This window comes from Thiorhodococcus mannitoliphagus (assembly GCF_010915725.1).
Classification (GTDB): domain Bacteria; phylum Pseudomonadota; class Gammaproteobacteria; order Chromatiales; family Chromatiaceae; genus Thiorhodococcus; species Thiorhodococcus mannitoliphagus.
The window spans coordinates 1-44,354 of the sequence record NZ_JAAIJR010000038.1 but is presented as its reverse complement, the minus strand read 5'-3'; the positions used below and the strand labels follow the sequence as shown (position 1 = coordinate 44,354).

Annotated in this window: 38 protein-coding genes; 30 read left to right on the top strand and 8 right to left on the bottom strand. The window is 62.5% G+C overall.

Annotation, left to right across the window (positions count from 1 at the left end; all coding sequences use genetic code 11):
* Nucleotides 1-156 precede the first annotated feature (156 nt).
* The 3 genes from G3480_RS11220 to G3480_RS11210 all read right to left on the bottom strand — a co-directional run bounded on the left by G3480_RS11220 (nt 157) and on the right by G3480_RS11210 (nt 2,007).
* On the bottom strand, nt 157-621 hold the full coding sequence (locus tag G3480_RS11220) for an EVE domain-containing protein (RefSeq protein WP_164653981.1): 465 nt from the start codon (nt 619-621) through the stop codon (nt 157-159).
* 95 nt (nt 622-716) lie between these two features.
* Nucleotides 717-1,712: a ribosome small subunit-dependent GTPase A gene (gene rsgA, locus G3480_RS11215; RefSeq protein WP_164653980.1), complete on the bottom strand. Its 996-nt coding sequence runs from the start codon at nt 1,710-1,712 to the stop codon at nt 717-719.
* A gap of 4 nt (nt 1,713-1,716) precedes the next feature.
* On the bottom strand, nt 1,717-2,007 hold the full coding sequence (locus tag G3480_RS11210; RefSeq protein WP_164653979.1) for a c-type cytochrome: 291 nt from the start codon (nt 2,005-2,007) through the stop codon (nt 1,717-1,719).
* A gap of 131 nt (nt 2,008-2,138) precedes the next feature.
* Here G3480_RS11210 and orn point away from each other — a divergent pair, with 131 nt between their 5' ends.
* Nucleotides 2,139-2,687 (top strand): oligoribonuclease, encoded by a 549-nt coding sequence (gene orn / locus G3480_RS11205; RefSeq protein WP_164653978.1) that lies wholly within the window; start codon nt 2,139-2,141, stop codon nt 2,685-2,687.
* A gap of 247 nt (nt 2,688-2,934) precedes the next feature.
* Here the strand turns inward: orn and queG are convergent, their stop codons facing one another.
* On the bottom strand, nt 2,935-4,020 hold the full coding sequence (gene queG, locus G3480_RS11200) for a tRNA epoxyqueuosine(34) reductase QueG (RefSeq protein WP_164653977.1): 1,086 nt from the start codon (nt 4,018-4,020) through the stop codon (nt 2,935-2,937).
* Between the two features lie 88 nt (nt 4,021-4,108).
* Between queG and G3480_RS11195 the strand changes: the two genes are divergently transcribed.
* The 19 genes from G3480_RS11195 to G3480_RS29495 all read left to right on the top strand — a co-directional run bounded on the left by G3480_RS11195 (nt 4,109) and on the right by G3480_RS29495 (nt 27,005).
* Nucleotides 4,109-5,608 carry an NAD(P)H-hydrate dehydratase gene (locus tag G3480_RS11195; protein ID WP_240905753.1) on the top strand — a complete coding sequence of 500 codons (1,500 nt, stop codon included), beginning with the start codon at nt 4,109-4,111 and terminating at the stop codon, nt 5,606-5,608.
* Nucleotides 5,608-6,069: a tRNA (adenosine(37)-N6)-threonylcarbamoyltransferase complex ATPase subunit type 1 TsaE gene (gene tsaE / locus G3480_RS11190; RefSeq protein ID WP_164653975.1), complete on the top strand. Its 462-nt coding sequence runs from the start codon at nt 5,608-5,610 to the stop codon at nt 6,067-6,069. Before G3480_RS11195 ends, tsaE begins: the two co-directional genes overlap by 1 nt.
* 161 nt (nt 6,070-6,230) lie before the next feature.
* On the top strand, nt 6,231-7,631 hold the full coding sequence (locus tag G3480_RS11185; protein ID WP_164653974.1) for an N-acetylmuramoyl-L-alanine amidase: 1,401 nt from the start codon (nt 6,231-6,233) through the stop codon (nt 7,629-7,631).
* 140 nt (nt 7,632-7,771) lie between these two features.
* The gene (mutL, locus tag G3480_RS11180; RefSeq protein WP_164653973.1) at nt 7,772-9,631 is read left to right on the top strand and encodes a DNA mismatch repair endonuclease MutL; all 1,860 of its coding nucleotides are present in this window, start codon (nt 7,772-7,774) and stop codon (nt 9,629-9,631) included.
* 64 nt (nt 9,632-9,695) lie between these two features.
* Nucleotides 9,696-10,637 carry a tRNA (adenosine(37)-N6)-dimethylallyltransferase MiaA gene (gene miaA, locus G3480_RS11175; protein WP_240905756.1) on the top strand — a complete coding sequence of 314 codons (942 nt, stop codon included), beginning with the start codon at nt 9,696-9,698 and terminating at the stop codon, nt 10,635-10,637.
* Nucleotides 10,638-11,075: 438 nt separating this feature from the next.
* Nucleotides 11,076-11,330: an RNA chaperone Hfq gene (gene hfq, locus G3480_RS11170; protein ID WP_164653971.1), complete on the top strand. Its 255-nt coding sequence runs from the start codon at nt 11,076-11,078 to the stop codon at nt 11,328-11,330.
* 20 nt (nt 11,331-11,350) lie between these two features.
* A complete protein-coding gene (gene hflX, locus G3480_RS11165) occupies nt 11,351-12,688 on the top strand; it encodes a ribosome rescue GTPase HflX (RefSeq protein WP_164653983.1) in 1,338 nt (445 codons plus the stop codon).
* Nucleotides 12,689-12,948: 260 nt separating this feature from the next.
* Nucleotides 12,949-14,121, top strand: coding sequence for an FtsH protease activity modulator HflK (gene hflK, locus G3480_RS11160; protein WP_164653970.1), 1,173 nt, complete (start codon nt 12,949-12,951; stop codon nt 14,119-14,121).
* Nucleotides 14,121-15,002: a protease modulator HflC gene (hflC, locus tag G3480_RS11155; protein ID WP_164653969.1), complete on the top strand. Its 882-nt coding sequence runs from the start codon at nt 14,121-14,123 to the stop codon at nt 15,000-15,002. Before hflK ends, hflC begins: the two co-directional genes overlap by 1 nt.
* Nucleotides 15,003-15,193: 191 nt before the next feature.
* Nucleotides 15,194-15,376, top strand: coding sequence for a DUF2065 family protein (locus tag G3480_RS11150; protein WP_164653968.1), 183 nt, complete (start codon nt 15,194-15,196; stop codon nt 15,374-15,376).
* 9 nt (nt 15,377-15,385) lie between these two features.
* On the top strand, nt 15,386-16,573 hold the full coding sequence (locus G3480_RS11145) for an ATP phosphoribosyltransferase regulatory subunit (RefSeq protein WP_164653967.1): 1,188 nt from the start codon (nt 15,386-15,388) through the stop codon (nt 16,571-16,573).
* A 28-nt stretch (nt 16,574-16,601) separates the two neighbouring features.
* Nucleotides 16,602-17,897 (top strand): adenylosuccinate synthase, encoded by a 1,296-nt coding sequence (locus tag G3480_RS11140; protein ID WP_164653966.1) that lies wholly within the window; start codon nt 16,602-16,604, stop codon nt 17,895-17,897.
* Between the two features lie 433 nt (nt 17,898-18,330).
* Entirely contained in the window at nt 18,331-21,441 is a 3,111-nt protein-coding gene (locus G3480_RS28320) for a DUF2868 domain-containing protein (protein ID WP_240905752.1), read from the top strand.
* Nucleotides 21,441-22,877, top strand: coding sequence for a GTPase/DUF3482 domain-containing protein (locus tag G3480_RS11125; protein ID WP_164653965.1), 1,437 nt, complete (start codon nt 21,441-21,443; stop codon nt 22,875-22,877). The genes G3480_RS28320 and G3480_RS11125 overlap by 1 nt, the downstream gene beginning before the upstream one ends.
* A 172-nt stretch (nt 22,878-23,049) precedes the next feature.
* Nucleotides 23,050-24,330 carry an adenosylmethionine--8-amino-7-oxononanoate transaminase gene (gene bioA / locus G3480_RS11120; protein WP_164653964.1) on the top strand — a complete coding sequence of 427 codons (1,281 nt, stop codon included), beginning with the start codon at nt 23,050-23,052 and terminating at the stop codon, nt 24,328-24,330.
* 71 nt (nt 24,331-24,401) lie between these two features.
* The gene (locus G3480_RS11115) at nt 24,402-24,587 is read left to right on the top strand and encodes a type II toxin-antitoxin system VapC family toxin (protein WP_164653963.1); all 186 of its coding nucleotides are present in this window, start codon (nt 24,402-24,404) and stop codon (nt 24,585-24,587) included.
* A gap of 18 nt (nt 24,588-24,605) precedes the next feature.
* Complete coding sequence (locus tag G3480_RS11110; RefSeq protein WP_164653962.1) at nt 24,606-26,327, top strand: DUF262 domain-containing protein; 1,722 nt, start codon at nt 24,606-24,608, stop codon at nt 26,325-26,327.
* A gap of 2 nt (nt 26,328-26,329) precedes the next feature.
* Nucleotides 26,330-26,818, top strand: coding sequence for a hypothetical protein (locus tag G3480_RS11105; protein WP_206171667.1), 489 nt, complete (start codon nt 26,330-26,332; stop codon nt 26,816-26,818).
* The gene (locus tag G3480_RS29495; RefSeq protein WP_206171666.1) at nt 26,787-27,005 is read left to right on the top strand and encodes a hypothetical protein; all 219 of its coding nucleotides are present in this window, start codon (nt 26,787-26,789) and stop codon (nt 27,003-27,005) included. Before G3480_RS11105 ends, G3480_RS29495 begins: the two co-directional genes overlap by 32 nt.
* Before the next feature lie 199 nt (nt 27,006-27,204).
* On the opposite strand, the gene G3480_RS11100 is transcribed toward G3480_RS29495, so the two are convergent.
* Nucleotides 27,205-29,088, bottom strand: a complete 1,884-nt coding sequence (locus G3480_RS11100) for an LTA synthase family protein (RefSeq protein WP_338114117.1) — start codon at nt 29,086-29,088, stop codon at nt 27,205-27,207.
* A gap of 155 nt (nt 29,089-29,243) precedes the next feature.
* On the opposite strand from G3480_RS11100, the gene G3480_RS11095 reads away from it, so the two are divergent.
* The 4 genes from G3480_RS11095 to G3480_RS11080 are packed head-to-tail and all read left to right on the top strand — an operon-like array spanning nt 29,244 to nt 33,474.
* A complete protein-coding gene (locus G3480_RS11095) occupies nt 29,244-29,699 on the top strand; it encodes a (2Fe-2S)-binding protein (protein ID WP_164653960.1) in 456 nt (151 codons plus the stop codon).
* A 10-nt stretch (nt 29,700-29,709) separates the two neighbouring features.
* Nucleotides 29,710-31,884: a xanthine dehydrogenase family protein molybdopterin-binding subunit gene (locus tag G3480_RS11090; protein ID WP_164653959.1), complete on the top strand. Its 2,175-nt coding sequence runs from the start codon at nt 29,710-29,712 to the stop codon at nt 31,882-31,884.
* On the top strand, nt 31,884-32,855 hold the full coding sequence (locus G3480_RS11085; RefSeq protein WP_164653958.1) for an XdhC family protein: 972 nt from the start codon (nt 31,884-31,886) through the stop codon (nt 32,853-32,855). The genes G3480_RS11090 and G3480_RS11085 overlap by 1 nt, the downstream gene beginning before the upstream one ends.
* 16 nt (nt 32,856-32,871) lie before the next feature.
* Nucleotides 32,872-33,474 (top strand): nucleotidyltransferase family protein, encoded by a 603-nt coding sequence (locus G3480_RS11080; RefSeq protein ID WP_164653957.1) that lies wholly within the window; start codon nt 32,872-32,874, stop codon nt 33,472-33,474.
* Between the two features lie 427 nt (nt 33,475-33,901).
* Here the strand turns inward: G3480_RS11080 and G3480_RS11075 are convergent, their stop codons facing one another.
* Entirely contained in the window at nt 33,902-35,479 is a 1,578-nt protein-coding gene (locus G3480_RS11075) for a GAF domain-containing protein (protein WP_164653956.1), read from the bottom strand.
* A gap of 303 nt (nt 35,480-35,782) precedes the next feature.
* Here G3480_RS11075 and G3480_RS11070 point away from each other — a divergent pair, with 303 nt between their 5' ends.
* The gene (locus G3480_RS11070; RefSeq protein ID WP_164653955.1) at nt 35,783-36,430 is read left to right on the top strand and encodes a biliverdin-producing heme oxygenase; all 648 of its coding nucleotides are present in this window, start codon (nt 35,783-35,785) and stop codon (nt 36,428-36,430) included.
* Nucleotides 36,431-36,776: 346 nt separating this feature from the next.
* Entirely contained in the window at nt 36,777-37,448 is a 672-nt protein-coding gene (locus G3480_RS11065) for a DUF3334 family protein (protein WP_164653954.1), read from the top strand.
* Between the two features lie 151 nt (nt 37,449-37,599).
* Here G3480_RS11065 and G3480_RS11060 read toward each other — a convergent pair whose 3' ends face one another.
* Nucleotides 37,600-38,061, bottom strand: coding sequence for a DUF2934 domain-containing protein (locus G3480_RS11060; protein WP_164653953.1), 462 nt, complete (start codon nt 38,059-38,061; stop codon nt 37,600-37,602).
* 523 nt (nt 38,062-38,584) lie between these two features.
* Here G3480_RS11060 and G3480_RS11055 point away from each other — a divergent pair.
* Nucleotides 38,585-38,827: a hypothetical protein gene (locus G3480_RS11055; protein ID WP_164653952.1), complete on the top strand. Its 243-nt coding sequence runs from the start codon at nt 38,585-38,587 to the stop codon at nt 38,825-38,827.
* A 334-nt stretch (nt 38,828-39,161) separates the two neighbouring features.
* Here the strand turns inward: G3480_RS11055 and G3480_RS11050 are convergent, their stop codons facing one another.
* On the bottom strand, nt 39,162-39,401 hold the full coding sequence (locus G3480_RS11050; RefSeq protein ID WP_164653951.1) for a hypothetical protein: 240 nt from the start codon (nt 39,399-39,401) through the stop codon (nt 39,162-39,164).
* A 647-nt stretch (nt 39,402-40,048) separates the two neighbouring features.
* Here G3480_RS11050 and G3480_RS11045 point away from each other — a divergent pair.
* The 3 genes from G3480_RS11045 to G3480_RS11035 all read left to right on the top strand — a co-directional run bounded on the left by G3480_RS11045 (nt 40,049) and on the right by G3480_RS11035 (nt 44,052).
* On the top strand, nt 40,049-41,335 hold the full coding sequence (locus G3480_RS11045; RefSeq protein WP_164653950.1) for a polysaccharide deacetylase family protein: 1,287 nt from the start codon (nt 40,049-40,051) through the stop codon (nt 41,333-41,335).
* 75 nt (nt 41,336-41,410) lie between these two features.
* A complete protein-coding gene (locus G3480_RS11040) occupies nt 41,411-42,877 on the top strand; it encodes a glycosyl hydrolase family 57 (RefSeq protein ID WP_164653949.1) in 1,467 nt (488 codons plus the stop codon).
* Nucleotides 42,878-42,978: 101 nt separating this feature from the next.
* Nucleotides 42,979-44,052 carry a DUF2333 family protein gene (locus G3480_RS11035; protein ID WP_164653948.1) on the top strand — a complete coding sequence of 358 codons (1,074 nt, stop codon included), beginning with the start codon at nt 42,979-42,981 and terminating at the stop codon, nt 44,050-44,052.
* Nucleotides 44,053-44,354 lie beyond the last annotated feature (302 nt).

Below are 44,354 nucleotides of genomic sequence, written 5' to 3'. Positions count from 1 at the left end.
CGCTGAGACAACGATGCCGATAGAAAAAAATGATGGACAGGAGGCAAATCGGACTTGCGTCAGAACAGAGTATCTACAGCTCGGGCGATCACAATATTCAGACAGCCTCTTAAAGTTGCGGCCCTTGGAGGTGTTGGTTTGCGGTTGGTTCCAAACTTACTCCAAGCTCAGGATGAAGTTCCATTGCTCTGGGGTGACCGGCATGATCGACAGCCGGTTGCCCTTGCGGACTAAAGGCATGTCCTTGAGCAGATCGGCGCTGTGCTCCTTCAGCTCCGCCAAGGTGATCGTCCGTTTCAGGTGGCGCACATAGCGGACATCGACCAGATACCAGCGTGGATTGTCAGGGTCGCTTTTGGGATCGAAGTACTTGGCCTCGGGATCGAAGGCGGTGGGGTCGGGGCGTGACTGGGTCGCGATCTCGGCGATGCCAACGACGCCAGGAAGGGTGCAGTTCGAGTGATAGAAGAGTACCCCGTCGCCCGGGCGCATTTGGTCGCGCATCATGTTGCGGGCCTGATAGTTGCGAACGCCATCCCAGGGTTCGATCTGGTCGGGGCGCTCCGCTAGGTGATCGATGCCGAAGACGTCAGGCTCGGATTTCATCAGCCAGTAGGCCAAGGCGCTCTCCTGCTTGGAACGAAGGGTAAGTGCGGGCTAGGAAGCGGTCGAATCGGCTCGATTGAACGGCGGGCTGGCCGCATGCGAACGATCTCTTACCGGCCCAGCAAGTGCTGGAAGTTGGCCAGCCGCTCAGCCGCGATGGCGCCGTCGGCGACGGCCTGGCGCACCGCGCAGTCGGGCTCATGGTCGTGTCGGCAATCCTTAAAGCGACACTTGCCGACGTAGGGCCGCAGCTCGCGGAAACCCAGCTCGAGTTCGTCGCGGCTGATGTCCCCGAGGCGAAAGCTACGCACGCCCGGTGAGTCGATCAAGGAGCCGCCACTGGGTAAGCGGTAGCAGCTCGCGGCGGAGGTGGTATGTCGGCCGAGTCCGGTGGCCTCTGACAAGCGTCCGACCTGGATCTCGCGATCCGGCAGCAATGCCTTGACCAGAGACGACTTGCCGACGCCAGACTGACCGACCAAGACGCTTGTCTCGCCAGCCAGGGCGGCGGAGAGCACCGCCACCGAGTCCGGCTCGCGCAGGCTGATCCAGAAGGTCGGATAGCCGATGGTCGGATAGTGAGCAAAGCGCCGTTGAAAGGCTAGGCGCGGTTCGGGGTCGAGCAGGTCCATCTTATTGCCGACCAGCATGGCCTGGATCCCGATGCTCTCTGCGGCCACCAGATACTGGTCTACCAAATAGCCACTTGGCTCGGGCTCCGGGGCAATGAGGACGACCAAGCGGGTCAGATTTGCGGCCAGGGGCTTGGGGCGGCCGCTGTAGTCGGGGCGGCTCAGGACACTGGTGCGAGCCAGGATTGCGGTCACCACGCCCTGACCGTCTGCGGTGCGCTGCCAGACGACGCGGTCGCCGCAGACTGGATGTCCGATGTTTTGGCGGCAGAGGCAATGCACGACGTGCCCCTCTTTGTCCTCCACCGCCAGATTCGCGCCGTGGCGCACCACGACACGGCCCTCCTCTGGCTCGACCTCCGCGTCCAGCTCGGCCAGTGCGCGCTCGGGGCGGGAGGCGAGGCGCTCGCGGCGTCGCTCTTGAATCGTCCGAATGCGTTCGATCTGGCGTGCGGAGAGGCGACGTTTTGGCATGCGGCTAAGGCTTGAAGTGATAGAAGCGGGTGTTCAGATAGTCGGCGACATTCTTGATCTCGTCGTCGAACCAGGTCAGCTGCAGAGAGAGTTCGCAGCGCTGCACCTGACGAACGAGCCCGTCGTAGGAGGTCACCTTGCGATCGTCGCGGGTGTAGACCTCGCTGCCATGGCACTTGGTGCAGTGCTCCTGATAGATGGCTTCGACGTCATCAGTGGCCGCGCGGGCGCTTGTTGTCGCGCCTGCGACGACGAGGGTGATGAGGCCGATGCGAAAGGATGGCTTGGTATTCATGGTCTTAGCTCCAACGCTGTTGGTTGTGTGCATTCTACGTTGAGGCGAGGTGCCCCGCACCTCGCTCGCCTGCGATAGACTCGGTGTGCATCAATTCTAGTCCGCGACAGGGCCATAAGGAGCCGCAGAGCATGAGCAAGAGCGAGAGCAACCTGATTTGGATCGATCTCGAAATGACGGGACTGGATCCTTTCCAGGACCGGATCCTCGAGATTGCCACCATCATCACGGATAGCCATCTTCAACTGGTTGCAGAGGGGCCCGTCATTGCGATTCGTCAGGAAGAAGAGATCCTTGCTGGTATGGATGAGTGGAACCGCGAGCATCACGGGAGTTCGGGGTTGATCGAGCGTGTCAGCAGGAGCCTTCATGCCGAATCAGATGCCGAGGCCGTGACGCTGGATTTCATTTCGAGCTATGTGCCGGAGGGCTTCTCGCCGCTTTGTGGCAACAGCATCTGCCAAGATCGCCGATTCCTGGCGCGCTGGATGCCAAGACTTGAGGCCTATTGTCACTATCGCAATCTCGACGTGAGCACCTTGAAGATTCTAGCGCAGCGTTGGGCGCCGAAAGTCGCTGCGGGCTTCAAGAAGGCGTCCAAGCACCAGGCGCTGGACGACATTCGTGAGTCGATCGACGAGCTGCGCCACTATCGGGCGACCTTCATTCGTACCAGTTGAGCTGGGCGGCGCCCCAAGCCGTTGCTCGGACTCGGGCTGGAAGGGTTCCGGCCGTTCGGGTGATTCGAGCGCCGCTGTTGCTGGCGATTGGCGGCAGTCTTGAGGTCCAGAAACGCCCCTTTTTGCATCCTTGTTCGGCAATCGCCTTAGTAAAGTGTCCATCAATTGTTTCTCGATGCGAGCGATGCCGCCTGAAATCCCCCTAGCCCCCCTTTGCGAAGGGGGGAAGTTGTTGCTGGACGCTTTCTTAGTGACCCGATCCGCTCAAGCGTTGCAGCGCCCATTCGACGTGCTCCCGCACCAGAGGGCTGGGGTGGCTGTGTCGCGATCTCAGCGCGCTGACAGCTTGCGTTGTCGCGGGTCCATTACCCAGGGCCACGGCGATGTTGCGCAGCCAGCGCTCATGGCCAAGGCGGCGGATCGCGGAGCCCTCTGCGCGTTGGAAGAAGGTCGCTTCGTCCCAGGAGAAGAGGTCGATCAGTGTCGCCGTGTCTAGGCCGTGGCGCGCCAGGAAATCCTCCTCCCGGCTCGAGCCGGCAAAACGGTTCCAGGGACAGACGAGCTGGCAATCATCGCAGCCATAGATGCGGTTGCCGAGATGTGGCCTGAGGTCCTCGGGAATGCTCCCCTTGTGCTCGATGGTGAGGTAGGAGATACAGCGGCGCGCGTCGAGCTGGTAGGGTGCGATGATCGCCTCTGTCGGGCAGACGTCCAAGCAGGCATGGCAGCGGCCGCAATGGTCTCCGGTGGGCGTGTCGACGGGGAGCGGTAGGTCCGTATAGAGCTCGCCGAGAAAGAACCAAGATCCCGCGCGCGGGTGGATGAGATTGGTGTGCTTGCCGATCCAGCCCAGCCCCGCCTTCTCGGCGAGGGGCTTTTCCATGACCGGGGCGGAGTCGACGAAGACGCGGTAGCCGAAGGGGCCGATCCGTGCCGCGATGCGCTCGGCCAGGTGCTGCAGGCGGCGTCTGAGCACCTTATGGTAGTCGCGCCCCAAGGCGTAGCGTGAGACGAAGGCCTGGCTCGGGTCGTCCAGTGCGTGGCGCACCTCGGCGAGATGCTCGGGCATATAGTCCATGCGCGCGGAGACGACCGTCAGGGTGCCTGGCACGAGTTCGGCTGGCCGTGAGCGCTTGGTGCCGTGTCTGGCCATGTAGTCCATTGAGCCGTGATGGCCGGCGTCGAGCCATTCTCGAAGCCGCGATTCGGCGGCATGCAGACGCGTGTCCGTGATTCCGACTTGCTGAAAACCCAGGGCTTTGCCCCAGGTCTTGATGTGCTCCGCCAAGTCGTCGCCGGTTTCGGGCTGGACGCCCGAGTGTTCAGGATGCATCTTAAGTCAACTTTCAAAAAGGTCTCGGCGACTGTGCCCGAGTCTTCATTCAACTGATTCGGGAGTGTCCCAGCTCATGACGCGTTCAATGCCGGACACTGACCGGCTTCCACACGCGCTGTACCGCGCCGAGCAAGTCCGTAACCTCGATCGTACCGCGATCGAGGACTTCGATATCCCCGGAATCGAGCTGATGAATCGCGCCGGGGCCGTCGCTTTTCGCTGCTTGCGCGATCGCTGGCCAGCGGCGCGTCGGCTCACCATCCTGACGGGAACGGGCAACAACGGCGGGGACGGCTATGTGATCGCGCGGCTGGCGCGGGCTGCGGGGCTCACGGTGCGCCTGTTGCAGCTCGGCGATGCGGAACGGTTGCGCGGGGATGCGGCTGTCAGCTGCATGGCCTATCGCAACGCCGGTGGCACCGTGGAGCCTTGCTCGGCACTCCCGCGTGAGACGGATGTCTACGTGGATGCCATCTTCGGCAGGGGTCTCGAGCGCGCTGTCGAGGCCCAATGGGCGGATGCCGTAATGGCGCTCAATGGTCAGCGCGCGCCCATTTTGGCGGTGGATATGCCCTCTGGGCTGCACTCCGACACTGGGCGCGTCTTGGGCGTTGCCGTCAAGGCGAGCGCCACCGTCAGTTTCATCGGGCTCAAGCAGGGGCTCTTCATCGGCGCTGGGCCAGAGCATCGCGGGGACCTGTACTTCAGTGCGCTAGAAATTCCAGCCACGGTGTATTCGCGCGAGATCCTGTCGCTGCGTCGGGTCGATTGGGACCAACAGCGCGCGTCGCTGGCGCCCAGGTCGCGTGTGGCGCACAAGGGCGATTGCGGTCACGTGCTGCTGATTGGCGGCGCGCCAGGCATGTCCGGTGCCCTGCGTCTCGCGGGGGAGGCCGCGCTGCGCACGGGGGCTGGCCTGGTGACCCTTGCGACCCATCCACAGCACGCGGCCTGGCTGAATCTGACCCGGCCCGAGCTGATGGTTGCGGCTGTCGAATGCCCCGAGGCGCTGGGTCCCTTGGTCGAGCGGGCTGATGTGATCGCCATTGGTCCGGGGCTCGGGCGGGACGATTGGGGGCGCCAGCTCTGGGCTCAGGTGCGAGATCTGGGTCTGCCGCTCGTCGTTGATGCCGATGCCCTGAGCCTCTTGGCCGAGATGCCCGTTTACGGCCCGGACTGGATCCTGACGCCTCACCCCGGCGAGGCCGCGCGGCTGCTGCAGGTCGGGGTTAGGGAGATCGAGCAAGATCGGCTTGAGGCCGTGCGCGTGCTCCAAGAGCGCTATGGCGGCACGGCGGTGCTCAAGGGGGCGGGGACCCTGATCAACGATGGCTCGCAGCGACCGCCCGCGGTCTGCAGCGATGGCAATCCGGGTATGGCGACCGCTGGATCCGGCGATGTGCTCACGGGCATGGTGGCCGCGCTGCGCGGGCAGGGCATGGATGCGGATGCCGCGGCGACGGCTGGGGTTTGTCTGCATGCCGCCGCAGGCGACTTTGCGGCCAGGCAGGGCGAGCGGGGCCTCATTGCCAGCGACATCATCGCGGCCTTGAGGCCAATCGCCAACGGCATTGAGGGGATGTGATGGAGGTTTTGCTCGAGAGTGCTGAGTCTCAGCAGGCATTTGGCGCCAGGCTCGCGCGCGCCGTCCGGGCGCCCTCTGTGCTCTATCTCGAAGGCGATCTGGGGGCGGGTAAGACCACGCTCACACGCGGACTCCTTCACGGACTTGGCCACCTGGGGCCGGTGCGCAGCCCGACCTACACCTTGATCGAGCCTTATAGGCTCACTGGTCTGTCGCTCTACCACCTTGACCTCTACCGGCTCGGCGACCCCGAGGAGCTGGACTACCTTGGTCTGCGCGATCTGCTCGGTCAGGACGCCCTTTGGGTCGTGGAATGGCCTGGCCGTGGACTAGGGTTCTTGCCGAAGCCGGATCTCTTGATCCAAATTCGCTATGAGGGCCAGGGAAGGCTCCTGACTGTGACGGCCCGCACAGCTGCGGGAGAGGCTGCGCTCGGCCGTCTTAGGAATCTTCCGGATTGACGGCGGTGTGATTTGAGGGGCGGTGTCTCTTGTGCGCAACAGTTCCGTGAATCCGGTCGAGAAACCAGGGCTAACCACAAGGCTTTGTTTTGGATTTTGCGTGCTCCAAGTGCTACCTTAAAGGAGACGCTAGCCACAAACACAGCCAATGGGGCCGAATCGTGAATAGGCTGTTTGTACTCCTTCTGCTACTGATTTCTCTGCCCGCGGTCGGGGCGCAGGTGGTGGTCGAGTGCGCCGGAGTATCGACGGACTCGGGTAGCACCCGGGTCGTGCTCGATACCAGCTCTGCCATCTCGCATCGCATCTTCACCCTGGATTCCCCCGACCGCGTCGTGATCGATATCCCGAACGCCAGGCTCGTCGGGAAGCTGCCGGAGGCGAGGTCGGACGATCCCACCTTGATCGGTCTGCGCAGTGGTGTTCGCAATCGCGGTGATCTTCGGGTCGTGGTGGATGTCAAGCATGCCGTGCGGGTCAAGAGCTTTCCCGCAAGCCGAGACGGCGGAGGCGGGCAGCGGCTGATCGTCGAACTCTTGCCGGTTAGCGACGCGCTGCGGCCCCAAGGGGGGCGCGGTACGGCGCGCAAGGTGAGCCAGCACTCAGAATCCCCGATGCGCGCGCGCTCCAGTCGTGCCAGGACCGCCATCGTTGCCATCGACGCGGGGCATGGCGGAGAAGATCCAGGTGCCATTGGCCCGGGCAAGACGCGCGAGAAGGACATTACGCTGGCGATCGCGCGAAAGCTGGAGCGCTTGATCAAAGGCGAATCCGGCATGCGTGCCGTCATGATTCGCGACAGCGATACCTACGTCTCGCTGCGCGAGCGCATCCGCCGAGCCCGTGAGTACAAGGCCGATCTCTTTGTCTCCATTCACGCGGACGCCTTCAACAATCCTGAGGCGCATGGCTCGTCCGTCTACACCCTCTCGCAAGGTGGTGCCAGCAGCGAGGCGGCGAACTGGCTGGCGGACCGAGAGAACAGCGCCGACCTGATCGGCGGGGTGGATCTGGCATTGAGCGATGAGCTGCTCGCGACCGTCCTGCTCGACATGACCCAGAATGCGACCATCGAGCACAGCACCGAGGCGGCCGGCGCCGTGCTGGGTTATCTCAAGCGCGTCGGGGACGTGCACAGGCCCGGTGTTCAGCGGGCGGGTTTTGTCGTCCTCAAATCCCCCGATATCCCCTCCATCCTGGTCGAGACGGCCTTCATCAGCAATCGCAGCGAAGAGCAGCGTCTGCGCTCCAATGCGCACCAGGAGCGCATCGCCAAGGCGGTGCTGGCTGGTATCAAGACCTACTTCGCGAAATATCCTCCGCAGGGCTACCTGAGTGCGAGTGCCGAGGCCGGTCTCGACAGCATCTCGACCGGCTCCGTCGACTCCGTCGGCTCCGTCGATTCTGGTGGGTTGAGGTACGTGATCAGTCAGGGGGATACGCTTTCGGAGATCGCGCAGCGCTATCGTGTCAGTATCCGCTCCCTGCGCGCCGAGAATGGCCTCGAAGATGGTGATTACATCCGTGTCGGTCAGGTCCTTTCCATTCCCACCGGGTCTTGAGCCATTCCAGGTCGGCGGGCGCTGTCCAGCGCCGCCATGCGTCGGCAGTCAACCTCCCTGGCGCGACGCAGCTCATTGAGCGACGCCGCACTGCGGGTGGCGCTTGCCGCAGCGCCATGCTTTTGTTTTGATTACCGGTTATGCCCAAGCCGATTCGCGTCCTGCCCGACCATCTCGTCAACCAGATCGCCGCCGGTGAGGTGGTGGAGCGACCGGCGTCCGTGCTCAAGGAGCTGATTGAGAACAGTTTGGACGCGGGCTGCCGTCGGATCGAGATCGATGTCGAGCAGGGCGGCGTCAAGCGCTTGCGTGTGCGAGACGACGGCTGCGGCATTCCGCGTGATGAACTGCCGCTCGCACTCTCACGGCACGCGACCAGTAAGCTAGCGCAGCTGCGGGACCTCGACGCCGTGGCCAGCCTCGGCTTCCGTGGCGAGGCCTTGCCGAGCATCGCATCCGTGAGCCGGCTCACATTGACCTCGCGCGCGCGGCGGGCCCATGACCCAGGCGCTTGCGAGGCCAGCACGTCCGGCTGGGAAGTCTCGGTCGGTATCGACGGTGAGCTACAGGGTCCGCGCCCGGCGCCGCACCCGGAAGGAAGCAGCGTGGATGTCTGCGATCTCTTCTTCAACACGCCGGCTCGGCGCAAGTTCCTGCGCACGGAGCGCACGGAGCTGGACCACATCGAGCAAGTCTTCCGGCGTATCGCGCTGGCGCGGCCCGATGTCGGCATGTCGCTCAAGCACAACGGTCGGGTGCTCCAGAGCTTGCCGTCCGCCGAGAATGATCCGGCCGGCGCGGCAGCGCGCCTCGATCGGCTGCTCGGCAAGGGCTTTGCGGAGAAGGCGCTCACGGTGGATGAGGCTGCGGTGGACCTGCGTCTGCACGGCTGGGTGATGCGGCCGGCGTTCTCGCGCAGCCAGGCCGATCAGCAGTTTTTCTACGTCAACGGCCGCGCGGTGCGTGACAAACTGCTCACCCATGCCATCCGCCAGGCCTTCAGCGATGTCCTGCACCACGGGCGACATCCCGCCTATGTCCTCTTCCTCGAGCTGCCGCCGCGCCTCGTCGACGTCAACGTCCATCCGGCCAAGCACGAGGTCAGGTTTCGCGAGTCGCGCCAGGTTCACGATTTCATCTTCAGCGCGCTGCACCGTCGACTCTCGCGCGGTGCCCTGGCCGCGGAGCAGGGCGAACTCGACCAGCCCGGGGTTGCGTCTTCGCTGTCCCTGCCGAGCGATGAAGACGGCGGCACTGAGCCCCCCACGCGAGGCGCGGGTGCGAGGTTCTCGGGAAGCCTTGGCGTCGGAGAAAATCGACGGGCCTACCAGGCTTCGCTCAGCTTTCAGCAGCCGGCGAGTGGAGGAGCCGCTCCAGGGGCGATGCCGCCGGCTCCGCCTGCAGACCTGGAGCAAGGGGCTGCGATGGGCTACGCCTTGGCGCAGCTCAACGGTGTCTACCTGCTGGCTCAGGCACCAGACGGGCTGATTCTCGTCGACATCCATGCCGCGCATGAGCGCATTGGCTACGAGCGGCTCAAGGCGGCCTGGAGTCGTGGGCAAGTCGTGCCTCAGCCGCTCTTGGTGCCCATGACCGTGCAGGTGAGTCCGCGGGAGGCCGAGCTGATCGATGGCCACGCCGAGAGTCTGGGGCGGCTGGGCTTGCGGCTGGATCGGATCGATACGGGAAGCCTGGTGGTGAGGGAGGTGCCGGCGATTCTGAAAGAGGCTGATTTCGATCGCCTGGTGCGCGATCTGCTGTCAGATCTGGCCGAGTATGGGCGCAGCGAGCGGCTCGAGGAGGCGATCAACGGTGTGCTCGCCACCATGGCCTGCCATGGTGCCGTGCGTGCCAACCGGCGGCTCACCCTGGAAGAGATGAACGCATTGCTCCGCGACATGGAGCGAACGGAGCGCATCGACCAGTGCAACCACGGTCGTCCGACCTGGATCAAGCTCACCCATGAGGAGCTGGACCGCATGTTCTCTCGGGGCCGCTAGCATGGCGGCTGATTCGCCTCTTGGAACCGATGCTGTTGACGATCGGCCATTGGCCATCCTGCTCATGGGGCCGACCGCCTCCGGCAAGACCGACTTGGCCGTCGAGCTGGTCGAGCATCTCCCCTGCGACATCATCAGCGTCGACTCGGCCATGATCTATCGCGGGATGGATATCGGCACCGCCAAGCCAGGGCCAGAGGTGCTGGCGCGTGCGCCCCATCGGCTCATCGACATCCTGGATCCCATCGAATCCTATTCGACGGCTCGGTTTCGCGAGGACGCCTTGGCGGCGATGGCTGAGATTCAGAGTCGCGGACGCATTCCCCTCCTGGTTGGCGGCACCATGCTCTATTTCCGCGCCTTGCAGCAGGGACTGGCGGTTCTGCCGAGTGCCGACCCTCAGCTGCGTGATGCGCTGAGCGCCGAGGCAGAGCGTGTCGGCTGGGGCGCACTCCACGCCAGACTGGCGCGCGCCGATCCGACCTCGGCGGCTCAGATTCATCCCAACGACCCGCAGCGTATCCAGCGCGCCCTGGAAGTGCTCGAACTCACGGGGCGTCCGATGAGCGCCCTGATCGCGGACGCTGAGACCAGCGTGCTGCCCTATCGCCTGCTCAAGCTCGCGCGGGCGCCGCGGGAGCGCAGCATCCTGCATGCCCGGATCGAGCGGCGTTTTCGCTCCATGGTTGAGCAGGGCCTGATCGAGGAGGTGCGTGCGCTCTGGGCGCGTGGCGACCTGGACCCGGAGCTGCCATCCATGCGCTGCGTCGGCTATCGCCAGGCCTTGAAATATCTCTTGGGCGCTTACAACTGGGAAGAAATGTTGCAGCGCGGAATCGTTGCCTCTCGGCAGCTTGCGAAACGACAATTGACTTGGCTGAGAGCTGAGTCCGGCTGCCACTGCCTCAGTGACGAGTCAGCACCCTTCGAAGCCGCTAAGGTTCTGATCGAGCAGGCGGTGTTGGGTCGGGGCATGCTGGCGGGAATTGCGGTGCAGTGCTCATAGCGGATTCAAATTGATGGTGCGGCAGTCGTGTTTCTAAGACACTATAGCGGCCTGAGGTCTCGACTTAGAAAGTGCTCATCAACAACTTCCCCCCTTTCGCAAAGGGGGGGCTAGGGGGGATTTCGGGCGGCATCGCTCGCATCGGGAAACAATTGATGGACACTTTCTTAGGGTGTCGAGGTCACATGTTGCAATCGACCGGTTTTGCCACTCCTTCGAGGAGCGATCTGACTCCGAGGGGTGGAAGTACCCATTGGTACAGGAGCAAGAACCGGGTTTGACTTGAGGGGGCGAGAGCGCTGCTCGAAGTCTCCTCCGGAGGGTTTGCCCGTCCTGGCTGCAGCCCGTCCGATTTTGGCGCGTCCTCTAGCCCGGAGGGTCGCTGTGGTTTTGAGCCGGGCATCGCTGTATTCAACGAAAACAATAAGGAGCCAAAGCATGTCTTCCAAGGGGCAAAGCCTACAAGATCCCTTCCTCAACGCCCTGCGCAAAGAGCGGGTGCCAGTCTCGATATTTCTGGTCAATGGCATCAAGCTGCAAGGTCAGATCGAGTCTTTCGATCAATTCGTCGTCTTACTCAAGAACAACGTGAGCCAGATGATCTATAAGCACGCCATCTCGACAGTCGTGCCCGCGCGCAACGTCAAACTGCCGACGACCGAGCCCACCCAGCCGGAGCCTGGGAATAGTTGAGCGCCGACCCAGGACCCGCGCTGACCCAAGATCGGGGGGCGACAAAGGCGGCGACGCTCGTTCACGAGCGGCCCGAAGCTGGCGAGCTGGCGATTCTGGTTCATCTGGACATCGGCGGCGTTGCGGAGCAGGACGAGCGTAACGAGCTGAGGCTGCTTGCTGAGGCTGCAGGTGCCGAAGTCGTGGGTGAGCTGGGCGGCACCCGTGCGGTGCCGGATCCGCGCTTCTACGTCGGCACTGGGAAGGCCGAGGAACTCAAGGACCTTGTCCTGGGGACGGGTGCCGAGCTGGTCATCTTCAATCACCCGCTTTCTCCCGCGCAGGAGCGGAATCTCGAGCGGCTGGTGCAGTGCCGGGTGGTCGATCGAGCCGGGCTGATTCTCGACATCTTCGCGCAGCGCGCCCGCTCGTTCGAGGGCAAGCTGCAGGTCGAGCTGGCGCAACTCAGGCATCTCTCCACTCGGCTCGTCCGGGGCTGGACGCACTTAGAGCGACAAAAAGGCGGTATCGGTCTGCGCGGTCCTGGCGAGACTCAGTTAGAGACTGACCGACGTCTGCTGGGTAAGCGTGTTGCCATGCTCGAGCGTCGTCTCGAGCGGATCGAGCGGCAGCGTGCCCAGGGACGCAAGGCGCGGGCGAAAGCGGAGCTGCCGATCGTCTCCCTCGTGGGCTATACCAACGCCGGCAAATCGACCTTGTTCAATCAGCTGACCAAGGCCGGTGTGCTCCAGGCCGACCAGCTGTTCGCAACCTTGGACCCGACGCTGCGGCGTCTTGAGCTGCCCACCGCAGCCTCTGTCTTGATGGCCGACACCGTCGGCTTCGTGAGCGACTTGCCGCATGAGCTGGTCGCGGCCTTCCGCGCGACGCTCGAGGAGACGCGGACCGCCTCACTGCTGCTCCACGTCATCGATGGCGCCGCGAGCAACCGCAACCGCTTGATCGGCGATGTGGAGGTGGTGCTCACGGAGATCGGCAGCATTGAACTCCCGCGTCTCGAAGTGATCAACAAGATCGACCTCATGGATGACCAAGGTCCGCGTCTGGATCGCGGCGATGATGGTCGACCAACACGGGTCTGGCTTTCGGCGCAGACGGGGGCGGGTATCGATCTGCTGCTGCAAGCCGTGGCAGAGCTGACCGGTGGTGAGCGCGTGCAGCATCGTGTTCGCCTCGAACCGGCTGACGGTCGACTGCGTGCCTGGCTCCATGAGCACGCCCAAATCCTGGCGGATCAGCCGACGGAGGAGGGTGGTTGGGACATGGATTTCACGCTGGGGCGTGTCGATTTCGAGCGACTCCTGGCGCGTGAGCCTCAGCTTGAGGGCAGGCTTGCGGACGGCGTATCGGCTGTCTAGGCGCGTGGCGCAGGGGGCGGTGCGTTTGCCCGCGCTGCATGCCTCACTTACAATCCCGACAATCGATCGATCCACATCACTTGCTTTTGTCCCATCTGAGCTTGATATCCTCGATCTAGGTCGGCAGAGTCTGCGCCGTGCATGCGCGGCGATGACGCCGGCGCTTTTTTCGCGATCCGACCGACGAAGTGCTTTTGTAGAGTCAAGTCGAGTCGGTTCGACGAACCACTACTGAATTTCACCAGACAGACGGAGAAGCTATGGCCTGGAACGAGCCAGGTGGCGGTAACAAAGACCCTTGGAGTGGGAAAGGCGGCGGTGAAGAAGGGCCGCCAGACCTCGACGAGGTCGTGCGCAAGCTCCAAGAGCGTCTTGGTGGGCTCTTCGGAGGCAAGAAGCCCCCGGGCAGTGGGTCCGGAGGCGGCGGTTTTGGCGGCGGCGGGCAGCTCAGCACCAAGGTCGTGGGTGTCATCGTGGGCATCCTGTTGGTCATCTGGATGGCTACCGGCATTTACATCGTCGAGCCTGCGGAGCGTGGCGTCGTGATGCGCTTCGGCCGCTACGTTGATACGACGGGTCCAGGTCCGCACTGGCACCTGCCGATGCCGATCGAGCGCGTCATCAAGGTCAACGTCGACGAGATCTCGACCGTGACGCACAAGGCCGCCATGCTCACCCAGGATGAGAACATCGTGGAAGTCGAGCTGACGGTGCAGTCGCGCATCCAAGACGCCGCCGACTATCTGTTCCAGGATCAAGATCCGGAGCGGACGCTCAACGACGCGACCGTCACCGTGGTTCGTGTCGTGATCGGACAAAGCAAGTTGGACTTTGTCATGACCGAAGGCCGTGGCGCTGTTGCCGTCACCATCAAGGAGCGCATCCAGAAGCTGCTGGACCGCTACAAGACAGGGCTTCTGGCGACGAGCGTCAACATGCAGCCAGCCAAGCCGCCCGAGCAGGTCAAGGCCGCCTTCGATGACGCCATCAAGGCGCGCGAGGATAAGGAGCGACTGGAGAACCAGGCCGAGGCATACGCGAACGAGGTGCTTCCGAACGCTCGCGGTAAAGCCGCGCGCATCACGGCGGACGCCAAGGCTTATCGCGACCAGGTCATCGCCGAGTCTGAAGGTGAGGCCTCGCGCTTCACGGCGATACTCGGTGAGTACACCAAGGCCCCCGAGGTGACAGGGCAGCGTCTCTACCTGGAGACCATGGAAGACGTGCTCAGCAAGAACGGCAAGGTCATCCTGGACGTTCAGGAAGGTGGCAACAGCCTGCTCTACCTCCCAATCGATCAACTCATGAAGCAGCATAAAGAGACCCAATCCGAGAGCATGCGGTCGCCGTCGACCCCAAGCACGACCATGGTGACGCCTCCTGACCAGAGTCCGGCGCGTCGCGCGGTTGATCGTCAACGGGGGTCGCGCTGATGAATCGATCAACTTTGATTAAGACGCTGTTACCCATCGGCCTGGCGGTCGTTGTCGTCTTCTTCTCGGCATTCACCTTTACCGTTCAAGAGTACGAGGTTGCGCTGAAGCTCCGTCTCGGTGAGATCGTGGCGGATCAGTACGATCCAGGGATTCACTTCCGGGTGCCGGTGCTCAACCAGATCAAGAAATTCGACCGCCGTCTCCAGACCTTGGATTCTCAGCCGGAGCGCTTTTTGACGGTCGAGAAGAAGGACGTGATCGTGGACTCCTACGCCAAGTGGCGGATCGCGCGTCCCGCTCAGTTCTTGCGCTCCACCGGGGGCAATAGCGCGCGGACCAGTCGCCTGCTCTCGGAGCGGATCAATACCAGCCTGCGTGACGAGTTCGGTAAGCGGACCATTCAAGAAGTGGTGACGGATGACCGCCTTGCCCTCATGGAGCTGCTGACCAAGGAGGTCAACGCCAATGCAGGCGACCTGGGCGTCGAGGTCATCGACGTGCGGGTCAAGCAGATCGATCTGCCGCCCGAGGTCAGTGAATCCGTCTATCAGCGTATGCGTGCCGAGCGTGAGCGCGTGGCGAGAGATCTGCGGGCCAAGGGTGGTGAGGCCGCGGAACGGATTCGTGCCGATGCGGATCGTCAGCGCACGGTGATCATCGCCGAGGCCTATAAGGAGTCGGAGGAGATTCGGGGTGAAGGCGACGCCAAATCGGCCGAGGTCTACGCCAAGGCTTACAACCAGGATCCCCGTTTCTATGCCTTCTACCGCAGTCTCGAGGCCTATCGAACCGCGCTGGGCGAGGGCGGCAACATGATGGTCCTCGAGCCTGATTCGGAGTTCTTCCGATTCTTCCGCGAGGCCAGCGGTCAGCCCTAAATCAACGTCTTCCGAGCACATCTCGCTCAGTTGGACCGACGAAGAATCCCCGTTAGGGGATTTTTCGTTGTGGGGCGATGCTATTGGTTGGACAAAGCGACTGCGGTTTGAAAAGATAGCGCGCTTTGGCTGTCTGCGCCTTGATGCATCGGGACTCGTGATCGATCACCCGTCTGGACTTGCGCTAAATCGTGAACGATATCTTAGTTGCCTTTGCGCTCATGCTCGTCATCGAGGGTATTTGGCCCTTTCTCAGCCCCGGCACCTTCCGTCGCATCCTCGCGATGATGGCGCTCGAGGGCGAGCGGCCACTCAGAATCGGTGGCTTGCTCAGCATGCTCCTCGGCGTCGGCCTGCTCTATCTCGTTAATTGAAGAATATCCATGAATGAGGAACGGTGGCTGTTACCAGCCGGCATCGAAGAGGTGCTGCCTCCACAAGCTCGGGTGATCGAGTCCCTGAGGCGCGAATTGCTCGACCTCTACGCGAGCTGGGGCTATGAGATGGTCATTCCCCCGTTCATCGACTATCTGGATTCCCTGCTCACCGGCACCGGTCAGGATCTCGACCTCCAGACCTTTAAACTGACGGATCAGCTCTCCGGCAAGCTGCTGGGTGTGCGCGCGGACATGACGCCGCAAGTGGCGCGGATGGACGCGCATCATCTCAGGCGGGAGACGGCAACGCGGCTCTGTTATCTCGGGACGGTGCTGCACACCATGCCTGACGGTTTCGGCGGCAGCCGCAGTCCGCTGCAGATCGGAGCGGAGATCTACGGTCACTCGGGAATCGAGAGCGATACCGAGATTCTGCGCTTGACCCTCTTGACCTTGCAGACCGCCGGCATCGGCGAGTGCTATCTCGATTTGGGTCATGTCGGGATCTATCGCGGCTTGGCACGGCAGGCGAGGCTCGATGCCGCACAGGAGCACGCGCTTTTCGGCGCCCTGCAGCGGAAGGCGCTCCCCGAGATCGAGGCATTGATCGACGGCTTTGGGATCACGGGTGCGCCCGCCGACATGCTGCGGGCGCTTGCCGAACTCAACGGCGCGGACGCCCTGAAGCAGGCGGACACGCTGCTGCGTGGGGCGGACGCCCAGGTGCGGGAGGCGCTCGATTACCTCCATGCGCTCGCGGACGAGCTTGGCCGCTGGCTGCCCGAGCACTCCTTTCACTACGATCTGGCCGAGCTACGCGGCTACCGCTACAAGACGGGGGTCGTCTTCGCTGCATTCGTTCCTGACTGGGGATTGGAGATTGCCCGTGGTGGTCGCTACGACGATATCGGCCAAGTTTTCGGTCGCGCGCGTCCCGCTGTTGGCTTTAGCACCGATCTGAAGGGGCTCTTGCGTCACTGCTCTGGGCTTGAGGAGCGCTACCACAGCAGCACAGCGGTCTACGCGCCCTGGTCGGCCGATCCCTCGCTGCGCGAGGCCGTCGAGCAGCTGCGCACCGCAGGTCGACGCGTGATCAATGCGCTCCCCGGACTCGACCAAGACCCAGGCCAGCTCGGCTGCCAGCAGGCGCTGGTGGAGCGGGACGGGCGCTGGGAGCTTGAGAACATCGACTGAATAGACACTGAACTAGGAAACCTGATTGATGGGCAACAACGTCGTCGTAATCGGAGCCCAATGGGGCGATGAGGGTAAGGGTAAGGTCGTCGACCTGCTGACTGACCGCGCAGCCGCGGTGGTGCGCTTCCAAGGTGGCCACAACGCGGGCCATACCCTGGTCATCGACGGTACCAAGACCGTGCTGCATTTGGTCCCCTCGGGAATTCTACGCGACGGGGTGCGCTGCCTCATTGGCAATGGCGTCGTGCTCTCGCCAGAGGCCCTCTTCGAGGAACTGGATATGCTGGAGAAGGCCGGCGTCCCCGCGCGTGAGCGTTTGGGGATCAGCGCCGCCTGTCCCTTGATCCTGCCTTATCACATTGCGCTGGATCAGGCGCGCGAGCGCGCGCGTGGCTCCAAGGCCATCGGCACGACCGGCCGTGGGATTGGCCCTGCTTACGAGGATAAGACCTCGCGGCGCGGCATCAGGCTGGGCGAACTGCTGGACGCCGAGCACTTCAAGGAGCGTCTGCGCGAGGTCTTGGACTATCACAACTTTGCGCTCGAGCACTACTTCAAGACCGATACCGTCGACTACGCGGCCGTGCTCGATCAGGCCTTGGCACATGCCGAGGCGCTGCGTCCCTTGGTTGTGGACGTTCCCGGCTTGCTGCATGAGCTGCGGGCTCAGGGCAAGGACGTCCTCTTCGAAGGTGCGCAAGGCGCGCTTCTCGATATCGATCATGGCACCTATCCCTACGTGACCTCCTCGAACACCACGGCCGGCGGTGCGGCTTGCGGCAGCGGGGTCGGTCCGCGCGATCTGGACTATATCCTTGGTATCGTCAAGGCATATACGACTCGTGTTGGCGCTGGGCCTTTCCCGACGGAGCTGCAGGACGCCGTTGGCAATCGTCTCGGCGAGCGGGGCAACGAGTTCGGCGCGACGACCGGCCGCAAGCGTCGCTGCGGCTGGCTGGACATGGTCGCGCTCAAGCGCTCCTTCGCCATCAACAGCGTTACCGGCATCTGCATCACCAAATTGGATGTCTTGGATGGCATGGAGACAATTAAGATCTGTACCAGCTATGACATGGACGGTGACGAGCTGACCGCTCCGCCCGTTGGCGCCGATGCCTTCGAGCGCTGCAAGCCTCAGTACATCGAGTGCCCCGGCTGGCAGGAGTCCACCGTCGGAGCTGCCTCCATGGAGGATTTGCCTGCCAATGCACGCGCTTACCTAGAAAGGATCGAGAAACTCAGTGGTCTGCCGATCGATCTGGTTTCGACCGGGCCAGATCGTCTCGAGACCTTGATTCGTCGTCATCCTTTCGACGTTTAGCTGCTTCCCTGTTGTCGGCGCACAGGGATAGGTGCGCCAAAGGCGTGTCAAAGCCGCTTCCGGCGGCGACTAGGCGACTTCTGTGTTGATCGACATCGCTTCCCGGGCCTCGATCATCCCTTCGCCCAAGTCGGCCAACGCATGCGTCGTCAGGCCATCTTGGCCTGACAGAATCAGGGCTGGAAGCCCTGACTACGCAAGGATGGCCAGCAGCTGGACCGAACGATGATCAAGGCCGCTTCCCGTCCTAGCGTGGTCTGGTTCTCCTTAGGTTGTCGAACCGCTTGGGGTGGACCCATTCCTGCGCGATCGCGTATGCCTGGCGCCGCAACGCCGGCCGATGAATTGATGCCTCGACTGTGGGACTATTCCCATTCTTGCTGCGCATCCCGCGCTCGGCCTCAAACTCAGGTTTAAGAACAAGGCATCAGCTATGGAGCCTCGACAGCAACCGGACGATTGGACCCAAGCGGATACGCCGAAGGTCAAGATGGACGACTGGAGCGTCGCGGATCTCATCGATTTCGAGTACTACCTTGATGCCGATGAGCGCGAACTGCGTGAGAACCCCGCGTCGCGCAAGGCGTTGGCGGATCGGGACAGATCCCTTTACTTGGACGAGATCGAAGGACACACCGAGGGGCAAGCGCCGCACGCTCCGGGACATCGTCGGCTCAGCCTTCGCCTCTGGCTCAAGTCGAGGCGCAATGGCGAGGATCCCAGCATTCGTGGGCTCCTGCCAGGCAATGCCTTCGGCGCCGCGCAGCGTCTTGGGAGCTATGGCCTGGCCGCCTTGGGCTTCCTGCTTGGAATCGGGGTCGCGTCGGCCCTGCTCAACTATGACGGCCGTGCGCCTGTCAGCGTGCCTTGGTTCGTCTTTCTGCTGGTGGTGGTCCAATTCGGCATCGTTCTGGCCGCAGTTTGGACCTGGCTGCGTCGCGCCTTGCGCCGCGACAAGCCGTCGGTCGATGAGTCTTGGCTTCTCGGCTACGTCATTCGGCCGTTCGTCATACGTGCGGCGAATTGGCTGCAGCAGCAGCGGCTCTCCCACAGCCCGAACGAGATCCGCGAGCGGGCGCTGGCGACGCAGGGTTTGCTGAAGTCTCAGTACGCGGTCTACGGCTCGGTGTCGGTCATGCCGCTCGTCATCCTTGCCCAGGTCTTTGGTGTCGCCTTCAACGTCGGTGTCGTCATCACCGCCATTGCGCTCGAGTGGTTCACGGATATCGCCTTCGGCTGGGGGACCTCCTTGGCGGCGCATCCTCAGACTATCTTCGACATCGTTCGCGTCATTGCATCGCCCTGGAGTTGGCTGTTCGGGGAGGGCGTGGGCTATCCAACCTTGGAGCAGATCGAGGGCTCGCGGATCTACATGGAACAGTGGGCGTCTTTCGCGCCTGGATCCAGGCCGGATCCGGAGCACCTGAGGTCTTGGCGCTGGTTCCTGGTGCTCGCGGTCACGACCTACGGCTTGCTGCCGCGTCTCATCTTGCTTGGCGCGTCCATGCTCGCACAGCGCCTTGCCTTGTCTCGATTGACCTTCACGCATGGCCGGATTCAAGCGCTCTATGCGCGCATGCTGACGCCGCGACTGGACATCGAGAGCAAGTCTTCCGGACAGGGCGTGGAGATGCCTATCCCCAGCCAGCTGGGACCGAGCAAGCCGAGGTCCGGGCTGATCGGTCCCTTGACTGAGGGCAAATCAGCGGTCGCTAAGCGTCCTTGGCGGGAGGAGACGCCGGCGAAGATCCGTCGGGGTCCGTTCAAGCCTGCCCCAGTAAAGGACGAGCCTGCCCCAAAAAGCGATGAGAAGGGTCTTAGCGAAGAGACCAAACCTAGAGAGATAACGTCTGAGCTGCGTGATCCGGTAACTGCGGCGCCGCAGGTCCGAATGCCCGATACCTCTGCCCAGGAAGGATCGCGCGAGCCTGCTCAGGAGGCTTCTGCCGCCGAGGTTTCTCGGGTCGAGCCGTCGTCAGAGGTAGAGACGCCAGCGACATCGGAAAGGCCCGAGGTGGTCGAGCAGCCAGCTGCGGAAGCGTCCACCCAGGATGGGAGCGCGACGGAGATCGAAGCGGTCCAGGCGAGTCCAATCCCTGAGCCGGAGCCTGAGCCTGAGCTTGAGCCGGAGCCTGAGCCTGAGCTTGAGCCGGAGCCTGAGCCTGAGCTTGAGCCTGAGCCTGAGCCTGAGCTTGAGCCTGAGCCGGAGCCGGAGCCGGAGGTCTCGGCCGAGGCTGGACAGGAGCCCAGTTCGTCCGTGACCGATCAGGAAGACGGGTCTGCCGAGGTTGAGGCAGCGCTTCCGCTCGAGGAGCAGGAAGAAGGGGTTCCCGCTCCTGAGACCTTGGAGGTTGCGGAGACTCCCAGCGCTGCGGACTCAGTCGATGTCGTCGAGCCGTCCGAGGCGCAAGTCGAGCCTTCGTCGGTCGAGCCCGAGGTCGAGGAGGCCGCCGATCCCTCTGTCGATGACGTCGATCCAGATGACGTCGAGCCGTCCTCGGTCCAGTTCGAGGCCGAGATGCCTGAGGCGAGCGAGGAGGCTGAGGTCGCGGAAGACCGCGAAGCGCTTGAATCGACCGAGGTCGAGGATGCTGCCGAGTCCTTCGAGTCGCAGGTCACCGAGCCTGCACCTGAGCAACCCCCGGAAGCGCAGGAAGAAGAGGCGTCAGCCGAGATTGGGCCGTCGGTCGAGGAAGAGGAGCCTTTGGAGTCCGCCAAGCTCCAAGAACCTGAGCCTGAGCCTGAGCCTGAGCCTGAGCCTGAGCCTTCAGAGGCTGAGAGACCGGCGACGGAGCTGCAAGAAACAGCAGAAACGCCTCTCGAGGAGCCTTCAGAGATCGAGGTTGAGTCGCCTCGGGACGAATCCGAGCAGCAGCCGGAGCCTGAGGCGACGCTTGAGAGCGCCTTCGTTGAGACTGCCGAGGCGGAGATCCTCGCAGAGCCGGAGGCTCCAGTCGCAGCACCCGCGCGCCCAGAGACGCCCGAGGCGTTGACGGATGAGCCACAGCCGCTGGATCAGGTGGAAGTCGCTCCACTGGAAGCTGAGCCTCCGGCTGCGGGCGGAGAGCAAGAGGGTGCTCTGGTCTTCGCTCCAGACGCCTGTCTGCTCTTGGTCCACGTCGATGTCGACGATGTCTTGGAAGAAGAAGACCGACCGCGGCTCGAAGAACTGCTGCTCAGCCTCAGCGGCTGGCGCGTCGGAGCCTATGCGACTTTCGGCGCTGGAAGCGCCATGACCGCCCAGGCCATTGCCCTGCTAGACGAGATCGACTGGCAGGCGCCGCCGCCGCGTGTCGCGGTGCTGCAAGATGGCTCCCAACCGCCCATCACCGAGAACTTGATCTTCCTGCGCGAGCTGAGGGCGAGGGCGGGGCAGCACGCCCAGCTGCTCCTGTCGCTGGTTGGAGATCCAGAGGATGAGGATCGACTGCCGCCAGTCTCGAGGTTCGATTACACGGATTGGCAGCGTAAGATCGACCAGATGGCGGACCCCTATCTGCGTTTAGAGATGCTGGCACCCTCGAGTGAGGAAGGAGAAGTCTGATGGCGGCGAAGATACCGCGACTGGCCATCATGGGGCACCCTAACGCCGGGAAGTCCTCCGTAGTGGCCACTTTGACTGAGAATGACTGCATCGCGATCGACAAGCGTGCGGGCACCACGACCGCTTCCGATGTCTATCCGGTGGTGATCGATGGCCGCACCGTTATCGAGTTCATCGATACGCCCGGCTTTCAGAATCCCAATGCCATTCTAGAGTGGTTCCAAGCGAACGAGAACGAGCGCGACCTGGCCAAGTCCTTCGTCAAGGCGCACCGGGCCGATCCGCTTTACGCGCACGATGTCGCGCTCCTTGAACCGGTCGCCGATGGTGCCGGGATCATCTTGGTCGTCGATGGCTCCAAGCGCATCAAGGAGAAGGACAGGGTCGAGATCGAGTTGCTGCGGCTCACCGCGCGCCCGCGCATGGCGATCCTCAACAATTTGAGTAATCAGAATCGCCACATGAGCCTCTGGCAGGATGCCCTGAGCAAGGCGTTCAACTCGATTCGCGATTTCAACGCCCATCGGGCGACCTATGCCGAGCGCATTCGTTTGCTGAATGCGCTAAAGGCCATCGACCAGCGCTGGGAGCCGCAGGTGGAGGAAGCGGTGGACGCCTTTGAGCGTGACTGGGAGCGCCGCACCGATCAGGCCGTCGGCACCATCATCACGCTTCTCAAGGACGCGCTCTCCTTCAAGGCGTCCAAGACGGTCAAGAGCGGCAAGGTGATCTTTCAGAGCGGACGGGATCGGGTCAGGGAGGAAATTACCGCAGAGTTCGAGGACGGACTGCGCAGGCTTGAGAGAGACGCGCAGGAGCAGATCCGCGCTCATTTTCGCCACAACGTCTGGAATGTGAAGTCCGACTCACTGCTCGGTCAGGACTTACTGTCAGAGGAGGTGGGCCAAGCACTGGGGCTCTCGCGGCGGCAGCTCGCCGTGGTCGGTATGGCCGCTGGCGCGGCCTCTGGTGTCACCCTGGATCTCGCGACCGCGGGACATTCGCTTGGCACCGGGGCGCTGCTCGGTGCGGCCACTGGCGGTTTCCTCGGTGTCATGGGTGGTAAGGCCCTGGCGAAGCTCAACATCGAGCGCGCCCCCAATACCCACGTCTTCACCATCGGACCGGTGTCGAATCCGCGTTTTCCCTTTGTTCTGCTCGATCGCATCGTGCTCTATTGCGCTAGGGCGATGAATTGGGCGCATGGGCGTCAAGCTGCCGACGAGGACGCGCCTGACAGGGTTCCCGAAAAGGATGTCGTCAAGCACGGCTTCACGGAAGAGCTGTCTGCTCAGGAGCAGCGCACGCTCGCCAAGTTCTTCAACGCGGCGCGGCGCGGCAAGGAGTCTGATCTCGAGGAAGACTGTGTCGAGATCATCAAACGCATCCTGCATGGGGTGTCATTGAGCGAGATCGATAGCCGCAGTCATCTGTGAGCTTGGCGGTTGCCAGCCGCCAGCCTAGCGCTTTCTCGGTGAGCGGCTGATCGGCTCGGGCCTCGCGCGATTACCTGAAATTGCACGGCGACGAGGCGGCCTTTGCCAAAGCCTGTCCATGGAGCCTTGCAGACCTGATGTCCGCCGACTTCTGGCCGGATTGAGTGAGCGAGTGAAGAGCGACGAGATCCTATCCATCGACCAGGCGCATGCCTGGCATCCCTATACGTCCACCATCGACCGTGACCCCGTCTATCCGGTAAAGGCGGCTAGAGGCTGCGAACTGGAACTGATGGACGGGCGCGTGCTGATCGACGGCATGGCCTCCTGGTGGTGCGCCATCCATGGCTACAACCATCCGGTACTCAACCAGGCGGCGCGCGAGCAGCTGGATGTCATGTCGCATGTCATGTTTGGCGGGCTGACCCATGCGCCGGCGATGCGGCTGGTCAAGTCGCTGGTCGACCTCTCGCCCGAGCCGCTTGAGTCCGTTTTCCTCTGCGACTCTGGCTCGGTGTCCGTCGAGGTCGCGATCAAGATGGCCTTGCAGTTCTGGATCTCCTCCGGGCGCCCAGAGAAGCATCGCTTGATGACGATCCGCTCCGGCTACCACGGCGACACCTTCGCAGCCATGTCGGTCTGTGATCCTGTAACGGGGATGCATCATCTCTTCAGCCGCGTCCTGCCGCAGCAGGTCTTCGCCCCGGCGCCGACATCCAGATTTGGCACCGCCTGCGCCGCGGAGGATATCGGCGCCTTCACGGCGCTGATCGAGCGCCATCATCGGGAACTGGCGGCCGTCATTCTCGAGCCCATCGTCCAGGGGGCGGGCGGGATGCGCTTCTACAGCGCGGAATATCTGAGTCAGGTCCGCGCGCTGTGCGATGGCTTCGATGTACTCCTGATTGCCGACGAGATCGCGACCGGCTTCGGCCGCACCGGTCGTCTCTTCGCCTGCGAGCACGCCGACATCGCCCCGGACATCATGACCCTCGGCAAGGCCCTGACGGGTGGCTATCTCACCCTCGCGGCGACCTTGGCCTCGCGCCGCGTGGCCGACACCATCTCCTCGGGCGAGCCGGGCGTCTTCATGCATGGCCCGACCTTCATGGGCAATCCGCTGGCCTGCGCCATTGCGAACGCCAGCATCGAGCTGCTGCTATCTGGCGACTGGCAGGCCAATATCCAGCGGCTGGCCCGCATCATGGCGGCCGGTCTCGAGCCTTGTCGTGGCGCCGATGGCGTCGCGGATGTCCGCGTCCTCGGCGGGATCGGAGTGGTCGAGATGGAGCAGCCGGTTGGGATGCGCGAGATTCAGCGCCGCTTCGTCGAGCGTGGTGTTTGGGTGCGACCCTTTGGTCGGCTCATCTACCTGATGCCGCCCTATGTCATCACGGACGCCCAGCTCGAGCACCTTTGCGGCGCGGTTCGCGCAGTGGTCGGGGCTTCTTAGAAATCGCCATCAAGATCAGTCTGGGTAAGTATGCGTTGCCGGAACCCTACGCCCAATTCATAGAGCGGGAATTGGCGACCAACGCGTTCGGGATATTGCCGATTACGCCCCGGCATACCGCGCAGTTGACCGACTTGCCTTTCCATCATCGGGATCCGTTCGAGCATCTACTGATCGCGCCGTCGATGGCCGAAGAGATACCGCTGGTGAGCTGCGACGAGAATTTCGATGCTTATGGTGTCTCCCGAATATGGTGATTCAGAGATTCAATCGTGATGGCAACCCTGAACTTCAACACCACCAACTCGACGTTTCGCCAATTATTGGGCAACGGATTGAGTTATCGCGTGCCGCCCTTTCAGCGTGATTATTCCTGGAGCGAGGATGAATGGGACGATCTGTGGCAGGACATTCTGGCCCTGTTCGAGGAGGACGGAGAGTCGTCACACTACATGGGATACCTGGTGCTGCAATCCTCGAACAGCAAGGAGTTCGACATCATCGATGGACAGCAGCGCCTGACCACGCTCAGCATCATGATCCTGGCGGCGCTGGGGTCTCTTCAGGATCTGGTGGCCGCCAAGCTCGACCCGGAGAACAATGCCAAGCGCAAGGAGCAGCTCCAAAACAGCTATATCGGCTATCTCGATCCGGTCAGCCTGGTGCCGCGTTCCAAACTGGAACTGAATCGCCATAACAACCGCTTCTATCAGACCTATCTGGTTCCGCTCGAAAAACTGCCGCAGCGCGGTCTGAACGCCTCTGAGCATCAATTGCGCAAGGCGTTTCATTGGTTCAAGGAGCGGATCAAAGCCTATGTGGGCATGACCGCCACGAGTGGCCGAGAGCTGGCCGGCTTTCTCGATCAGTTGGTCGATCAACTCTTCTTCACGGTGATCACCGTCACCGACGAACTCAATGCCTTCAAGGTCTTTGAAACGCTCAATGCCCGTGGGGTCCGGCTGTCGGCGACCGATCTGCTCAAGAATTACCTGTTTTCGGTCGTCAGTACGCCGAACACCCATGAAACCGAACTCAAATCTCTAGAGGAGCGTTGGGAACGCATCGTTGGGTTGCTCGGCAGCGAGAGCTTTCCGGAGTTTCTGCGGGTCTTTTGGAACAGCCGTCACAAGCTGGTGCGCAAGTCCGATCTGTTCAAGACGATCCGCAAGCGGATTACGAGTCGGGAGGCCGCGTTTCAGCTTCTGCGCGATCTCGATCAATCGGCATCCGTCTATGCCGCTTTACGTGACCCACAAGACGCCTCCTGGAACCGCGAAGAGAAGCAGGCCCTTGCACAGCTCTCGATGTTCAATGTCCGCCAGCCGCTGGCAATGCTCATGGCGTGTCATGCCAGGTTCCATGAAGTTGAGCGGAGTGCATTCACGCGCATTCTGACCGCCATCGCGGTCGTGTCGTTCCGTTACAACGTGATCTGCAATCTCCAAACCCATGAGCAGGAGCGCCTCTATAACGACATCGCCTGGAAGGTGTCCAACGGAACCCTCATCCATGTCCATGAGGTGATCGCCTCACTGCGAGAGATTTATCCCGACGACGCCCAGTTCAAATCCGCATTCACCGAGAAGGAACTGCGGACGACGAACAGCCGGAACAAGAAAGTCGTTCGCTATATCTTCTTCGAGATCGAGCGTCAGCGATCTGGGCAAGATTTCGATTTTGAAAGCGCCACGTACAATCTTGAGCACATCCTGCCTGAGTCGCCATCCGACGCTTGGTCGCATCTCGAAGAGGCAAAACAGGATCGCTTGATCTATCGGATCGGCAACATGACACCGCTGGAGACGAACCGGAATCGCGATCTGGGTAATCGCGATTACGCCGCAAAACGACTGATCTACCAAGACAGTGGTTTCCACATCACGAAGGCCATTGCTGAGCACTATGATCGCTGGGATGAACAAAAAATTGAATCCAGGCAACAACAACTGGCCAACATCGCCGCCGGTATCTGGAGAATCGACTTTGGAGGCTAGTTTTGGACAATCGCGTCGCCCAGGCACTGACCAAGCTCTTCGAGCGACACCGCATCGTCTTGTCGGACGACACCAAGGAGGAGCTGCGCGGCGACTTCGATGCGCTGACGCTGCCGGGCATCGAGAAACTCGAAGTCAAGAACAACGAGTACGGCCTGAAGTACCGCATCCTGCGGGAAGAACCGGAGCAGAAGTTTTTGCTGTACCGAGAGGGGCCGCAACCGGACGATCTTGATAACTGGCTGCTCGACGTGCAGTTGGCCGCAGGCGAGTTTCGTGCCGACCAGGCGGCGCTGTGGCTTTCAGAGCTTGACCTGGGGTTTGAGTTCGCCGACGTGGTGCAGTCTCACGCGGAGTTCTTTCAGGCGATCAAGCGCAAGGAGGCGCTCAGGAAGCTTCTGAAGCCTGAGGATACGGCCGGCCTGATCTGGCTGGGAAATCGACATCATTCGCGGAGAGATGTGCTCCGACGCCTACGGCTTCGTGGTTGACTATCTCGCGGAAATCCTGCGCTCGCTACGCAATCACGAACTCGATTCTGGACGCTCTAGAATCCTTGAGGGCGCAAAATGCTTGCAGATGAGTCAAATTTCGATGAAGCGTCCGACCATCCAAGGCCGTCGGTATCGGTATCGGTATTGGTATCGGTATCGGGGCGTTGATCATTGGGCTGCCTAGTTTCAGGTAAAGCGACGTGGGAGCGGCGCCTCGCCGCGATCGCGCGCCCGTCGCGGCGGGGCGCCGCTCCTACCGAGCGCGCGCTTGGATCGCAGGATGATCGAGGCCGATGTCGGTATCGGTATCGAACCGAGGATAGCGATTCCGATTCCGATAGCGATCCCGATGGCGTGACTCGTCGGTCTGAGGCGAAGCCTCGCTAGAAGTATCGTTCCGGCGCTGAATCAGAGGGCGTGGCCGAGGCCTCACGGAAGCCGTCGTTGGGGATCTCGAACTCGCGCAGGCTGTGCTGATGGCCGCCGAAGAGATCGTTGCGCAGTGTTTCGACGGCTTTGATCCATTGTGTGGATTCGGCGCAAGCCCGAGCGTCGCGCTCTTCATTGCGGCAAACGCGGATAGCGTCCCCGTCGAGCGTGAAATGCACACCGGGCAAAGGGCGAATCGACGCCTCGCCCTTGGCTTGTTGCGCGAGACGCAGCATGGTGGGCCGCTGATCGTCGAGCAGGTCGAGGATGAGGGCCGGGAGCTGGTAGGCGGGTACATCCCCAACGGCGACAGGGCCACGCTTGCCGTCGATGACGATCAGTGGGGTTTCGGCCAGGGTGCGGAACATTTCATCCTTGAGTTCACCGCGCCGCTTGGCGAGCAGGCCCGATTCGGTATAGCCGCCGAAGTTAGGCGTGAGCGCAGGCAAGTGGTCGCCGAAGAGGACGATGAGCGCATCCGGATCGGTCTCTCTCAGCCTCTCCAAGAACGCCATCAGCTCACGCGACTTGTAGTAGATGGTATTGGCGTAGGCGGCGACCACCTCGTGGCCTTCCGCCGCCTCGATGACGGCGGGCCGCTTCGCGTTGAGCGGGTAGGGCAGGTGCCCGAAGTAGGTCAGGACGTAATTCAGCATCGGTCGCCCAGCGCTCAGCTCCGGGCCGATCCGCTCAAGGATCTGGCGATAGAGGGATGCATCGCTCAGGAAGGAGCGGTTCATGTCGTCCATCTGGAAATCCTTGTCCGCCAGATAGGTCTCGAACCCGATGCGCCGATAGGCGTTGACGCGATTCCAGAAAGATGCCGCGTTGGGATGCGAGGCGATGCTGTGATACCCAACTTCGACGAGATGCTGCGGCAGACATGGCGCGTCGCGCCTGAGGCCCGTCTCGAAGTAGACATTGTTCGCCGTGACCGGGAAGCCGCAGAGTACCTCGAACTCTGTGTTGGCGGTGTAGCCCCCAAAGACTGGCGAGAGCAGATGCGATTGCTCGGTTGCGGCCCACAGCTGGCGGAAAGCCGGCGCGATAGGGTCGGCGGAGAGCCTGGAGGCCTCGAGCAACAAGGGGTCCCAAAAGGACTCGAGCAGGATCAGATGGACGTTGCGGCTGGGCTGGGTCTTGGTCGCGACCTTGAGCAAGCCGGCTTGGGACGGCGGATTCAGAGCGGTCAAGGCGTCTAGAACCTCCTCCTCGGTTGGCGGTGCCACGCGACGGGAGAGATTCCGCGCTGTCTCTTGAAGGAGGTGGATGGGGAGGCCACGCTTCTGATAGTTCTGCGGCTGGTTCCAAACCGAGTTACCGAATCTCTTGTCCAACTCGGCGGCAACCAAGCCGGGATAGCTCACCAAGAGTGAGACGGCGACGCCAGCGAGGCCGAGACCGACCCAGGCCCTGGGGTGTTTCCAGGCGATCATCCAGCCGAGCAGGAAGATGGGGACTGCCACGAGCAGGACGGCGCCGAGCAGCAGCCAGCCGTCCAGTAGCAGCAGCATGTTGCGCGCGGCGGCGAAATCGTCCGGCATGACCGGGGCGCCGAGGATGGCCAGCTTGGCGGCATTGCTCGCCGTCAGCGCGCTGAAGAGGACGCTCGCGGCAAGCATGAAAGGGGGCAGCGAGCGAGCGATCCCGAAGAGGATCGCGCCAATGATGAGATGCGCGGCTAGATCGCGGCCATAGGACGCATCCTCGGGCTTGACCTGGAAGAAGCCATCGATGGCCATCTGGGCCGCGAAGTACCAAATGACGACAAAGAGCAGCGCCGCGATCCAGGAGAGCGCGCCGCGCAGCAGAGGGTGTGAGACCTTGGGAAGTTTCACGCGATCAGGGACTGAATCCATGGTTGTGAGAGATGCGATTAACCTCATCGAGCCTACCGGATTGTCATCAAAATGTCTTGGAAGCGTAACAATAGCGTCACCAAGCTGAACGACACCTTAACCGCAGCGGACCCAGCACCACGAAGGAGTCAGAGATGGTCGAGATCAGAGTCAACGGTCGCCAGCACGCGCTCGACCTGGATCCGGATACGCCCTTGCTGTGGGTGATCCGAGAGCACATCGGACTCACCGGCACCAAGTACGGCTGCGGCATTGCGCAGTGCGGCGTCTGCACGGTCTTTCTGAACGGGGCCGCCGTGCGCTCCTGCTCGACGCCGCTTTCAGCGGCGGCCGGTGGGAGCGTCTTGACGATCGAAGGGCTCGAGAGTCGGGAGGGACGCGCCATCCAAGCCGCCTGGGCCGAGCTGGACGTGATCCAATGCGGTTTTTGCCAGTCGGGTCAGATCATGTCCGCGACGGCCCTGCTGACGCAGAACCCCGCGCCGACAGATGCGGATATCGACGCCGCCATGTCGGGCAACATTTGCCGGTGCGCCACCTATGCGCGCATCCGTTCTGCGATCAAGCAGGCTGCGGCCGCCTTGGCCTGAGGAGAGGGATATGCGAAACCAGATCACGAATCTCAGCCGTCGCGGTTTTCTCCAGCAGGGCCTGGCCGCCGGGGCGGGTCTGACGCTCGGCGCTCACCTGGGGGGCTTTTCGCGGCTGCTCGAGGCTGCCCCGGCCGCTGACGGTGCCACGGCAGCCTTGGAACCCAACGCCTTCGTGCGCATTGGCACGGACGACAGCGTCACCGTCATCGTCAAGCATCTGGAGATGGGGCAGGGGACTTATACCGGGCTGCCGACGCTGGTTGCCGAGGAACTCGACGCGCGCTGGGATCAGGTGCGTGTCGAGGGCGCGCCGGCCGATGCGAGCCGCTACAACAATCTCTTCTGGGGGCCGACCCAGGGCACGGGCGGCAGTACCTCCATGGCGAATTCTTGGCAGCAGATGCGCGAGGCGGGCGCCGTCGCGCGGCAGATGCTGATCGAGGCTGCTGCCAAGCGCTGGCAGGTTGACGCCCAGGAGATTCAGGTGCGCGACGGTCAGCTCAGTCACGCCAGCGGTCAGCGCGCGAGCTTCGGCGAGCTGGCTGAGGCGGCCGCTGAGCTGCCCGTCCCGGAGAGCGTCTTTGTCAAGGACCCGAAGGAGTTCCGTCTCATCGGCGATGCCACACTTCGGCGCAAGGATACGGCGGACAAGATCGACGGCAGTGCCCGCTATACCCAGGATGTCTCGCTGCCTGGGCTCCTGACGGCGGTTGTTGCGCATCCGCCCAGATTCGGAGCCCGCCTCAAGTCCTTCGATCCAGGGCCGGCGATGGCGATCAAGGGCGTCGAGAAGGTCGTCCAGATACCCTCTGGTGTTGCGGTTCTCGCCGGTGACTTTTGGACTGCCAAGCGGGGACGTGATCGGCTGCGTCTCGAGTGGGACGAGAGCGACGCCTTCAAGCTGAGTTCCGACGCGATCTTGGAACACTATAAGACGCTGGTCGAGGCGCCGGGCGCGGTCGCCGCGGTGCAGGGTGATGCCGAGGCGGCCTTGGCGTCAGCCGACAAGGTCGTCGAGGGCGATTTTGCCGTGCCCTTCCTGGCGCATGCCGCGATGGAGCCCCTGAACTGCGTCATCCTGCCCGATGCGGACGGGGTGCGTGTGATCAACGGTGAGCAGTCGCAGACCCGGACCCAAGCCGGCGTTGCCGCCGTGCTCGGCCTCAGGCCCGAGCAGGTGCGTATCGACATGCTCTACGCCGGCAGCTCCTTCGGCCGGCGCGGCAACCCCAAAGCCGACTTCACCTCGGAGGCCGCTGAGATCTTCAAGGCCGCCGGCGGCAAGACAGCGGTCAAGCTCCAGTGGACGCGCGAGGACGACACCCGCGCCGGCTGGTACCGCCCGCTCTTCTTTCACCGGGTGCGTGCCGGGCTCGATGCCGATGGCAGGCCGGTGGCCTGGCATCATCGCATCGTGGGCCAGTCCATTGCCGTAGACGCGGGCATGGAAGCTCGAATGGTCGTCGACGGGGTGGACCGGCTCTCGGTCGAAGGCGCCGCGAATCTCGCCTATGGTGTGCCCAACCTCTATGTCGATCTGCATTCGCCCAAGCTGCCGGTGCCGATCCAGTGGTGGCGCTCCGTGGGTCACACGCACACGGCCTTCGCCGTGGAGTGCATCATCGACGAACTGGCGGCGGCTGCCGGTCGTGATCCTGTCGATTACCGCATGGAACTGCTCGACGGACATCCGCGCCATCAGGGTGTGCTCAAACTGGCGGCCGAGAAGGCGGGCTGGGGGACTCCCTTGCCGGAGGGACGCGCGCGCGGTGTCGCGGTGCACGCGTCGTTCAACTCCTATGTTGCCCAGGTGGCCGAGGTGAGGGTGCGCGGCAAGGCCTTTCGTGTCGACCGGGTCGTGATTGCCGTCGACTGCGGGATGGCCGTCAACCCAGACGTCATCAAGGCGCAGATGGAGGGCGGCATGGGCTACGGGTTGGCCGCCGCCCTGGTCAGCAGTCTGACCCTGAAGGACGGGCGCGTCGAGCAGTCGAACTTCCACGATTATCAGGTCCTGCGCATGGACCAGATGCCGGAGGTCGAGGTCCATATCGTCCCTTCGGCAGAGGCCCCGACGGGCGTTGGTGAGCCGGCGACGCCGGTGATTGCGCCGGCCGTCGCCAACGCCCTGGCCGCAGCGACCGGGCAGCGGTTGCGCACCCTGCCGCTCAAGCTCGCCTGATGCCGATCGCTGAGTCTGGCTCGCCCGCTGACCTCGAACTCTTGGCTCAGGTGCGACGGTGGCTGGCCGCGGACGAACGCGTCGCACTGGTGACAGTGCTTCAGACTTGGGGCTCCTCCCCGCGTCCGCCGGGGGCTTGGCTGGCCATCCGGCGCGACGGTGCCATGGTCGGCTCGGTCTCCGGCGGTTGTGTCGAGCAGGCGCTGGCTGAGCGCTACCGCAGTGGCGAGCTGGGCGGTCCTTTTCCGGCGCGGGTGGATTTCGGGGTGGACTGGCTGGAGGCCAATCGTCTGGGATTGCCGTGCGGCGGGCGGCTGGCCCTCATGGTCGAGGCGCTGTCCGCCGAGGCGCCGATCGCCGCCTTGCTCAAGCGCTTGGAGGCCGGCGAGCTGGTGGCGCGACGGCTGTGTCTGCGAACGGGCGAGGTCAGCCTGCTCTCGGGTGTCGGACGGCCAGACTTCGCGGTCGACGCGCAGGCCGTCACCAAGGTTCTGGGCACGGCGTGGCACCTGCTGCTGATCGGCGACGGTCAGCTCGCGCGCAATCTGGCCCGCATGGCCCGTCTGCTCGACTATCGCGTCACCATTTGCGATCCCCGTGATCTCTTTGCCGACCCAGCGCCGCTGGCGGATGTCGCCTACTGCCGTTTGATGCCGGACGATGCCGTCCGCCACCTCGGCGCGAGCCCCCGCAGCGCCATTGTCACGCTCTCCCATGATCCCAAGCAGGACGACCTTGCACTCAGCGAGGCGCTGACCTCGCCGGCCTTCTACATCGGCGCGCTCGGCTCCAAGGCGACCGCGGCGGCACGGCGCGAGCGTCTTCTGAGCCTGGGGCTGGAGCCCGAGCACCTTGATCGTCTGGATGCCCCCGCTGGCATCCCGATCGGCAGCAAAGGGCCGGCCGAGATCGCCCTGTCCATCATGGCCGGGATCACGGCGGCGCGAAATGGCCGCGTCGATGGGGTATGAATGGCGTCGATGGGGTATGAGTCGCGTCGTTGGGGTCTTGCTGGCCGCTGGCGCGGGCCGTCGCTTCGGTAAGGACAAGCTCCTTGCCCGCATGCCGGATGGCGAGCCGGTCGGGCTGAAGGCTGCGCGTGCCCTGATCGGGGCGGGGATCGCGACTGTCGTCGTGACGCGTCCCGGTGACCTGCGCCTGGCTGAGATGATGCGGGGCGCTGGGGCGAGTGTGGCCGAGAGTCCGGCCCCCGAGCAGGGGATGGGACTCAGCATTGCAACGGGCGTCGCGACTGCGCTGGATGCGGATGCTTGGGTGATCGCCTTGGCCGACATGCCCTGGATCCGGCCGATCACCATTCGGCGCGTCGTTGACGCACTCGCGGCCGGGGCGCAAATCTGTGCTCCCAGCTTCAACGGCAGGCGCGGTCATCCGGTCGGCTTCGCGCGGGGTTATCGCGATCGGTTGCTTGCCCTGAACGGGGATGCTGGGGCGCATCGCCTCATTGCGGCAGCGTCGGACCCTGTCGTGCTCTTGCCAACGGATGACAGCGGCATCCTCTTGGACGTCGATGAACCCGAGGACATCTACGTGGAACTGGACCCTATTTCAGGGCCTCCGCAGCACTGAGATAGGACGCGCAAGCGTCTCGCTTGAAGAGGTCGCACCTGCCGACGTGATGCCTGTCTGGCGATGCGCAACCAACTCCAGTTCAAGGATCGCATCGAGCAGGTCGGCGCTATCCCGCCCTTGCCTGAAATCGTGCGCGAATGCATCTTGGCCGCTGCGCCTGTGCCTTGAGTTCGTGCGCCGTGAGTTATTGAAAAGCCTCAGAAGCTGTCTGGAAACTCCTAGGGAGGCTTCGCCTCAGACCGACGCGTCATGCCATCGGGATCGCTCTCGGGATCGGAATCGCTATCGTCGGTTCGATCCCGATCCCGATCCCGATCCCGACGGCCTTGGATGGTCGGACGCTTCATCGAAATTTGACTCATCTGCGAGCATTTTGCGCCCTCAAGGATCCTAGGAGCCTCTACGATGATTTCCAGACAGCCTCTCAGGCTCGCAGCAGGCTCGCGTTGAGATCGCGTAGGACGAGGCTGCGGAATTTCTTGGCCCTGAGCAGGTCGGCATCCGTCCAGGGCTCGGCGTGTCCTGAGGTCGTTTCGATCCAGCGCTCGAAGGACGAACGCGGCGAGAGCGTATTGCTCTGCGCGTCGAACATCGCGCTCTTGCGCGGATCGCCGGCCCAATGAACGCATTGGGGCTGCTCCGGTCGCCACCAAAGGAAGGCGCTTGCCGCGCTGTCTTCGCTCTGACGGATGCGCACGGCGAGCAATCCGCTTGCGCGGCTGACGAAGGCGGCCGCTGGCTCATAGTGCTTGGACAGGGCGTCTGTCGCGAAGAGCGGCGCTTCGTGCTGCTCGCAAAGCCATTGGTAGACCTCGCGGACGGCGTCGCGCTCAGGTGCCGAGCCAAAGGAGTAGATGCTGTTGCCTTCGATGAGCGTGGCGCCAGCCGCTCCGACGAGCGACAGGAGCGATCGTCCCAGCGTCGGGCCGAGGTGCTCGCCTCTGTCCATGCTCGCCTCCGGGATAAAGGCTTGGCCGGCATGGGCTAGGCGCAGCGCCTCGATCAGATCGGCGACATCTTGGTCGCTCTCGCTGAGTTCCAGCAGGCGCCGGGTGCTCTGGTAGCCGCCGATCGAGAGCGTAAAGACCTGCGTCATCTCGGCGCAGCGCTCCCGAACGGCAAGGTGCAGATTGCTCGGAGTGCTGTTGTAGCAGGCCACGAGCCCCCAAAGCTGCCCAGATAGGATGATGGAAAATGAGAGTGAGGCCGTCACGCCCATGTTCTTTAGATATTGCACATGCACTGGTGAGACGGCGCGCAGGTCCGCGAGGCTGAGGTCGGCGAGGGCGCCTTGGTGACTGAGGATGGGAACCGTGGTGGATTCGACATCCGGGATTTGGCGATGGCGATTGCTCAAGTAGAGCTGGCGCGCAATCTGGGGGATGTCCGAGGCGGGGTAGCGCAGACCAAGGTAGGGCGGTAGCGTATCGGCGAGGCTTTCGCTAATGACTTCGCCACAGCCGTCGGGCCGGAAACGATAGATCATGACACGCTCGAACCCCGTCACCGCCCTCAGCTCATCGGCTAGGTACTGGCACTGAGCGATCCAGTCATGCTCTGTGTAGGGCATGCGGTAGAGCCGGTGCGGTACCAAGCGATAGGCCTCGCGCTCCAGCGTTGGTGGCAGACTGGCCTCGAGTTCGAGCAGCCAGTTGGACGCATTGCAGGACAGGAGTCCGTCCAAGTCGCCTGACGGTCCGGTCAGCAGCTTTGGATAGAGACGCTTCTCCGGGGTGGGCTGCATCCAGGCATCTGGCGTCGCGGCAACATCGGCCAACTCTGTCTTGGGTGGGAAATCGGGCAGGAAGTTGCTGAAGGGATGGCCCAGCAAGGCGTCTGCGGAGTGCCCTGTCCATTCCTCGACATTGGCGCTCACGAAGCAAATGCGCGAATCGCCGCTCTGACCTCCGATGAGGCATCCGAAAGGCTGGATGCTCTGCGCCAGATGCAGCTGCTCGCGCTCGCATTCGGCTAGAAAGCCTTGAAGAGAAAGCTCGCTCATCGTATTTGTCCTCTGTCCATCTTGCGCGCGATAGGCGACCACCCTGGATCATCGAGCGCTCTGCCTCGCCGATCACCCCGAGCGGGGTGACGCGCAAGTGTCCGGTTGCTCGATCACCGATGGGGTAAACTCTAGCGAGGCTTGGCCTCAGACCGACGAGTCATGCCATCGGGATCGCTATCGTCGTCTCGATACCGATACCGACGGCCTTGGATGGTCGGACGCTTCATTGAAATTTGACTGATCTGCAAGCATTTTGCGCCCTCAAGGTTCTCGCGGCTTGTATCGGAGCAGGATTATCGAATGACGGAGACTTTTGCTCAATCTCGATCATCGCGCACGGACTCTGGCAGCCTAGCCTTGCGATTGCGCCGGGAGACCGCAGAGGCGCATGAGGCAGTGGAACGTCTGCCCCTGATGGTAGCGCTGATGTCGGATGCTGTGACGCGCGACGCCTACCGGCGCTACCTTGTGGTCATGGCGGGTATCTATGCGCCCGTGGAGGAGCAGCTCTATGGCGGGCTGAGTGAAGAGCTGGTCGAGCGACTCGGCGTTCGCCCGAAGATGCCGGCTTTGCTGCGCGATCTCAGCGAGCAGGGCGAGACCTGGACGCCGCGACCCGAGGTCGCGCGCTGGCATGAGCCGTTGGAGCCGCTTGCCCCGAGCGATGAGAGTGCCCTGGTGGGGGGGATCTATGTCTTGGAGGGCGCAACTTTGGGTGGCCGCACCATTGCGCGCCATCTCGCGCGCGTTTTGGGCGACGCCTTTGGCGCCGGGTCCTTCCTAGATTTCCACGGCCGCAAGACCTCAAGCGTCTGGAAGCATTTCTCGCAGGAACTGACTGCGCTCGCTGAGGCGGGGCGTTTGGATGCGGACGGCGTGATTCACGGTGCCTTGGCGACCTTTGACCAGGTGCATCGCAATCTCGCCCAATGGGGTGAGTTAGATTGAGGTTGGCGCCATGACCGCGTTTGTGACAGCGCCGAGTCGGTCTGTGGATGTCATCACAGCGCTAGGGTCCGAAATCCATTACAACATCCGAGTCGAACCGGAGACCGCTTGAGCGGGCAGGAAGAGCCGCAGTGATCGGCCACTCATCAGAGCGCCGAACAGGCCGACATCAACCCTGAATAGGCTTTTCGATCGACACATGCATTCCGGAGGTTGGTGAGATCTGGGGCCTCGCCCCGCTACGCCCGGATGCGTTATCAACCGCGCTTCAAGAGCCTTGCTCAGGTCCGCTCGATCATCGAGCTGCCGCCGCTTCGGTTCGCGAGCCAGATTGCAGGAAGAGACAGTGGCCGCAAAGTCAAAGACACTCACAACCGACGATATCCTGGTGCTGCTGTGCGGCTCCGTGAAGAAGGTGCTTACGACTGCGACGCAGACGGACATCAATTATTCACCCATGGTGCAGAAGATTACGCGCACCTGTCTGCGCCCGGATATCGGCTGCTTCGTGATCTTCGACGGCGGTTTTTCGGGGCTGGTGATCATGAATTTCTGTGCGCAGTCGGCCATGGAGATCTATCGGGCCTACATGATGAGCATGGGGATGCCAGAGTCTGAGCTGGCGACCCAGCACACCTCCGATGAGGTCGGCAACATGCTGGGAGAGTTGATGAATCAGATCGTCGGTGACTTCACCGGGAAGGTGGGTCATGAGCTGATGGTCTCGATCAATCAGAACCAGCCCAAGATGCTCGCCATCAACAAGGAGGTGCTCGTCAGCATCGACACGAACCTGGACCGTGCGCAGGCTCGGCGGGTCTCCTTCACGACGGAGCGACGCAGCGTTTTCTACATGGAGCTGGCAATGGACAAGACTGAGTTCATTAAGCTTCACGACTTCGAACTCGAAGAGGTTGACCCGGATCGAATCGTCGAAGAGGTGAGTCAGCGAACTGTGGCGACGACCGCCCGAGACGATCTGGTCGATCAAGACCTGCTCGACGAGCTAGGTATCTGAGCAACTCAACAGCGGGTGCGGTAACCCGAGCGCGGCGCGATTTCCGGCCGAGGTCAGTGTCGCTTCGGCTGCGCTGGCGACGTCGGGCCGTCCGCGCGATATTTGACGCGAGCTGACTTCGGACCGGCTCAGCAAGCTCGGCTCGCTTCCCTTATAGCCCCGTCATTGCCTTGGCGCGTCCGATCAGATCGTCGATCTCTTGCTCGGCCAAGGCCCAGTCCTCGGCTTCGTGTCCGGCCGCGAAGTTGCGCTTCTCGGCGCGGTAGTAGGCCGCTTCCTTGATCATGTCGAGCCGTTTCTGCGGGGTTACTTTGGCGAGCTGACGCAGGCTTCCGGAGCGCTCTGCCGACGGCTGTGCGGCGGGTGCCTGAGGGGCGGGTGCCTGCGGGGCTGCTTTGGTGGTGGCCTTCGGCGTGGCTGCCTTTGCGGCCGTCTTCTTGGTCGTGGTCTTCGCTGCTGTCTTCTTGGCGACCTTTGGAGAGGCGTCTGGCGTTGCCGCGGCTGTCGTGGTCTTGGCCGTCGACTGGCTGACCGCAGCCTTCTTGGGGGGCGTCGTCTTCGAAGCCGTTTTCTTCGCCGCCGTCTTCTTGGTTACGATCTTGTCGTCAGCCATCTTTGTCGTTTGCCTCGTTAGGTTCAAGGTTTTGTTGGAAGTCGTTTCACTCAGGCCCCAAAGAAAAGGCCGGCTCGATCCATTGCTGCACAGCTTGGCGGGACCACTTTAGGATACACCCAAACCGCGAGTTCCCCCGCCCCTTTGTACACAATCCTATGGCCCTTGGCACGCCTATCGACGCCCATTGCTCACCCCGTGCGCAGGTCCGGAGCAGGATCCGCCCGAGCCGACCGCACCGCAGGATCGATGTCTGCCAAGAAGGCCGTCAGCCACATCAGCATCAGGCTATAAACCAATGGGGCCTGATTAACCGAAAAGCCGATCGACCATCAGCAAGAGCGCGCCTTGATGACCTGAATCAGCAGTCCGCCCATGAGGAGTCCCAGTGGGAGGGCCAATAAGAGGATATCCGGAACAGAATATGCTTAAGCCTTGAAATTATATAATTTACAACATCTAAAGGATCAATCGCCGAATCGTCGTGGTGTTAGAGTCCAGCGATATATTCAAGAAATTACAGATGCTTGTGCTTTATACGCAAGTTCTGAACCGGATATCCTCTAAGCCAGCGACGATGTCGAGCATGGATGTCTGCGTCAGGGCGAGAAAGCCGAGATTGGCCGCCTGTTATCCCGGTCGCCCTCATGATGGCACATTCGCGCCGTCGTTCCAGTTGCAGGGCTATGAGCGCGCTCAGGTTGCCGACGAAGGCGACGCCAAGAACTCCAAGAGCACCAAGACATGGGTGCTGGCGAAGCTCTGATCCAAGATGGTGAGCAAGCGCTCGCGGATCTTCTCATTCAGGGTTAGAAGTATGGGGCGATCGTAGGACTCCACAAGTCGGCGGGCCCTTGCGAAGACGCGTCCGAGAGAGGAGGCGGCCTCGTCCTGCCAGAAGTCGACCTAGCGCTTCCGCGCAAGCACGAGCATGTCGCTGTTGGAGCCATGTCTCTACAGCACTCCTAGGCTGACATCGTCCAGTACCCATGGAGGCTGCGTCCCTCGTGATACGCCGTGTGCAGCCGTGTCGCGCGTAATCATGGCGTCGACGTGCTCTCCGGCGACTCTGCTCTGAGTGTCTTGTCGTTTGGCCGCGCTCATTCCAGCCAGCGCACGAGGTAATAGACCTGCTGGCCCTCAGAGGATGCCGAGGGGCCATAGACGACGGCTGGATGCAGCCGCTTTTCCGGATTTGCGCCGGCGCGTGCGGCCGATTCATCACCGACGAGCGCGACGCAGCCCGCAGGGAATCGGGCTCGCGACCGCCTTGGACTCTGGATCAAGGCGAAGCGCTCGCTCAGGGACTTGGAATCTTGGTCGACAATGACGTTCTGCATAATCTCGATATCGCTCGCTAGCGCTGTTCTGTCTTCGGCTGTTCAGGCAGTTCAGGAGTGCGCTCTTTCGTAAGCCCCGTGGGACCGGCAGGTGTCGTCGTTGCGTCTTGCCTTAGAGAACGCCCATCAATTGTTTCCCGATGCGAGCGATCCCGCCCGAAATCCCCCCTTCACCCCCCTTTGCGAAAGGGGGGAATTTGTTGATGGACGCTTTCTTAGCGCGCGTCTCCGGGCCTCAGCTGTCATTGAAGGGGAGTGCGCCCCGGTCCTTTCGCAAGCGCCACAATACCGTGCCAATATTTTGGTCATCAGAGGCTTGGGGTACCCTCCAACGCTGAAGGTGGTGGGCTTCTTGTCGGGGGACAAGCCCGCGTCCGTGGCTCGGCGGACGTGCGATCGTTGATCGATAGGGGTTGATCGAGTCGCGGTGCGCGGTCTTTTCGCGCAATCGGGGGTCGGCAACCTCGATCAAAATCACAGGGTCGTAGTGAATCACTGCCCTGTGCTTTGGTATTCTCCGCATCGATCATCGTTCTGACCGGTCGTTTTCTGTTTGACTTGACTTTGCTCTTGCTCGTCCACCCTCATGGTCGGTTCGATGATCGAGCCCGTATTCTCTTCCTCTCTAGTAGTCACGGGGTCTCGTCATGACGATTGCTCAGCATGCGCTTGTGCTCAACCTCCACCAGCCCCCGGGCAATCTCCAAGATCTCTTGGAGCACCGCGCCTGGGAGGCCAAGGAGATTCTCTTTGCGCTGGACCGGATCCCAAGAAGTCTCTGGGGTCACGAGGACGTCGCGCGTGTCCATCTCTCGCTCTCTGGAACCCTTTTGGAGACGCTGGCCGACCCGAGTTTTCAGCAGCAGGTCTACGGCATCGTCGACTGTGGGGCGCTGCTCTGGCACCTGCAAAATCAAAATCTGTTCGAGATCGTCGGGACCGGCTATTACCATCCTGTCTTGCCGCTGATCCCTGAAGCGGATCGCAAGGAGCATCTGCAACGCTGGCTGGGTATCGCCCATCATCTCCTGTGGCGTCCGCGCTTCCAGGGCTTCTGGCCGCCTGAGATGGGCTTCAGCATGGAACTCATCCCGCTGTTGCGCGCCTGCGGCTATCGCTATGTTTTCGTTGACAGTGAACATGTCGAGCCTGTCACCGAGATGAGTTGGCAGGAACTCCGTTATCGTCCGCATATCGCCCGTCATGGGGGGCAAGAGATCGTCGTTGTCGTGCGCGATCGCGAGCTTTCGGATGCCCAGGAATCCGGAATGGAGCTAGGGTGGTTTCTCAACGAGGTGGCGGAGCGAACCAAGTGGTGCGACTTTCCGCCGCTGGTCACGACCTGCACGGACGGTGAGAACGGCGGCTGGTTCCGCAACGTGACGGAGGGTGCCAACTTCTGGAGTGCCTTCTATCTGCCGCTGCTCGAGCACGCGCGCTCGGCAGAGGCAAGCTTGCGTCCGACCTTCGTGAACGACTATCTGGATCGCTACGGGGCTCATGGCGAGGTGCGGGTGCGTACCGGTGCCTGGAATACCGGTTGGCATCATGGGCGCGATTTTACGCAATGGACGGGCTCTGAGCGCCAGCGCGATGCCCTTGAGGCCTTCGCGGAGCTGAGCAAGCAGGTTCATGATGCACGCTGGCTGGCGGGTGAGCGCGGCGTGACCGAGGGTCCGGAGTCGGGTGCGATCGAAGCCGCGCTTTGGCACCTTTTGAAAGCGGAGACCAGCTGCAACCTCTATTGGGGGGAGGCTTGGGTCCCGCGCGCCGAGGCGGAGCAGCAAGCGAGCCGCGATGCTCTGGCGCGCGCGACCGCCCTGCATGAGTCCACCCAAGGCGTGGCGTCGGAAGAGATCGAAGCTCCTGCGTCTGAGGTGGAGGAGGTATTGGTCGAGCGCCAAACCGATCAAGGCGTGCGTGGCGAGGAGTAGACTTGCAGGTCGCAGTCCGGGTCCAATGGGTCCGGTTCTTTTGTTGTACCCAAACCAGATTTCGAGGATCGCATCGTGAGTTCAATGCCAGAATACGTCGGAGAGGTTCCAAACGTCTGCGGACAAGAGTCCGAGGTGGACAAGGTCGTTGCGCGCGGTCGCGAGCGCAGGCTCTTCGCCGACTCGGGCAGGATCGATTTCGGCAGCATCCGCAGCGCCTGCGCCATTGCGCTGCATCAGCACCAGCCCTTGATCCCGGCCGGTGGCGATGATCTTCGCACCGCTGGCTTGATCAGCAACCTCCAGTACATGATGGAGCATCAGGACATTGGCGATAACTACAATGCGGGTCCCTTCGTCTGGTGTTACAAGCGGATCGGCGAATTCGTGCCCGAGCTGGTTGGGGCGGGTAAGTCGCCGCGCTGTATGCTCGAATACTCCGGCACGCTGCTGCACGGCCTGCGCAAGATGGGCGAAGATCATGTGATCGACGCCCTCAAGACGGTCACTTGCAACCCGGACTACAACTGGGCCATTGAATGGCTCGGAATGCCCTGGGGGCACGCGGTTGCGCCGTCGACACCCATTCAGGACTATCGGCTGCACGTGCAGGCCTTTCAGCACCATTTCGCGGCCATGTTCGGCTGGGAGGCGCTGGAGCGGGTACGCGGCTTCTCGCCCTCGGAAATGGCGCTACCCAACCATCCGGATGTTGCCTACGCCTTCGTCAAGACCCTGGTCGACTGCGGCTATCAATGGGTCTTGGTGCAGGAGCACACGGTCCAGCAGATCAGCAACGGCCGCCACCCGGAGCGTCCGCACATCCCGCACCGGCTGGTCTGCACCAACTCCGAGGGCGAGACGGCCAGTATCATTGCCGTCGTCAAGACGCAGGGGTCGGACACCAAGCTCGTCGCCCAGATGCAGCCCTGGTATGAGGCCCAGAGTCTGGATCGGGTGGAGCTTGCCGGTCGGTCGATTCCGCCCCTCGTGACCCAGATTGCGGATGGCGAGAACGGCGGCGTCATGATGAACGAGTTCCCGCCGAAGTTCATGGAGGCGGTCAATGGCGCCAGCCATTCGCAGACCCCCTTGATGAACGTGAGCGAGTACTTGGAGTATCTGTTTGCCCTTGGGATCCAAGAGAGCGATCTCCCAGAGGTCCAGCCGCTCTTCCAGGATCGGATCTGGGCGCGTATGCAGCCGGGCGACGGTCCCGAGAAGTTGGTCAAGACCATCGAGGCCCTGCGTCAGGAAGACGGCCAATTCCACATGGACGGCGGGAGTTGGACGAGCGACCTATCCTGGGTGAAGGGTTACGACAATGTGCTCGGGCCGATGGAGGAGGCGAGCGCGCTCTTCGCTGAGCGAGTGCTGGGGTCGGGGGTCGGGACGGACGATCCACGCTACCGCAACGCGCTCTTTCACCTCATGGCCTCGCAGACGAGCTGTTACCGTTACTGGGGCCAAGGACTCTGGACGGATTATGGGCGCGAGATCTGCCGGCGCGTGACTGAGATCATTCGGCACGATTTCGCTTGAGAACTGCGGGCGAGGCTGGGATTCGATCGCTTTGCCCCAATTACAGCAAGGGAATGTTTAAGTTCAACCCTATTAAAAATCTCAATTCTTTGGAGACATGCATGAACATGCTGACCGCCCCTGGGAAGAAGGGGCTAGCCGAGCGGATCAAGGCGCTGGTCGCGCTCTATGATCCCCGAATCTGGAAGGAAAAGGGTCTCTGGTGGACGATCGGGCTCTTCGTCGTCACCTACGTCGTGGTCGTCATCGTCCTCGGCATCCTATGGTCCCGCACGCCGAAGACCTTCGATGTCCGTGAGAAGGCGATCGAGCTGGCGGGCGGCGACGAGTCCCAGTTGGTCGTTGGAAGCTACACGACAGCGGCCGCGATCGGCATCGCGGAGACGCTCCTGGATAAGCCGGGCGGCTATCTCAGCAACGATGTCTCGCCTCCGGGCATCTATCTCGACAACATTCCGAATTGGGAGTTCGGCGCTCTGACAGAGCTGCGTGACCTCGCCGATACCTTGCGCAACGACTTCAGTCGGGCCCAGTCGCAGTCGGTCGAGGACAAAGACCTGCAGATTGCCCAGCCTCAGTTCAACTACAACTCGGACTCCTGGATCCTGCCGTCGACAGAGTCGGAGTACCGCAAGGGCTTGAAGGCGCTCGAGCGCTACTTCATCCGCCTCTCGGATCAAACGGCGCGCGATGCTCAGTTCTTTGCGCGGGCGGACAATCTCTCCTCCTATCTCGAGCTGGTCGAGAAACGACTGGGTAATACGGCGCAACGGCTGGCATATGCGGTTGGTGGACGCGATTTGAACACGGATCTTGCGGGGGATCCTAATGCTCGGCAGTCCACGCCAGTGCCGCAAGAGTCCAGCAATAAGACGCCCTGGATGAAGATCGATGATGTCTTCTTCGAGGCGCGCGGCTACACCTGGGCGCTTCTGCATACGCTAAGGGCGATGGAGATCGACTTCGGGCCTGTCCTCAAGGACAAGAATGCCCTGGTCTCGCTGCAGCAGATCATCAGGAAGCTGGAGGATACGCAGGACCCGATCTGGAGCCCGCTGATCCTGAACGGCACGGGCTTCGGTCCAATGGCCAACCACTCGCTCGTGATGGCCTCCTACATCGCCAGGGCCAACGCAGCGGTGATCGACTTGCGTAAGCTCTTGCAACAGGGGTAAGCGCTGCGTCTCGTTAGAGACGGTCGTGAGGGAAACGAGGGGGCAGCGCTGCGGCGCTGCCCCTTTTTTCATGACGCCACAGGATCCATGCGGTCGAGGACGTGGGGCAGGGCCGCGTGCTTAAGGCGCTTGCCGGAACATTGACAGAAATCGCCTAAGCCCAATACCGTTCAATGGGCTTGCCTAATTCGCGGCCAAGCACCAGGCTAGACCGCATTAAATCTCAACCTGATCAAGAGGCTACGGTGATCAACCTGCACCAGGAGACAGCCGCGGTGGCCGCATGGCCAACGGACGAACGC

Bases quoted from the DNA above. Each gene is read 5' to 3' on its own strand.
- G3480_RS11110 (WP_164653962.1), top strand. From the start codon at position 24,606: ATGGCAACCCTGAACTTCAACACCACCAACTCGACGTTTCGCCAATTA.
- G3480_RS29495 (WP_206171666.1), top strand. From the start codon at position 26,787: ATGTGCTCCGACGCCTACGGCTTCGTGGTTGACTATCTCGCGGAAATC.
- hflK (WP_164653970.1), top strand. From the start codon at position 12,949: ATGGCCTGGAACGAGCCAGGTGGCGGTAACAAAGACCCTTGGAGTGGG.
- G3480_RS11075 (WP_164653956.1), bottom strand. From the start codon at position 35,479: ATGAGCGAGCTTTCTCTTCAAGGCTTTCTAGCCGAATGCGAGCGCGAG.
- G3480_RS11080 (WP_164653957.1), top strand. From the start codon at position 32,872: ATGAGTCGCGTCGTTGGGGTCTTGCTGGCCGCTGGCGCGGGCCGTCGC.
- G3480_RS11060 (WP_164653953.1), bottom strand. From the start codon at position 38,061: ATGGCTGACGACAAGATCGTAACCAAGAAGACGGCGGCGAAGAAAACG.
- rsgA (WP_164653980.1), bottom strand. From the start codon at position 1,712: ATGCCAAAACGTCGCCTCTCCGCACGCCAGATCGAACGCATTCGGACG.
- hflC (WP_164653969.1), top strand. From the start codon at position 14,121: ATGAATCGATCAACTTTGATTAAGACGCTGTTACCCATCGGCCTGGCG.
- G3480_RS11050 (WP_164653951.1), bottom strand. From the start codon at position 39,401: ATGCAGAACGTCATTGTCGACCAAGATTCCAAGTCCCTGAGCGAGCGC.
- G3480_RS11035 (WP_164653948.1), top strand. From the start codon at position 42,979: ATGAACATGCTGACCGCCCCTGGGAAGAAGGGGCTAGCCGAGCGGATC.
- miaA (WP_240905756.1), top strand. From the start codon at position 9,696: ATGGGGCCGACCGCCTCCGGCAAGACCGACTTGGCCGTCGAGCTGGTC.
- orn (WP_164653978.1), top strand. From the start codon at position 2,139: ATGAGCAAGAGCGAGAGCAACCTGATTTGGATCGATCTCGAAATGACG.
- G3480_RS11140 (WP_164653966.1), top strand. From the start codon at position 16,602: ATGGGCAACAACGTCGTCGTAATCGGAGCCCAATGGGGCGATGAGGGT.
- G3480_RS11055 (WP_164653952.1), top strand. From the start codon at position 38,585: ATGCTTGTGCTTTATACGCAAGTTCTGAACCGGATATCCTCTAAGCCA.
- tsaE (WP_164653975.1), top strand. From the start codon at position 5,608: ATGGAGGTTTTGCTCGAGAGTGCTGAGTCTCAGCAGGCATTTGGCGCC.
- mutL (WP_164653973.1), top strand. From the start codon at position 7,772: ATGCCCAAGCCGATTCGCGTCCTGCCCGACCATCTCGTCAACCAGATC.
- G3480_RS11125 (WP_164653965.1), top strand. From the start codon at position 21,441: ATGGCGGCGAAGATACCGCGACTGGCCATCATGGGGCACCCTAACGCC.
- queG (WP_164653977.1), bottom strand. From the start codon at position 4,020: ATGCATCCTGAACACTCGGGCGTCCAGCCCGAAACCGGCGACGACTTG.
- G3480_RS11145 (WP_164653967.1), top strand. From the start codon at position 15,386: ATGAATGAGGAACGGTGGCTGTTACCAGCCGGCATCGAAGAGGTGCTG.
- G3480_RS11195 (WP_240905753.1), top strand. From the start codon at position 4,109: ATGCCGGACACTGACCGGCTTCCACACGCGCTGTACCGCGCCGAGCAA.
- G3480_RS11045 (WP_164653950.1), top strand. From the start codon at position 40,049: ATGACGATTGCTCAGCATGCGCTTGTGCTCAACCTCCACCAGCCCCCG.
- G3480_RS11070 (WP_164653955.1), top strand. From the start codon at position 35,783: ATGACGGAGACTTTTGCTCAATCTCGATCATCGCGCACGGACTCTGGC.
- G3480_RS11090 (WP_164653959.1), top strand. From the start codon at position 29,710: ATGCGAAACCAGATCACGAATCTCAGCCGTCGCGGTTTTCTCCAGCAG.
- G3480_RS11085 (WP_164653958.1), top strand. From the start codon at position 31,884: ATGCCGATCGCTGAGTCTGGCTCGCCCGCTGACCTCGAACTCTTGGCT.
- G3480_RS11095 (WP_164653960.1), top strand. From the start codon at position 29,244: ATGGTCGAGATCAGAGTCAACGGTCGCCAGCACGCGCTCGACCTGGAT.
- G3480_RS28320 (WP_240905752.1), top strand. From the start codon at position 18,331: ATGGAGCCTCGACAGCAACCGGACGATTGGACCCAAGCGGATACGCCG.
- G3480_RS11210 (WP_164653979.1), bottom strand. From the start codon at position 2,007: ATGAATACCAAGCCATCCTTTCGCATCGGCCTCATCACCCTCGTCGTC.
- hfq (WP_164653971.1), top strand. From the start codon at position 11,076: ATGTCTTCCAAGGGGCAAAGCCTACAAGATCCCTTCCTCAACGCCCTG.